Source organism: Enterococcus sp. AZ095a (assembly GCF_050546735.1).
GTDB classification, from domain to species: domain Bacteria; phylum Bacillota; class Bacilli; order Lactobacillales; family Enterococcaceae; genus Enterococcus_D; species Enterococcus_D entomosocium.
In genome coordinates this window covers 3147214-3204884 of sequence record NZ_CP172953.1, presented here as the reverse complement: position 1 = coordinate 3204884, position 57671 = coordinate 3147214, and the positions used below count along the sequence as shown (strand labels likewise).

Annotated in this window: 54 protein-coding genes and 1 other RNA gene (2 of these 55 only partly in view); 37 read left to right on the top strand and 18 right to left on the bottom strand. The window is 44.3% G+C overall.

Annotation, left to right across the window (positions count from 1 at the left end; genetic code table 11):
* The 4 genes from IGJ26_RS14720 to IGJ26_RS14705 all read right to left on the bottom strand — a co-directional run.
* Positions 1-300, bottom strand: partial view of a universal stress protein gene (locus IGJ26_RS14720; protein ID WP_061053361.1) — the 5' portion only. The gene continues 180 nt to the left of window position 1, outside the view; 300 of the gene's 480 nt are visible here — the first part of the coding sequence; its start codon is at positions 298-300; its stop codon lies beyond the left edge, outside the window.
* A 64-nt stretch (positions 301-364) separates the two neighbouring features.
* A complete protein-coding gene (locus tag IGJ26_RS14715; protein ID WP_005233435.1) occupies positions 365-655 on the bottom strand; it encodes a hypothetical protein in 291 nt (96 codons plus the stop codon).
* Positions 656-823: 168 nt separating this feature from the next.
* A non-coding RNA gene (ssrS, locus tag IGJ26_RS14710) (6S RNA) lies at positions 824-1018 on the bottom strand.
* Positions 1019-1103: 85 nt separating this feature from the next.
* Entirely contained in the window at positions 1104-2381 is a 1278-nt protein-coding gene (locus tag IGJ26_RS14705) for a replication-associated recombination protein A (RefSeq protein ID WP_008382049.1), read from the bottom strand.
* 216 nt (positions 2382-2597) lie between these two features.
* On the opposite strand from IGJ26_RS14705, the gene IGJ26_RS14700 reads away from it, so the two are divergent.
* From IGJ26_RS14700 to IGJ26_RS14580, 25 genes are all read left to right on the top strand, one after another.
* Positions 2598-3296: a DNA-3-methyladenine glycosylase gene (locus IGJ26_RS14700; RefSeq protein ID WP_194199185.1), complete on the top strand. Its 699-nt coding sequence runs from the start codon at positions 2598-2600 to the stop codon at positions 3294-3296.
* Positions 3232-3720 carry a DUF3013 family protein gene (locus IGJ26_RS14695; RefSeq protein WP_194199186.1) on the top strand — a complete coding sequence of 163 codons (489 nt, stop codon included), beginning with the start codon at positions 3232-3234 and terminating at the stop codon, positions 3718-3720. The genes IGJ26_RS14700 and IGJ26_RS14695 overlap by 65 nt, the downstream gene beginning before the upstream one ends.
* An 11-nt stretch (positions 3721-3731) precedes the next feature.
* Positions 3732-4679, top strand: coding sequence for a 50S ribosomal protein L11 methyltransferase (gene prmA / locus IGJ26_RS14690; RefSeq protein WP_010749037.1), 948 nt, complete (start codon positions 3732-3734; stop codon positions 4677-4679).
* 1 nt (position 4680) lies between these two features.
* Complete coding sequence (locus IGJ26_RS14685) at positions 4681-5436, top strand: 16S rRNA (uracil(1498)-N(3))-methyltransferase (protein ID WP_016612975.1); 756 nt, start codon at positions 4681-4683, stop codon at positions 5434-5436.
* Between the two features lie 4 nt (positions 5437-5440).
* Positions 5441-6106 carry a deoxyribose-phosphate aldolase gene (locus tag IGJ26_RS14680; RefSeq protein WP_194199187.1) on the top strand — a complete coding sequence of 222 codons (666 nt, stop codon included), beginning with the start codon at positions 5441-5443 and terminating at the stop codon, positions 6104-6106.
* Positions 6107-6293: 187 nt separating this feature from the next.
* Entirely contained in the window at positions 6294-8504 is a 2211-nt protein-coding gene (locus IGJ26_RS14675; protein WP_005233463.1) for a RelA/SpoT family protein, read from the top strand.
* Between the two features lie 6 nt (positions 8505-8510).
* Positions 8511-8957 (top strand): D-aminoacyl-tRNA deacylase, encoded by a 447-nt coding sequence (dtd, locus tag IGJ26_RS14670; RefSeq protein WP_008382058.1) that lies wholly within the window; start codon positions 8511-8513, stop codon positions 8955-8957.
* 313 nt (positions 8958-9270) lie between these two features.
* On the top strand, positions 9271-10821 hold the full coding sequence (locus tag IGJ26_RS14665; RefSeq protein WP_194199188.1) for an ABC transporter permease: 1551 nt from the start codon (positions 9271-9273) through the stop codon (positions 10819-10821).
* A 12-nt stretch (positions 10822-10833) separates the two neighbouring features.
* Positions 10834-11508, top strand: a complete 675-nt coding sequence (locus tag IGJ26_RS14660) for an ABC transporter ATP-binding protein (RefSeq protein WP_005227776.1) — start codon at positions 10834-10836, stop codon at positions 11506-11508.
* The gene (locus tag IGJ26_RS14655) at positions 11501-13048 is read left to right on the top strand and encodes a PASTA domain-containing protein (protein ID WP_194199189.1); all 1548 of its coding nucleotides are present in this window, start codon (positions 11501-11503) and stop codon (positions 13046-13048) included. Before IGJ26_RS14660 ends, IGJ26_RS14655 begins: the two co-directional genes overlap by 8 nt.
* 186 nt (positions 13049-13234) lie before the next feature.
* Positions 13235-14974 (top strand): ABC transporter ATP-binding protein, encoded by a 1740-nt coding sequence (locus IGJ26_RS14650; RefSeq protein ID WP_042890682.1) that lies wholly within the window; start codon positions 13235-13237, stop codon positions 14972-14974.
* Positions 14913-16835, top strand: coding sequence for an ABC transporter ATP-binding protein (locus tag IGJ26_RS14645; RefSeq protein WP_228085046.1), 1923 nt, complete (start codon positions 14913-14915; stop codon positions 16833-16835). Before IGJ26_RS14650 ends, IGJ26_RS14645 begins: the two co-directional genes overlap by 62 nt.
* Positions 16836-17036: 201 nt before the next feature.
* The gene (locus IGJ26_RS14640; RefSeq protein ID WP_005233483.1) at positions 17037-17531 is read left to right on the top strand and encodes a methylated-DNA--[protein]-cysteine S-methyltransferase; all 495 of its coding nucleotides are present in this window, start codon (positions 17037-17039) and stop codon (positions 17529-17531) included.
* A 103-nt stretch (positions 17532-17634) separates the two neighbouring features.
* Positions 17635-19140, top strand: coding sequence for a phosphoglucomutase (locus IGJ26_RS14635; protein ID WP_005233485.1), 1506 nt, complete (start codon positions 17635-17637; stop codon positions 19138-19140).
* A gap of 19 nt (positions 19141-19159) precedes the next feature.
* Positions 19160-19363, top strand: a complete 204-nt coding sequence (locus IGJ26_RS14630) for a hypothetical protein (RefSeq protein ID WP_005227790.1) — start codon at positions 19160-19162, stop codon at positions 19361-19363.
* Between the two features lie 159 nt (positions 19364-19522).
* A complete protein-coding gene (gene sapR / locus IGJ26_RS14625; RefSeq protein WP_005227794.1) occupies positions 19523-20197 on the top strand; it encodes a two-component system response regulator SapR in 675 nt (224 codons plus the stop codon).
* Positions 20194-21231, top strand: coding sequence for a two-component system sensor histidine kinase SapS (gene sapS, locus IGJ26_RS14620; protein WP_016612971.1), 1038 nt, complete (start codon positions 20194-20196; stop codon positions 21229-21231). The genes sapR and sapS overlap by 4 nt, the downstream gene beginning before the upstream one ends.
* A 115-nt stretch (positions 21232-21346) precedes the next feature.
* On the top strand, positions 21347-22213 hold the full coding sequence (locus IGJ26_RS14615; RefSeq protein ID WP_429968830.1) for a GRP family sugar transporter: 867 nt from the start codon (positions 21347-21349) through the stop codon (positions 22211-22213).
* Between the two features lie 23 nt (positions 22214-22236).
* Complete coding sequence (locus tag IGJ26_RS14610; RefSeq protein WP_429968829.1) at positions 22237-23622, top strand: APC family permease; 1386 nt, start codon at positions 22237-22239, stop codon at positions 23620-23622.
* 273 nt (positions 23623-23895) lie between these two features.
* Positions 23896-25350, top strand: a complete 1455-nt coding sequence (locus tag IGJ26_RS14605; RefSeq protein ID WP_429968908.1) for an ABC transporter permease — start codon at positions 23896-23898, stop codon at positions 25348-25350.
* 12 nt (positions 25351-25362) lie between these two features.
* Positions 25363-26037 carry an ABC transporter ATP-binding protein gene (locus tag IGJ26_RS14600; protein WP_008379303.1) on the top strand — a complete coding sequence of 225 codons (675 nt, stop codon included), beginning with the start codon at positions 25363-25365 and terminating at the stop codon, positions 26035-26037.
* Positions 26030-27343 carry a PASTA domain-containing protein gene (locus IGJ26_RS14595; RefSeq protein WP_005233507.1) on the top strand — a complete coding sequence of 438 codons (1314 nt, stop codon included), beginning with the start codon at positions 26030-26032 and terminating at the stop codon, positions 27341-27343. The genes IGJ26_RS14600 and IGJ26_RS14595 overlap by 8 nt, the downstream gene beginning before the upstream one ends.
* Positions 27344-27383: 40 nt before the next feature.
* Complete coding sequence (locus tag IGJ26_RS14590) at positions 27384-27542, top strand: hypothetical protein (protein WP_005233508.1); 159 nt, start codon at positions 27384-27386, stop codon at positions 27540-27542.
* A gap of 74 nt (positions 27543-27616) precedes the next feature.
* The gene (locus tag IGJ26_RS14585) at positions 27617-28303 is read left to right on the top strand and encodes a response regulator transcription factor (protein ID WP_016612966.1); all 687 of its coding nucleotides are present in this window, start codon (positions 27617-27619) and stop codon (positions 28301-28303) included.
* Entirely contained in the window at positions 28297-29628 is a 1332-nt protein-coding gene (locus IGJ26_RS14580; protein ID WP_144331042.1) for a sensor histidine kinase, read from the top strand. The genes IGJ26_RS14585 and IGJ26_RS14580 overlap by 7 nt, the downstream gene beginning before the upstream one ends.
* 84 nt (positions 29629-29712) lie before the next feature.
* Here IGJ26_RS14580 and IGJ26_RS14575 read toward each other — a convergent pair whose 3' ends face one another.
* Positions 29713-30906: a toxic anion resistance protein gene (locus tag IGJ26_RS14575; protein WP_005233515.1), complete on the bottom strand. Its 1194-nt coding sequence runs from the start codon at positions 30904-30906 to the stop codon at positions 29713-29715.
* Between the two features lie 97 nt (positions 30907-31003).
* Positions 31004-31645, bottom strand: coding sequence for a 5-bromo-4-chloroindolyl phosphate hydrolysis family protein (locus IGJ26_RS14570; protein WP_008379306.1), 642 nt, complete (start codon positions 31643-31645; stop codon positions 31004-31006).
* A 218-nt stretch (positions 31646-31863) separates the two neighbouring features.
* Between IGJ26_RS14570 and IGJ26_RS14565 the strand changes: the two genes are divergently transcribed.
* A complete protein-coding gene (locus IGJ26_RS14565) occupies positions 31864-32442 on the top strand; it encodes an NUDIX hydrolase (protein ID WP_008379307.1) in 579 nt (192 codons plus the stop codon).
* The gene (gene macP, locus IGJ26_RS14560) at positions 32435-32731 is read left to right on the top strand and encodes a cell wall synthase accessory phosphoprotein MacP (RefSeq protein WP_005233519.1); all 297 of its coding nucleotides are present in this window, start codon (positions 32435-32437) and stop codon (positions 32729-32731) included. Before IGJ26_RS14565 ends, macP begins: the two co-directional genes overlap by 8 nt.
* Positions 32732-32788: 57 nt before the next feature.
* Here macP and IGJ26_RS14555 read toward each other — a convergent pair whose 3' ends face one another.
* Positions 32789-33391 (bottom strand): class I SAM-dependent methyltransferase, encoded by a 603-nt coding sequence (locus tag IGJ26_RS14555; protein WP_008379308.1) that lies wholly within the window; start codon positions 33389-33391, stop codon positions 32789-32791.
* Positions 33392-33543: 152 nt separating this feature from the next.
* On the opposite strand from IGJ26_RS14555, the gene IGJ26_RS14550 reads away from it, so the two are divergent.
* The 3 genes from IGJ26_RS14550 to IGJ26_RS14540 are packed head-to-tail and all read left to right on the top strand — an operon-like array spanning position 33544 to position 35146.
* Positions 33544-34239 carry a 5'-methylthioadenosine/adenosylhomocysteine nucleosidase gene (locus IGJ26_RS14550; RefSeq protein WP_430599704.1) on the top strand — a complete coding sequence of 232 codons (696 nt, stop codon included), beginning with the start codon at positions 33544-33546 and terminating at the stop codon, positions 34237-34239.
* Positions 34240-34282: 43 nt separating this feature from the next.
* The gene (locus IGJ26_RS14545) at positions 34283-34846 is read left to right on the top strand and encodes a cysteine hydrolase family protein (RefSeq protein WP_144331041.1); all 564 of its coding nucleotides are present in this window, start codon (positions 34283-34285) and stop codon (positions 34844-34846) included.
* A complete protein-coding gene (locus IGJ26_RS14540; protein ID WP_005227832.1) occupies positions 34847-35146 on the top strand; it encodes a hypothetical protein in 300 nt (99 codons plus the stop codon). It abuts the gene before it with no gap.
* A gap of 101 nt (positions 35147-35247) precedes the next feature.
* Here the strand turns inward: IGJ26_RS14540 and IGJ26_RS14535 are convergent, their stop codons facing one another.
* Positions 35248-36267, bottom strand: coding sequence for a hypothetical protein (locus IGJ26_RS14535; RefSeq protein ID WP_087664563.1), 1020 nt, complete (start codon positions 36265-36267; stop codon positions 35248-35250).
* Positions 36268-37137: 870 nt separating this feature from the next.
* Here IGJ26_RS14535 and IGJ26_RS14530 point away from each other — a divergent pair.
* The gene (locus tag IGJ26_RS14530) at positions 37138-37692 is read left to right on the top strand and encodes a hypothetical protein (RefSeq protein WP_008379314.1); all 555 of its coding nucleotides are present in this window, start codon (positions 37138-37140) and stop codon (positions 37690-37692) included.
* Between the two features lie 137 nt (positions 37693-37829).
* Positions 37830-38438, top strand: a complete 609-nt coding sequence (locus IGJ26_RS14525) for a hypothetical protein (protein ID WP_144331040.1) — start codon at positions 37830-37832, stop codon at positions 38436-38438.
* Between the two features lie 63 nt (positions 38439-38501).
* Here IGJ26_RS14525 and IGJ26_RS14520 read toward each other — a convergent pair whose 3' ends face one another.
* Positions 38502-40394 (bottom strand): M13 family metallopeptidase, encoded by a 1893-nt coding sequence (locus IGJ26_RS14520; protein ID WP_061053352.1) that lies wholly within the window; start codon positions 40392-40394, stop codon positions 38502-38504.
* A gap of 140 nt (positions 40395-40534) precedes the next feature.
* Here IGJ26_RS14520 and IGJ26_RS14515 point away from each other — a divergent pair, with 140 nt between their 5' ends.
* Positions 40535-41074, top strand: a complete 540-nt coding sequence (locus IGJ26_RS14515) for a C39 family peptidase (protein WP_005233534.1) — start codon at positions 40535-40537, stop codon at positions 41072-41074.
* A gap of 71 nt (positions 41075-41145) precedes the next feature.
* Entirely contained in the window at positions 41146-42111 is a 966-nt protein-coding gene (locus tag IGJ26_RS14510; RefSeq protein ID WP_005233536.1) for a ribose-phosphate diphosphokinase, read from the top strand.
* A gap of 77 nt (positions 42112-42188) precedes the next feature.
* On the opposite strand, the gene IGJ26_RS14505 is transcribed toward IGJ26_RS14510, so the two are convergent.
* Together IGJ26_RS14505 and IGJ26_RS14500 are read right to left on the bottom strand one after the other, a co-directional pair.
* A complete protein-coding gene (locus IGJ26_RS14505) occupies positions 42189-43208 on the bottom strand; it encodes a LacI family DNA-binding transcriptional regulator (protein WP_005227844.1) in 1020 nt (339 codons plus the stop codon).
* A gap of 107 nt (positions 43209-43315) precedes the next feature.
* The gene (locus tag IGJ26_RS14500; protein ID WP_194199193.1) at positions 43316-45580 is read right to left on the bottom strand and encodes a glycoside hydrolase family 65 protein; all 2265 of its coding nucleotides are present in this window, start codon (positions 45578-45580) and stop codon (positions 43316-43318) included.
* A gap of 251 nt (positions 45581-45831) precedes the next feature.
* Here IGJ26_RS14500 and IGJ26_RS14495 point away from each other — a divergent pair, with 251 nt between their 5' ends.
* Together IGJ26_RS14495 and IGJ26_RS14490 are read left to right on the top strand one after the other, a co-directional pair.
* Complete coding sequence (locus tag IGJ26_RS14495; RefSeq protein ID WP_194199194.1) at positions 45832-48006, top strand: PTS transporter subunit IIBC; 2175 nt, start codon at positions 45832-45834, stop codon at positions 48004-48006.
* 93 nt (positions 48007-48099) lie between these two features.
* On the top strand, positions 48100-48930 hold the full coding sequence (locus tag IGJ26_RS14490; protein WP_086316619.1) for an endonuclease/exonuclease/phosphatase family protein: 831 nt from the start codon (positions 48100-48102) through the stop codon (positions 48928-48930).
* Between the two features lie 56 nt (positions 48931-48986).
* Here IGJ26_RS14490 and IGJ26_RS14485 read toward each other — a convergent pair whose 3' ends face one another.
* The 7 genes from IGJ26_RS14485 to IGJ26_RS14455 all read right to left on the bottom strand — a co-directional run bounded on the left by IGJ26_RS14485 (position 48987) and on the right by IGJ26_RS14455 (position 57000).
* Positions 48987-49427 (bottom strand): hypothetical protein, encoded by a 441-nt coding sequence (locus tag IGJ26_RS14485; RefSeq protein ID WP_086316618.1) that lies wholly within the window; start codon positions 49425-49427, stop codon positions 48987-48989.
* Complete coding sequence (locus tag IGJ26_RS14480; protein ID WP_430599703.1) at positions 49420-50193, bottom strand: MurR/RpiR family transcriptional regulator; 774 nt, start codon at positions 50191-50193, stop codon at positions 49420-49422. Before IGJ26_RS14480 ends, IGJ26_RS14485 begins: the two co-directional genes overlap by 8 nt.
* 63 nt (positions 50194-50256) lie before the next feature.
* Entirely contained in the window at positions 50257-51588 is a 1332-nt protein-coding gene (locus IGJ26_RS14475; protein ID WP_008379332.1) for a 6-phospho-alpha-glucosidase, read from the bottom strand.
* Positions 51589-51601: 13 nt separating this feature from the next.
* Positions 51602-53194: an alpha-glucoside-specific PTS transporter subunit IIBC gene (locus IGJ26_RS14470; RefSeq protein WP_086316615.1), complete on the bottom strand. Its 1593-nt coding sequence runs from the start codon at positions 53192-53194 to the stop codon at positions 51602-51604.
* A gap of 187 nt (positions 53195-53381) precedes the next feature.
* A complete protein-coding gene (locus tag IGJ26_RS14465) occupies positions 53382-54053 on the bottom strand; it encodes a type 1 glutamine amidotransferase (protein ID WP_005233555.1) in 672 nt (223 codons plus the stop codon).
* A complete protein-coding gene (locus IGJ26_RS14460; RefSeq protein ID WP_086316614.1) occupies positions 54046-55395 on the bottom strand; it encodes a Mur ligase family protein in 1350 nt (449 codons plus the stop codon). Before IGJ26_RS14460 ends, IGJ26_RS14465 begins: the two co-directional genes overlap by 8 nt.
* Positions 55396-55593: 198 nt before the next feature.
* A complete protein-coding gene (locus IGJ26_RS14455; protein ID WP_008379338.1) occupies positions 55594-57000 on the bottom strand; it encodes a TrkH family potassium uptake protein in 1407 nt (468 codons plus the stop codon).
* Between the two features lie 390 nt (positions 57001-57390).
* On the opposite strand from IGJ26_RS14455, the gene IGJ26_RS14450 reads away from it, so the two are divergent.
* Positions 57391-57671 carry the beginning of a Cof-type HAD-IIB family hydrolase gene (locus tag IGJ26_RS14450; RefSeq protein ID WP_016612950.1) on the top strand. 538 nt of this gene lie beyond the right edge of the window, so 281 of the gene's 819 nt are visible here — the first part of the coding sequence; its start codon is at positions 57391-57393; its stop codon lies off the right edge, out of view.

Below are 57671 nucleotides of genomic sequence, written 5' to 3'. Positions count from 1 at the left end.
TTGTTTGGCAATGATTGGTTTTGGCGAGCCGTATTCAATCACTGTTTTGACTGCAGTTACTTGGTGTTTGCGGGCATAATCCTCATAGTCTTTCAAAGTTTGTTTGGCCATTTCGGTTGCTTGCTCAGCAAGCATGCCGTCAAAAGAAGAAACGGTTTGAAAGGCCCGAGTGTCGATCACATGTGCTAAAACTAATTCAGAATCATTCCGCTGTGCCACATTCACGGCTTTTTTGAAGGCTAATTCTGACTCGCTAGACCCATCGACGGCTACCATGATTCGTTGATATTGTTGTAACATAAGAAACACTCCCATCTGTTATCTTCTATTTTTATTGTAATGCTTTTTTCTGGAAAAAGAAAACCTAATCTTCCTTTTTTTTCATTTTTTGTGCCAGCAAGATGCTGAATGAAGCGGAAGAGAGCAACAACAACGCCAAATAAAACAAGGCAATCAGCTCTCTATCGACAAAGCCCACAACCAATGCCACTACGCCTAAAAGGAAATGAATGAGGCTATAGGTTTTTAAGAAGACTTTATTCGCCTCAGTAGTAGGGATCAAAGTGAAAAAAATCGCTTGTTTGGCATAAAGCAAATAACTGGTGCCGAATAATACGAGTGCCACGATCGTAAATAATAGAAGAATCATAAACATACGCCATCCTATTCTAAGTTGATAGGTTTAGTATAGCGAACCCTAGAAAGAATAGCAAAAGCCACCCTTACTTTGATATCAGATGGAGGACGTTGCACGGTTTCTAACGGCTAGAAAACGCAAAAAAGCCATCTGTTAAAAACAGATGGCACATTCTAAAAAGAATGGGTAATATCCGTTGATGCCGTTCTTTTTCCCATAGTATTGATCCCGCAAATTCTAGCAGGTGGGTTCCACGGTCTAAGCTTCGAACTACCAAAGGAAAAGGCATGTTACCAGCATTGACACAAGACGGATCCCAAGATATCAATAAAAATGTTCGGTCAACACACAAAAGGGACAACTCGTACATCACAGAATTCCCACCCTTATAGTAGCATAGGAATGACGAAGGTGCAATAAAGTTGTTTGAAAACGATACCAAAAAGTCACTATTTTTTCTAAGCACCTAGTTTTTTTTCTTTCGTTGCTGCAATTGTTGGTACCGTTGGCCCAACGCTTGCTCATATTTACCGGTGGCTTTCGGTTGATAATAGTGGGTACCTTTTAGCTTATCAGGTAAATATTGCTGATCGACCCATGCATCATCAAAATTATGTGGGTATTGATAGCCAACTCCTCGATTCAAGCTTTCGGCGCCTTTGTAATGACTGTCTCGTAAATGATCCGGGACATCGCCAGCTTTACCGCTACGAATATCTGCGATCGCTGCATCCAATGCCATGTAGGCCGAGTTGGATTTTGGTGACAAACATAGATCGACCACCGTATCGGCCAAAGGGATCCGAGCTTCCGGCAAGCCCAAACGTTCAGCGGCTAACACAGCATTGACGGTTCGAGCAGCGGCTGCTGGGTTAGCTAAACCGATGTCTTCATAACCGATGACCATCAAGCGCCGACAAATGATCGCCAAATCGCCTGCCTCTACTAAACGACCTAAGTAATGCAGCGCACCATCCACATCGCTGCCGCGAATCGATTTTTGAAAAGCAGAGATCACATCATAGTGCGCATCCCCATCTTTATCATGGGTCAATGCTTTGCGCTGTACGCACTCTTCGATGATCGCTAAGGTCAAATGAATAATGCCGTCTGGTCCTTTTGGTGTGGAACGGGCAGCGAGTTCTAAGCCATTGAGGGCGCTTCGTAAATCACCGTTGGTCGCTCGCGAGAGATGCAAGCGGGCATCATCGGTCAATACGATGGTTTCTGATCCAAGTCCGCGAGTTTCATCTGCTAAAGCTTGATCAATGGCGGTCAAAATATCTTCTTCTTGGAGCGGTTTGACTTCAAAAATCTGTGTCCGACTGCGAATCGCTGGATTGATCGTAATGTAGGGATTTTCCGTCGTGGCACCGATCATAATAATCTTGCCGCTTTCTAAATGGGGCAGTAAAAAGTCTTGTTTTGTCTTGTCTAGTCGATGGACTTCATCAAGCAATAAAATGACAGTACCGCTCATTTTGGCTTCCTCTGCCACGATTTGCAGGTCTTTTTTTGTATCTGTGGCGGCGTTCAGCATGCGAAACGCATAGCGTGTCGAGCCGGCAATCGCACTGGCAATGCTGGTTTTTCCGGTTCCCGGCGGTCCGTATAGGATCATCGAAGAAAGCATTTTGGCTTCGACCATTCGGCGAATGATTTTCCCCGGGCCAACCAAATGCTGCTGTCCGACGACTTCATCTAAGTTCCGTGGTCGCATTCGATAAGCAAGTGGCTGCTGCATAAAACGATCCTCTCCTTTTCCTGTAAGTATAACATAAGAACGTACATTCTCATAAACAAGCTGATTTGCGTCCTTACGAAAACAAAAGGGCGCGTATTTTCCACTCAGTCAGCAAAAAACAGGTTCGTTGAAAAGAAATCGTTGAGATCACCGCAACTCTGTAGTCAAAGATAGTAAGTTGACCGAGAATTGTGTAGAATAAAGAGGGTGATGAGAATGGATGAATTAATGGCACTTTTTGCGACACAGCCGACAACGACCATCGCGCGTGCCTTATTAGGGATGTATTTGGAACATGAGACCCCAAACGGAAAATTAGGTGGGTATATCGTGGATTGTGAAGCATATCTAGGTCCCGATGATCTGGCGGCTCATAGTGTGGGCATGCGAAACACACCTAGGGTTCGGGCGATGTATCAGGAACCCGGCACGATTTATTTATATACGATGCATACGCATCGAATCGTCAACTTTATTACGCAACCAAAAGGCATCCCGCAAGGAATCATGATTCGCGGGCTAGAACCGGTGGATGGGATTGACTTGATGGAACAACAGCGACAAAAAACGGGACCGGATGTAGCCAATGGCCCCGGGAAACTAGTACAGGCACTACAGATCCCAGCTGAGCTTTACGGAGAATCGGTTTTTACGAGTCCGCTGCATTTGGTTCCTGAGCGCCGACGTACCCCAAAAGGAATTTTGGCATTGCCCCGAATTGGTATCCCGAACAAAGGGGAGTGGACTCAGATGCCGCTTCGATTTGCGGTAGCTGGTAATCCTTATTTAACAAATATACGAAAAGCCGCTGTTCAGCAAGATCATGGCTGGCTAGAAAGAAGGAATAGTGATGGCGAAAGAAACGATATTGACTTACTTAGATCAGCGATTAACGAAAAAAATCTCCGATTATGATGTGGCGATCGATTGGGATGCCAAAAATCATACCATCGAATTGGTGTTGCGCTTGTTTGCCGAAAATCCTCAACAAGTCCAAATCGACGACGCGCAAGGTGTGGCATCAGAGGAAGCGATCATTGAATTTGAAGATGGGATTTTGTTGTATGATCCACAAAAATCAACGTTTGATGAAGAAGATTATTTAGCGACGATTCCTTATGCAGGAAAAAAAGGGGTCCAAAAAGCGTTGTTAGACGGATTGGTTGATTACATTCAAGAAATCTTAGAAGAAGGCCAAAGCGATCTGCTCGATTTCTTGAACGATGACAGTGAAGAAGCGATCTTTGAATTGCGATTCAACGAAGAAGCATTTGTGGAGAAAATGACGAACTATCAAGCCGGGGCTGGGGAAACCATTATCCCGTACCCTAGTTACTAAGGAGAACGAACATGAAATGGAATGAAGTAACCGTAGCGACAGCTAGCGAAGCAGTGGAAGCAGTCGCCAATATTTTAATGGAACACGGAGCAAGTGGGGTAGCGATCGAGGACGTTTTAGATATCGAAAATTTTAAAAGCGATGCGTATGGCGAAATTTTGGATAAAGAAACCTATACGACCTTAGAAGAAGGCGCGCAAGTCAGTGCCTATTTCCCAGAGACGATTTTTTTGCCAGAAGTGCTGCCGACGATCAAAGCAGCCATCGACCGTCTGCCGGAGTATGGTTTGGCAATCGGCAAAAACACCATCACAACGAGCGAGGTCGTGGAAGAAGCATGGGCGACGGCCTGGAAAAAATATTACCATCCAGTCCGTATCTCCCGCTATCTGACGATCGTGCCAAGCTGGGAAAACTATCAACCGCTGCAAGAAGATGAAAAGATCATCACCCTTGATCCGGGAATGGCTTTTGGGACCGGCACGCATCCTACGACACGCTTGACATTACAAGCCCTAGAAGTCTACTTGCGGGGCGGTGAAACCGTCTTAGATGTCGGGACGGGCTCAGGGGTGTTAAGTATCGCCAGCAAATATTTAGGTGCCAAAGACGTGTTTGCTTATGATCTAGATGAAGTCGCTGTGAGGTCCGCCCAAGAAAATATGGCGATGAACCCCATTGCTCACGATGTGACCGTGCAAGCCAATGACCTTTTGCAAGGGGTGACGGTCCCTGCTGATCTTATCGTTGCCAATATTTTAGCGGATATCATTTTATTGATGATCCCTGATGCATGGCGTTTATTGAAGCAAGAGGGCACCTTGATCGTTTCTGGGATCATTGAGACGAAAAAACAATTAGTGATCGATGCCATGATCGCACAAGGCTTTGAGATCGATCAATTGTTCAATCAAAAAGACTGGTATGCGATCGCCTTTAAAAAACCAGAGGTAGAGTAAGATGCAGCGATATTTTTTACAGGAGCCTTATGAAGCAAAAGCGGTGTTTGCCGTTTCGGGAGAACCCTTCCACCATATGATCCGAGTGATGCGCATGACTCCCGGCACGAAAGTCGGTTTAGTTTTTGAGGATCATTTGGCGATCATCGCCAAGATCAAAGAGGCCGATGAAGAAACGGTTTACTTAGAGGAAGTCGAAAAAGAACAGCAGGACAAGGAATTGCCGCTGCAGGTCACGATCGCTAGCGGCTACCCGAAAGGTGACAAGCTGGACTTGATCGTTCAAAAAGGCACGGAACTTGGGGCGGCAGCTTTTATCGGTTTTCCTGCGCAAACTTCGGTCGTGAAATGGGATCAAAAGAAGTTACAGAAAAAGCAGCAGCGGCTGCAAAAAATCGCCCAAGAAGCGGCGGAGCAATCCCAACGGCAGATCGCACCAGCCATCACACTGCTGGATAACGCCAAAGCATTTTGGCAAAGCCTCAGTCAGTACGATGCGGTCCTAGTGGCTTATGAAGAATCAGCCAAGCAAGGAGAAGCAGCGATGCTGCTGCAAGTGATCACCGAATTGCCCGTTGGTAGCAAAGTTTTAGCGATCTTTGGCCCAGAAGGCGGTCTGACCCCCTCCGAAATCGAAGGAGCCCAGGAAAACAACGCTAAATTATGCGGGTTAGGCCCTCGGATTTTACGAACAGAAACAGCACCGTTTTATTTTTTAAGTGCTGTCAGTGTGCTAACGGAATTAAAGAGGATGTGAGTTGATGAATAAGAACCAAGAAGCAATCAGTGTCCGTTTGTTGACGGCCGATCTGACCGACTGGGTCTTGAAGGATTTTATCAATCAATATAAAACGGCTTTAAAGGAAGTCGTCGTTTTGCCTAGTGCCATTCGGCGGGCGAAAATCTTGGCACAAGGCTCTTCCTTACAAATCGGCGCAGTGATCGATTACCCCCTTGCCCAAGGAACACTGGCAAAGGTAGCGTTTGAAATCGGTCGGGCGTTTATGGAAGGTGCCGATTTTTTGGAAGTCTGGCTACCGGCTTCTTCCTTCATGGAAAATGATCGTGGCTTTGCGGAGTTGACCGAAACGATCCGCTCCTTGACCTTGACAGGAGGGGAGATCCGCTTAGCTGTGCAAACCGAGATCATGAATGAATTGACGAAGATCCAAGTGGCACAACGCTTGAAAGAAGAAGCATGGCCAAAGATCGTGTTAGGACAAAAACAACCACTAGCAGAAGCATTGCATGACGTGAGCTTGTTTTCCTTAGATGGTGGCAGTCAACTGTCGATCCAGATCAATCCCGATACGGTCGATGAACAATCTCTGGAATCACTACAGGCTGCCGGCGCTGAGAAAATCGGGCTCTCGTATCATGTTTTTGAAGAATTGCTTAAGGACCAGCCAGCACCCGATATGCTTTGAACAACAGCGATTGAAAAATAGCTGAAAAATTTGTATAATAATACTACTAAATAAGAACTGCAGGTTAGACAGGAGTCCCATGCTTAGAACGTTTGTCCGCAAGGCTTTGGGTGCGTGACGAAACGTTAACAGTGACTTCTGTCTGCCTTTTTGATAGCACAAAAAAGAAGAGCAGGAGGCGGAATGAATGGCAAAAGAAGTTATATTGACCGGGCCCAATGTCATCAAATTGGTCGCTCATTATATGAGTGAAGAACACGTTGCCTTTGTCCAAAAAGCATTAGACTACGCGACAGAAGCCCACAAAGAACAATTCCGTAAATCCGGCGAGCCTTACATTATTCATCCAATCCAAGTTGCGGGGATCTTGGCAGAATTGCAGATGGACCCTCATACCGTTGCAACTGGTTTTTTGCATGATGTCGTCGAAGATACCGATGTGACGTTAGCCGATCTGAAAGAAGAATTCGGTGCCGATGTAGCGATGCTAGTGGATGGCGTGACCAAGCTGGGTAAGATCAAGTACAAATCTCATGAAGAACAATTAGCAGAAAATCATCGGAAAATGTTGATCGCCATGGCGCAAGATTTACGGGTCATCATGGTCAAACTGGCTGACCGTTTACATAATATGCGTACGTTGAAACATCTGCGGGAAGACAAACAACGCCGCATCGCCCAAGAAACGATGGAAATCTATGCCCCATTGGCTCATCGTTTAGGGATCAGCCGAATCAAATGGGAACTAGAAGATATTTCTTTGCGTTACTTGAATCCACAGCAATATTACCGAATCGTGCATTTGATGCAGACCAAACGAGAAGAACGGGAATCCTACGTTTCCGAAACCGTGGAAGAGATTCGGATCGCTACGGAGGAACTAGATATCTATGCTGAGATCTATGGTCGACCAAAGCATATTTACTCGATCTATCGCAAAATGAAAGACCAAAAGAAACAGTTCAATGAAATTTATGATTTGTTGGCGATCCGAGTGATCGTTGACTCCATCAAAGATTGTTACGCGGTTTTGGGAACGATCCATACAAAATGGAAACCAATGCCTGGGCGGTTCAAGGACTATATCGCGATGCCAAAAGCCAACATGTACCAATCGCTGCATACGACGGTCATTGGTCCCAAAGGCAATCCTGTCGAGATCCAAATTCGGACCCATGAAATGCATGAGATCGCTGAATTTGGGGTTGCTGCGCACTGGGCCTATAAAGAAGGCAAGACCGAAAAAGTCCGAGCCGACAAGATGACCCAACAAGTTGGCTGGTTCCGTGAAATCTTGGAACTGCAAGATGAAAGCTATGATGCTTCTGAATTTATGGAAGGTGTCAAAGGCGATATTTTCAGCGACAAAGTCTATGTATTTACGCCAAAAGGTGATGTGACGGAGTTGCCTCAAGGCTCCAGTCCACTGGATTTTGCCTATAGCATCCATACCGACATCGGCAACAAAACTACTGGTGCCAAGGTCAACGGCAAAATGGTCCAATTAGACTATAAGCTGAAAAATGGCGACATTATTGAGATTCTGACATCACCGAATTCCTTTGGGCCAAGCCGCGACTGGGTCAAACTAGTGGCTACCAGCAAAGCGAAGAACAAAATCAAACGATTTTTTAAAGCCCAAGATCGTGATGAGAATATCATCAAAGGACATGAGGCAGTGGTTCGTACCTTACAAGATATGGGCTTTGTGCCAAAAGAATTCTTGACGAAAAGCAAAATGGCGGAAGCTTGCGAACGATTCAATTATCAAACAGAAGATGACCTGTTTGCCTCTGTCGGCTATGGGGAAGTCAGTCCCACGACCTTAGCCAACCGTTTGACCGAAGAAGAACGGCGCGAGAAACAAATCGAGAAGCAAAAGCAGCAAGTCCAAGAGATGATCAATCAACCGGCGAAAAAAGAACCAGAAAAAATGAAGGTTCGTCACGAAGGCGGCATTGTCATTGAAGGGGTCGATAACTTGTTGATCCGCATCTCCCGCTGCTGCAATCCGGTTCCTGGGGATTCGATCGTCGGCTATATTACTAAAGGGCGGGGAATCTCGATCCACCGCAGCGATTGCCCCAATGTTCAAAACAAAGAGGCAGCGAACCGTTTGATCGATGTTGAGTGGGAAGATGCCACCGACATCAACAAAGAATACGATGCCGATCTTGAGATCTACGGCTATGATCGGTCTGGGTTGCTCAACGATGTCTTGCAGACGGTCAATAGCGTCACGAAACGCTTAGTGAGTGTCGAAGCCAAAACCAATAAAGACAAAATGGCAACGATCCGTATCACGGTGGCGATTCAGAATTTGACTCATTTGAAATCGATCGTTGATAAAATCAAGCAGATTCCAGATGTTTACAGCGTCAGACGTACGAAGGGGTGAGAAAGAATGCGGGCAGTGATCCAGCGAGTCAGTCAAGCAAGCGTGTCGATTGAGGACAATATCGTCGGTGCGATCCAACAAGGGTTCATGGTTTTGTTGGGGATCACCCATGAGGATACAGGCGACGATGTGGCTTATCTCGTAAGAAAAATCAAAAATCTGCGGGTTTTTGAAGACGAAGAGGGCAAAATGAATCGGTCACTGGAAAGCATAAACGGCGCGGTCTTGAGTATTTCACAGTTCACCCTTTATGGGGAGACCAAGAAAGGCAATCGCCCTAGTTTCATTCAAGCGGCACCGCCAAGTATTGCGACCCCGCTTTACGAAGCCTTTAATGAAGGTTTACAAGCCGAAGGCATCACTGTTGCTACTGGAAAATTTGGCGCAGATATGCAAGTCGCCTTGGTCAATGATGGCCCGGTGACGATCGTGATCGATACGAAAGAAAAATAGGGAATACAAAACGAAGGATTTTCTCGCTGGAAAAGAGTCGGAGAATTCCTTCGTTTTTTTTATACTCTCGAAAGCGCTAAGCATTTTTGATGGAATCCAAGTGAAATCTAAGTTGAAATCGGGAAATCTTACAAAACTGTTAGCAAAAATTCCATTCTTTTATTTGTTATTTAACATCTTTTTCTTGTTCTTTTATAAGGGTTATTAAATGGAAATATCTTTTTCACCCGTTTTTTAATATTTTAAATTCGAAAAACGATCCTTTATTGCGATTGTTCTTGAGGGAGAAGTATGGAATAATTGTTAAAAAATAATGTCACTGGAGGAAATAACAATGAACTTTTGGCAGCGTGCATTAAAGAGTATCACCAGAAGAAAAGGGAAATCATTTATTTTATTTTTAGTTCTATTTATTTTAGGCAATGTGATCGCTGGTGCTGTAGCAATTCAACAATCCACTGCCAACGTGGAGCGAGAGACGAAACGCAAAATGGGGAACGTAGCTACGGTGGAAATGGATTGGGAAGGTTTTGAAAAAGACCATGCGGATGCTTCGGAGGAAGAGCAGTCACAAGAAGATTTTTATCCGAAACCACCAGCGCTGGATCTTTATGAGCAAATCGGTCAATTAAGCTATGTGAAATATTTTGATTACCAAAATCAAGCGTGGTTAGAAACAACAAAATTGAAAGCCTATACGCCAGAGGATGGATCGGTCGGCATGGGTGGCAACTACTTCTCTTTGAAGGGCGGAAATTTGGTTGAGCCATTAGACATGCAAGAAGGCTTGATTCGCTTGGAGGAAGGCGAGGGATTGACAGAAAAAGATGTCAGTGAATTGACGAACGCGGTATTGATCAGTAAAGAGATCGCAGAATTGAATAACCTGAGTGTCGGTGATCAATTGGTATGGGATACACGGGCAGAAGTCATGATGGAAGGTGGTTCAAGTGAGGGAGTAAGTGATGATAGTGAGGATGTGACGGACGAAACGGCTGAGAGTGGCAATCGTGTCGCGACCTTTGATTATCCCGTGACCATTGCAGGGATCTTTTCTGTAATTAAAAAGGATCAAAGCAATCAAAGTAGTTCATCAGATCAAAGTGATTCACAAAATAGTGATCAGGTATGGCAAGTGATGGAACAAATCAATACCTTTTATGCTAGCAATAATTTAGTGCAAGATTTTAACAAATTGCAGTCTGAAAAACTTTGGGGTCAAGAAGTGATCGAAGAAGAGTCAGACGCCTATTATCAACCGATCTTTGTCCTAAATTCAACGGATGACGTCGAAGCCTTTAAACAAGAAGCCGGTGCGTTATTGCCCCAATATTATCGTATCATTGCTAATACGGATCAATACGAGCAGATCGCCGGTGGCTTTACTCGGTTAGGGGTGATCGCAAATTACATCGTGATCATTGCGTCGATCGCAACCATCTTTATTATTTCCTTAGTGGTCTTGCTTTTCTTACGAGATCGGAAACAAGAATTGGGCATCTATCTCTCCTTAGGGGAAAGCCGTGGGAAAGTCATTGGACAGATCGTGATTGAAGTCTTGCTGGTTAGTTTAGCCGCACTGCTATTGTCCTTAGTGACCGGGAACTTATTAGGTGGTGCCGTTTCAAATACCTTGATGCAAAACGATTGGATGAGCAATCAAAATGATATGGGCGGTGTTTATTCTGGCGGTTTGATGGCAGCTGATATTGATTACATGGATATCAAGAATGCCTATCAAGTGTCCTTCTCAGCAGGCTACATCATTACGTATCTGCTGTTAGGTTTAGGAACCGTCTTGTTCTCAGCTATTTTACCGCTGTTGTATATTTTACGCTTGAATCCAAAGAAAATCATGATGTAGGAGGAACCAACGATGACTTTATTAGAAACCAAAGCAGTCGATTACTATTACCAAGACGGCGATCAGCGCCGCTATATACTGAAAGAGACCTCTGTTTCTTTTGAAAAAGGGACTTTCTATGCCATCTTAGGGCAATCTGGTTCGGGAAAAACGACGTTTTTATCCTTGATCAGTGCGTTGGATAGTCCGAAAAGCGGTCAAGTACTTTATGAAGGCACCGATATCGAAAAAATTGGGCATGAAAATTATCGCCGCGACGACATCAGTATCATTTTCCAAAGCTATAATCTGATTCCCTATTTAAGTGCAGTTGAAAATGTCTTAGTGCCGATGGCGATCACGAAAAATCAGCTGCCAGACAATCAGCGAGAAGTGGCATACAATTTACTGGATTATATAGGCATCACCAAAGAAAAAGCCGATCGGCTCGTCAATCAATTATCTGGTGGAGAACAACAGCGGGTAGCGATCGCCCGGGCGTTAGCCACCAATGTCGATATCATTTTAGCGGACGAACCAACCGGGAATTTGGATGAAGAAATGGAACAAGAGATCATCGATATCTTTAAGGAGCTGGCACACGTCCACAACAAATGTGTGATCGTCGTGACCCACGCTAACGAGATCGCTCAACAAGCGGATGAAGTCTTGTATTTACGTAAAGGTGTGTTGAGTAAACATGAGTGATTTTTTATCAAATTTTAGCCCGGACAACTATGATGGCAAAAAGAAATCCGCTGGCAATAGCGAGAAAAAAACTAGCGAACCTGTCGGAGATCAAAATGCAAGAGGCGCGGAGCAAGCGAGCAAACCAGCGGAGCCAACGACGGTTCACCAATCAGAAGAGCCGACAGCTAGTGAGCCGATGAGTCTCTCGGCAGCCCGTCAACAAACACAGACGACTGAAGCAAAAGCGGCGAGTTCTGCGACTGAGAAGGTAGCATCAAAGGAACCAGTCAGCCGTTTTGGTAAAGAAGAAACGGAATTTGATCCGACCTACAAAAAGCGTCAGCAGAAAAAAATCTTGCTGATTGCTTTACTGACCGCCTTGGCGGTTGCCGTGATCGGGATCGTCTATTATCAGATGACCCATGTGAAGGTGCCGGATTTCACTGCCCAAGATCTGTCAGAAGCGCGGACGTGGGGCATGGAAGAAGGCGTCGCTATCAAAGTGGAGCAAGAATATGACTTTGACAAAGACGTCAACCAAGTAATCGACCAAAGTGTCGACCCTGAGAAAAAAATCAAGAAGGGTGCCACACTGACACTGACGGCGAGTCTCGGGCCTGATCCTGAAGAACGCTTAGAGCTACCGGATTTTTTAGCGATGCAAGTGACCGAAGCAAAAGATTGGATCGCTAGCAATAAAGCCGAAAACCTCTCTTTGATCGAACAATTTGACGACAATGTAGCAGCAGAAGCTTTTATCAAACAAGAGGCGGCCAACAAAGAGCTTGATTTAGCCGAATACAAACGCAAAGACCGTTTGAGTGTCTACTATTCAAAGGGCAAAGAAGTCTTTGAAAAAAATATTGAAGTACCTGATTTTACAGGCAAAGCCAAAAGTGAAGCTTCTGAATGGGCGAAAAAGAATGACTTGAAATACAAAGAAGAAACCGTCTTTTCTGACAGTGTCGCCCTGGATCTGGTCGTTTCACAAGAACCAGTCAAAGGCAGCAAACTTGCGAAAAAAGAAGAATTTGTGGTGAAGGTCTCAAAAGGCCAAGCTTTGACCGTTCCAGATTTTTCACAATACACGATCGAAGAAGCCCAAGGGCTAGAATCAAAAATCCCGCTGCAAGTCAGCACGGTCTATTCCGATCAAGTGGCGTATGGTAGTTTCTTGAGTCAGTCGGAGGAAGCGGGCAAAGAGTACAGCGAAAGCGATACTTTGCCAACTGTCAAAGTCGTCTACTCATTAGGTAGACCGTATTTGAAAGACATCCGTTTCCAAGCAACGGAAGGCGACTTGCCAAAACTATTCTTTGATGAATACAAATCAAAAGGCGCCAATGTCTATTACGAAATCTACTATGTCGATTCGGCGGAACCAAAAGGAACCGTCGTTGAAATGAGCCGCTACGGCGAGTTCATTCCCCTAGAAACGTGGATCACCATCGGTATCAGCCGCGGCAATCTGCAAGGCAGTACCCAAACACCGCCGGCAGAGGATGGCGGGGAGGCGGATGAACCGGTCAGTACCGCTAGTTCATCTGCTGCCGAATAATCTCGCAACCGACACTTTTTCACACAGCATCAAAAGGTAAGCACCCTTCCTTGGAAGGGTGTTTTTACTTACTAATTGTAAAAAAAACACGAGCGAGCCGCTTGAAATCGCTGGATCGATAAAGTAAACTTGATGGTAACGAGAAAAAATGGCTCCGCAGTGCCATCTATAGAAGGGACGAAACAAATGATAAAAAAATTACTCGCGAATGTTGGCAGCTATAAGAAGGACAGCTTGCTGACCCCTGTGTATGTAGCAGGAGAGGTTGCCTTAGATGTCATTATGCCCCTGATCATGGCCATGATGATCGACCAAGGGATCGAAAAAGGAGACGCCGGTGTGATTCTAAGAGATGGCGGCTTGCTTTTTTTATGTTCCTTGATCGCATTACTTTTAGGAACGCTTGGCGGACGAACGGCAGCGATCGCTTCGGCTGGTTTTGCCCGCAACCTGCGGCACAATCTGTTTCGCCGAATCCAAGATTTTTCCTTTTCAAACATTGACCGCTTTTCTTCCTCCAGTTTGATCACCCGCTTGACCACTGACGTGACCAACGTCCAAAATGCGTATCAAATGATTATTCGTATTCTGGTCCGCAGTCCGTTAGTTCTGATTTTCTCACTTGCAATGGTTAGCACCATCAGCCCAGAACTTATGACGATCTACTTAGTTGTTTTACCGATTTTAGCGATTGGCCTTGCTTTAGTGATTCGTTTTGCCCACCCGCTGTTTCTAAAAGTATTCCGCATTTATGACCGCTTGAATAATGTGGTGCAAGAGAATCTACAAGGGGTTCGCGTCGTGAAATCGTATGTCCGAGAAGAACAACAAGAAGAACTGTTTGGCGAAGTGTCCACCGATGTTTATCGGAATTTCACTCTTGCGCAACGAATCGTCTCTTTTAACATGCCATTGATGCAATTTGCAGTCTATACATGTATGTTGCTCTTGTCATGGTTTGGTGCCCAGTTGATCGTGGAACAAAGTAGCCTGACGACTGGTGAATTAGTCAGCATGTTCAACTACACGATGCAGATTTTGATGAGCTTGATGATGATGTCGATGGCTTTCGTGCAGATTTTGATCGCACGAACGTCGGCAGAACGGGTCGTGGAAGTATTAGATGAAGAAAGTGACTTGAAAAATCCCGCCGAGCCAGTCAAAGAAATCAAAGACGGCTCCATCATTTTTGAAAATGTCGGCTTTAGTTACGCCAATGACAAAAACAAGTTGGCGCTGATTGATGCGAATCTACGCATCGAATCCGGTGAAGTCATTGGGATCATTGGTGGAACCGGGAGCGGGAAATCCACCCTCGTCCAGCTGATCCCCCGCTTATATGATGTGATTGAAGGGCGTGTCATCGTCGGCGGTCATGATGTTCGCGACTATGATTTAGAAGCATTGCGGGACCAAGTAAGTATGGTCTTGCAAAACAATGTACTCTTTAGCGGCACCATCAACGACAATTTACGTTGGGGCAATGAAGAGGCGTCGGATGAAGAGATCCAGCGCGTGGCGACGATCGCACAAGCCGATCCCTTCATTCAAGAGTTTCCTGATAAATATGAAACGCAGATCTCACAAGGAGGGAACAATGTTTCCGGTGGGCAAAAACAACGGTTGACGATTGCTCGCGCCTTATTAAAGAAACCGAAAATCTTGATTCTCGATGATTCTACTAGTGCCGTCGACACCAAAACCGATCGCAGTATCCGCGAAGGCTTGAAACGAGAAATTCCGGGAACGACGACGATCATTATTTCCCAACGGATCAATTCGATCGAAGACGCCGACCGGATCATCGTAATGGATGATGGCAAAATCAATGGCATCGGTACCCACGAAGAATTGTTGGCAAACAATGCCATCTATCAAGAAGTGTACCATTCGCAGCAGAAAGGATTTGGTGAAGGTGAAGAATAGACAAGCAGCAAATCCCAAGCGCACATTAAAACGTTTATTGCGAACGATGTTTGGCGACTACAAAGGACAACTCCTATTCGTCGTTGTTATGATCTTGTTAAGTGCTTTTGCCAACGTTCGTGGTTCGTTGTTTTTACAAGTCGTGATCGACGATCATATCACACCGCTTTTAGGGCAAGCCAATCCTGATTTTGGCGGCTTGTTTCGGGCGATCGTCCAAATGGCGATCATCTACCTGATTGGGATCTTGGCCGCACTGATCTATAACTTTATGATGGTCAAGATCAGTGAGGGCACGCAGAAAAAAATCCGTGACCAAATGTTTACACATATGCAGTCTCTACCAGTCGGCTACTTTGATGCCCGCTCAGATGGCGACATCATGAGTCACTTTACCAACGATACGGACACGTTGCGTCAAATGATCTCCCAAAGTATTCCAAACTTGATGATGGCGGCGGTAACCTTTTGTTCTGTCTTTATCGCCATGTTCTCCATCAGTGTTCCATTGACTCTGTTCGTGATGCTGTCGGTTATTTTGATGCTGAATGTGATCCGCATCATTTCTCGCCGCAGCGGCCGCTTCTTTGGCGCACAGCAACGAGATTTAGGCGCTGTCAACGGGTATATCGAAGAAATGATGCACGGACAAAAAGTCGTCAAAATCTTCAATCATGAAAAAATCGTCATGGAAGAATTTGATGCCTTAAATGATCAACTGCAAGAAAGTGCCACTAAAGCCAATGTCAATGCCAATACCTTGATGCCGATCATGATGAACTTACTAAATGTCCAATATGTCTTGATCGCCATCATTGGTGGCCTGTTTGCCATCAATGGTGTTTCTGGACTGACGGTCGGGATGATCGCTTCTTTCTTGCAACTGAGCCGTTCATTGAATGGCCCTATCAGCCAAGTATCACAACAAATCAACTTTGTGATCATGGCATTAGCCGGTGCTGAGCGAATTTTCAACCTATTAGATGAAACGCCAGAAATCGATCATGGCTACGTCACACTGGTCAATGCCAAATGGTCGCAAGGTCAACTAGTTGAAACCAAAGAACGAACAGGCACGTGGGCGTGGAAACATCCCCACGAGGATGGAACCATTACCTATACGGAAGTGACGGGAGACGTGCGGTTTGAAGATGTTGATTTCGGCTATGTCGATAATCAACTGGTCTTACATGAGATCAATCTGTATGCAGAGCCTGGGCAAAAAGTTGCCTTTGTTGGTGCAACAGGTGCTGGTAAGACAACGATTACCAATCTGATCAATCGGTTCTACAACATCCAAGATGGGAAGATTCGCTATGATGGTATCAATATTGAAAAAATCCATCTGGAATCCCTCCGTCGCTCATTAGGAATCGTTTTGCAAGACACCCATTTGTTTACTGGAACGATTCGCGAGAATATTCGCTTCGGAAAACTGGATGCTAGTGATGAAGAAGTGCTGGCAGCAGCGAAACTAGCCAATGCCGACATGTTTATCAACCATTTGCCAGAAAAATACGACACCGTGATCACGGGCGATGGCGAAGGGCTTTCCCAAGGTCAACGGCAGCTGTTGGCAATTGCTCGCGCAGCGATCGCTGATCCGCCAGTGATGATCTTAGACGAAGCCACCTCAAGCATCGATACCCGTACAGAGCGGATCGTCCAATCAGGGATGGATCGTTTGATGTCTGGACGGACCGTGTTTGTGATCGCCCATCGATTGTCTACAATCCAAAACTCCGATGCCATCATGGTGATGGATCATGGCCGTATCATTGAGCGGGGGACCCATGAAACGCTGTTGGCAGAAAAAGGCACCTATTATCAGCTATATACTGGGAAAATCGAATTGGATTGATTCTGCCATTGCTACGGCTTGAAGCTGCAGCGACTGGCGATCTGCCTATTTTCCCCTTGTTTGCAACGACCGATTGGCAGTAAGCCAGTCGGTTTTTTTGCGCAGCTCGAAAAAATGGTATACTGTCACTGAGACAGCCGTAGAACGGCGGCAGCACGTAAGCAGTTGTGCTGCGGAAAATGGATTCCACGAGGTGAAAATATGAAACTAGCATTGGCAAAGATTGTTTTAGACGAAGAATGGTATGAGGTGGTCCAATCGGAAAAAGGGCTAGTGTATTTTGGTCGGCAGCAGGATCATCATGAATTACTCAAATTCTTTCCATTGGCTGAAATCAGTAGTATAGCTGACCTTGATCCAGTAATTGAAACGCAGCTGCAAGCTTATTTTGCAGGGGAACCAGTGACGTTTACTTTTGCGTTTGATTTTGTAGGGACACCGTTTCAACAAACCGTTTGGCAAGCACTGACCCAAATTCCTTATGGTGAAACCACTACGTACAGTGACTTGGCGCTGCGCATTCAACGTCCGACCGCTGTCCGAGCTGTCGCCAACGCAGTGGGGCGTAACCCAATGATGATCGTGGTTCCTTGTCATCGGGTGTTAGGAAAAAACGGCCGCTTGACGGGGTATCGGGGCGGGTTAGCAACCAAACGCCGACTACTGCAACTGGAAGGGATTCCGTTTAAAGAATAAGGAAAGTAAACTATTTATAGTAAAAAATACTAAAAAGCAATTTCATTTCCTTTTTTCTCTGGTATAATAAAATTGATTCCGGTTACAAGAAGGGGTGGAGGAAATGAACATCGTTGATTTGCAAAATGGTTCTGATATTCGAGGGATTGCGATCGCAACAGAAAAAGAACAGGTGACGCTGACGGAGCAAGCGGTTCGGCAAGTTGCTTCGGGCTTGCGCAACTGGTTGGAAACAAAGGGCAGCGGACCTTTTCGCGTGGCGGTCGGTCGTGACAGTCGCTTGAGTGGCGAAGCACTGCAAGAAGTGTTGATGGCACAGCTGCAGCAAGAAGGCGTGGCAGTGATCGATTGTGGCTTGGCAACGACACCAGCCATGTTTATGAGCACACAGTTTGCGGATTTCGACTGTGATGCTGGTGTGATGCTGACAGCGAGTCATTTGCCTTATTACTTTAATGGAATAAAAATTTTCAGCCGCCAAGGCGGTGCCGAAAAAATGGATATCCACTATATTTTGACCCACACTACCGTTCATGAGGCAGCGGAAAAAGGAAGCTATCAGCAAAAAGACCTGCTGACGCCTTATGCCCAAGATCTACTGCAAAAAATTCGCCAAGGGATGGGAACCAATGAGGAAAAACCTTTGGCTGGATTAAAGATCATTGTTGATGCAGGCAATGGTGCCGGCGGCTTTTTTGCTGAAAAAGTGTTGCTGCCGCTAGGGGCAGATACGAATGGCTCGCAATTTTTAGAACCGGATGGGCATTTTCCCAATCATATCCCTAATCCAGACAATAAAGAGGCGATGGCAAGTATTCGTGAAGCCGTCTTACGAGAACAAGCCGATCTAGGCATTATTTTCGATACCGATGTCGACCGCTCGGCTGTCGTGACCAAAAGCGGTGAGCCCTTGAACCGCAACAATATGATTGCTGTATTAAGCAAGATCATCTTAGCGGAACACCCTGGCACGCGTATCGTCACTAATTCACCAACCTCTAATCATTTAAAAACCTTTATCGAAGCACTGGGAGGGCAGCAAGTACGCTATATTTCTGGCTACCGCAATGTGATCAACAAAGCGATTGAATTGAATGAAGCAGGACTGGACACACAGTTAGCCATCGAAACCAGCGGGCATGCCGCGTTTAAAGAAAATTTCTTTTTAGATGACGGGGCGTACGTGATCGCCAAGCTCTTGATGATGCTGCCACAATTGCAACAGCAAGGCACGACACTGGATGAGCTGATCGCGGCGTTGCAACAACCCGCCGAGACCCAAGAATTGCGCTTTGCGATCCAAAAAGCCGACTATCAAGACTATGGTCGCCAAGTGATCGCGGATTTAGCCGATCATTTGCTGCCAGGCTGGCAGATCGATCCAGAAAATGAGGAAGGCATTCGCATCAACTTGACAGCGCCCTATGGCCAAGGCTGGTTCTTGCTGCGAATGAGCTTGCACGAACCACTGCTGGTGCTGCAGATCGAAAATGATGAAGCGGGTCATCTACCGGCAGTCGTTCAAGCAATCGGTCGCTTCCTATCGCAGTATGAAGCCATCGATCAAAGTAAACTGACACAGTTTTTAGCACAGCAACCAAAAATTTGAAGAAAAGCAGGGAACTAAAATGGTGATCTTGATGCTGCTGATCATGGCAGTGACGTATGGTGTGAATTTTTTCTTGTTTCGTTATTTGAACAAACGACCAAAAATCGATGTCGTTGAACGGTTATCAATGCTATTAGGTGTCAACATGAGTGTGCTTTTTTTCGATGGGATTTTATTGTTTATCGGAAAACTACTAATTGAGACTGTTGAGATCATCGAGTAACCTAGTCGTCCGTTTTTTGTTTGCCTCTTCACTGATTCCTCAGGACAGTGAAGAGGTTTTTTAGGGTTTGCTAAAAACGGCGATTAATGTTCGCATTCGTTTTTGATATTTGATAAAGTAAAGAGGAGAAAATTACACAAAGTGAGGGAATTCACGGATATGGCAAAAATAATGGTAGTAGAAGATGAAGCGGTGATTCGCCAACTGATTATCGAAGAACTAGAAAAATGGCAGTTTGAGACCTTTGGCACGACGGATTTCCATCAAGTGTTGACTGACTTTGAAGAACAAGAGCCCCAACTGATTTTACTGGATATCAACTTGCCGGTTTTTGATGGCTACTATTGGTGTCAAAAAATCCGCGAAGCTTCCAAAGTACCAATCATTTTTATTTCTAGCCGCAATACCAATATGGATATGATCATGGCCATGAATATGGGAGCGGACGATTTTGTGACAAAACCTTTTGAGATCGACGTTCTGATTGCAAAAATCAATGCGCTGCTGCGCCGTTCCTACAACTATGTAGAAAGTAGCAGTGAAACGTTAGTGCATAACGGTTTGACCCTCAATATCGACAACAGCAGCATGTATATCAATGGCGAAAGCATCGATCTTAGCAAAAACGAATACCGCCTGTTGTATATTTTGATGAAAAATCACGGCAAGATTTTAAGTCGGGAAAAACTCTTGCGGGCCTTATGGGATGACGAGCGATTTGTAGACGACAATACCTTGACGGTCAATATCAATCGTTTGCGACGAAAAATCGAACAAGCGGGGATGAACGGCTACATTGAGACCAAGGTTGGTCAAGGGTATATCGTACCATGACAAAGTGGCGGGTTTTGCGCAGTTTTTTGAAAGATCGTTGGCTGCTGTTTATTGGCTGGCTGGTCTTTTTCGTGTTGACGGTCTTAGTTTTTTGGCTGACTCCTCATTCCCCGATGGATTGGGGTACAGTCGGCTATCTCTTTTTGATGCAAAGTGTCTTGATGGTGTTCTTTTTAGCAATCAGCTACTTATCTAAGCGGCGTTTTTGGCAAAAAATCACCCCCAAGCCCGGAGACAGCTTGCTGCAAAACTACTTGCAAGGAGCACGCTCGGCGGAAGAAGAACGGATCGAATCCTACATCAATCAGTTGATCCGAGAGCACCAAGAATTGATGCAGCAAGTCGTCAGCAATCAAGAAGAACAAAAGGAATACATCGATTCGTGGGTCCATGAGATCAAAGTCCCTTTAGCTGCATCACGATTGCTTTTGCATTCGATCGAATTTGATATTCCCGATGAAAAATTCATCTTACTAGAAAATGAATTGAACCGCATGAACGAATACGTCGAGCAAGTCTTGTACGTCGCCCGCTTGGACAGCTTTTCAAAAGATTATCTGGTCCAAGAAATTTCATTGAAAGCCGTCATCCAGCCAGTTTTACGCAGTCAGGCCAATTATTTTATCCAAAAGAACCTGCACTATGCCGTTGAAGGCGAGGATCAGCAAGTGTTGACCGATGAAAAATGGCTCGGCTTTATCTTTCGACAGCTGGTCAGCAATGCCGTGAAGTACACACCACAAAATGGGCAGCTGACGATTCTGATCGAAAAAGATGCCCAAGGGACCTATCTCCACTTGCAAGATAGTGGGATCGGCATTCCTAAAGAAGACATGCGGCGCATCTTTGATAAAGGCTTTACGGGCGAAAATGGGCGCCAAACGGACACCCACTCGACGGGATTGGGGCTCTTTTTAGCGAAAAGTTTGGCGAAGGAATTAGGCATCGAGCTAACGGCTTCGTCGACAGTTGGAAAAGGAACCACCATGACGCTGTTCTTTCCGTTGTTGAGTTATTATGAGGAAAAACGCTAATCTGCTTTTTTTCGAGTATCTTTTTGTGTTTTTTGACAAAAATCACTTGTCCCTAGAACGTTTTCACTGATACACTAAAGCCTGTGTTTAAAATTGAATGGTAAGGATGAATGAAATGGAGATACTCGTTGCATTAGTACCAATGTTTGCGTGGGGCAGCATTGGTTTAGTAAGTGCCAAACTTGGCGGGGATGCGAACCAGCAAACGCTAGGAATGACGATTGGTGCCTTTTTCTTTTCGCTGGTCGTATTTTTTGTGACGATGCCAGTGATTGATGGAAAGGTGATTTTGATCGGTCTTTTGTCTGGTCTTTTTTGGACCGTCGGTCAAAACGGTCAATTCCATGGCATGAAATATTTAGGTGTGTCTGTTGGACTGCCGCTTTCAACCGGCATGCAGCTGATTTTAAATACGGTCGCCGGTGCATTGTTTTTTGCGGAATGGACCCAGACCCGCGATTATGCATTAGGTGTTAGCGCATTGATCTTATTGGTGATCGGGGCTTATCTGACCGCTCGCCAAGATGGTGAAAGTCCGGTAGAAGCCGGCAGCAAGATGCTTGATTTTCCTAAAGGATTTCGGGCATTGATCTCATCCACGATTGGGTACGGCGCCTATACGATTTTGATTACTTGGGCAGGATTGGACCCCTTGGCGATCATTTTGCCACAAAGTGTCGGGATGCTGATCGGTGCCAGCCTATTTGCTTTAAGAAAGACGAAGGTCGACCGTTTTGTAGGGAAAAATACCTTGTCAGGATTGTTATGGGGCATCGGCAATGTCTGCATGCTGATCACGGTTCAGCAAGTCGGACTAGCGGTGGGCTTCTCATTGTCGCAGATGGGAATCATCATTTCAACGCTAGGCGGGATTTTTATTCTCGGCGAAAAGAAAACCAAAAAAGAACTGCGGTATGTGGTGATTGGTTGTCTGCTGGTGATTATCGGCGGTGTTTTGCTGGGGTATATGAAAGCAACATAAACGTATATTTTTGAGGAGGAGTTATGGATTTATTTCGAAAAAAAGTCATACAACGGGAAAGTGTGACGAATTTAAAAAAAGAGTTGAAGTTAAAAGATTTGATTATGTTGGGGATCGGCGCCATTATCGGCACAGGTATCTTTGTTGTTACAGGGACTGCTTCTGCTGAGTATGCCGGACCGGCATTGATTCTTTCCTTTGTTGTAGCTGGTATCGTTGTTGTGTTATCAGGGCTTTCTTTTGCGGAATTTGCTTCTCGGATCCCTGTTTTAGGGGGCGCCTATTCGTATCTGTATGTCGTTTTTGGTGAATTTACCGCGTGGCTGGCAGGCTGGTTTTTGATTTGCGAGTTCTTATTGGCCGTTTCTTCGGTGGCATCTGGCTGGTCAGGCTATGTGCAAGGCTTCTTGGCCAGTGCGGATATCCATTTACCAACCGCTTTGACGGGCGGTTATGATCCAAGCAAGGGGACCTACATTGATCTGATTGCTGGTTTAGTCATTATTTTCGTAACCTTGTGGGTCAGCCAAGAAGCGAAAAAAGCGTTACGTTTGAACAATGCTATGGTATGGGTCAAATTCGGCGTGATCCTCTTGTTTATCGTCTTTGGTGCCTTTTTCGTGGAACCAGACAACTGGCAGCCCTTTATGCCCTTTGGTTTTTCAGGCGTTTTTAATGGTGCAGCGTTAGTTTTCTTTGCTTTTCTTGGCTTTGATGCCGTCGCAATGGCAGCGGAAGAAGTCGAAGATGCCAAGAAAAATGTCCCTCGAGGAATCATTGGTTCCATTGCGATCGCAACAGTCCTCTATATCATTGTCACACTGATCATGACGGGAATCGTGCCGTTTGCGGAATTAGGAGTCAATGACCCGGTGGCTTTTGCAATGCGTTATGTTGGGCATGGGGTTGTCGGATCAATCATTTCTGTGGGTGCGATCTTGACCTTATTAACAGTGACGATCGCTATGATGTACTCCTTGGCGCGTCTGTTATATGCCATCAGTAAAGATGGGTTATTGCCAAAAGCGATGCAAGCCATTGATCCAAAGCATCAAACACCAAAGAAAGCGACCTACATCGCGGGTGTTTTTGCTTTCTTCTTTGCGGCAGCTTTCCCATTGAATATCTTGGCAGAATTGACCAACATTGCGGCATTGTCGTATATGATCTTAATGTCCTTAGGAATCATCAAGCTGCGGAAGATGATGGGCCCACCTGCTAAAGGCGAATTCAAAGTACCACTGGTACCGTTATTGCCTTTGTTGTCCGTTGCCAGCTGTCTCTTCTTGATGACCCGTCTACAAACGGCGACCTGGATCGTTTTTGGGATCTCCTTAGTGATCGGAATCGCGATCTATTTTGTATATGGCTATCGTAACAGCGAATTAAATGAGGAAATTGACGAATAGGATTGTGAAAAGGCAAAGACCCGGATGCGGTTTTTGTCTTTTTTTATGTAAATATAGCCGAGCTTCCTATAAGCAGCGTTTTAGGAGGCTTTTTTTGTTATTCAAATAGTGGTCATTTCTGGTGCTGATCATTGCAACGACAGTCTTTCTTGATCAAAAGTCCTCTATGAATCTGCTTTTTTTGAGAAATTTTCCAAATGACAGATTCGCTAAAGGTTCATCCAGTATGCTTTTGTTAGAGAAAAAAAGAGAGGATGTTGGCAATTGAATTATATGAAACGGGCATGGCTGAGTGTGACGAGAAAGCGAGGAAAATCTGCAATATTGCTTGCTGTTATTCTAATTTTAGGAAATGTGATCGCTGGCGCAATTGCGGTCAATCAGTCGACTCAAAATGTCGAAAAGCAGATCAAAAACCAATTAGGTTCCCTCGCAACGATCGATATCGACTATGAAGCCTTGATGGCAAATAGTGAGGGCGGCGCAAGTATGGAGGAGATTCAGCCGCTGCCGGAGGAGCTGATCAAACAAATTGGCGAGCGCTCGGAAGTCAAACAGTATGACTATTTGCGAGAAGCATCGATTGCTGTTGATAAATTCAAACCCTATAGTTTTAGACCAGAAGTTGAAAACGAGAATATCATGGTTTCTGGAGGTATGGATTCTTGGGTCTATTTAACAGGAACCAATCTCTTACAACCGTTGGATTTTGAAGAAGATACGGTGAATTTAACACAGGGACGCTTCTTTACAGAAGAGGAACAGCGTACCGGAAAACGTGTAGGGTTGATTTCTGAAGAGGTGGCTCAGGAAAACGGCTTGACCGTTGGTGACACCATGGTGTTAGATGGACAGTTTATCGATTATTCATCTGGTGGAGATCCAGAAAAACAAAAAGGCAATGATTATCCTATCGAAATCGTCGGGATCTTTAAAAATACCAGCTTAGAAAAAGCGAATGAACAAGGACAAGAGGGGGGAGTCAGCTCGTTTGCTTTTGATGATCGTCCCTTCAATCGGATCTATATGCCAAATGATGCTGTGAAAACGATTGTTGAAGAGGAACGTGCGGGACAGCAAGCGGCGTTTCCATCGACAGATTTCGGTTCTGATAAGGAGTTCTTTACCCCGCAATTTATTTTGAATCAACCAGAAGATGCAGAACAATTCAAACAAGAGGTGACACCACTCTTGCCAAATGGCTATAAGGTCAATGCTTCTACGGATGAGTATGACCGTGTGGGAACCAGTATGAATCGCTTATCACAAATTTCCTCGTATGTCGTAGTGATTGCGGTGATTGCTTCCTTGATTATTATCTCCTTGATCATTGTGTTGTTTACCCGTGATCGTAAATATGAGTTAGGCATCTACCTTTCGTTAGGTGAACGCCGGAAATACGTTTTTGCACAGATCGTGATCGAACTCCTGTTGATTGGTGTCAGTGCAATGCTGATCTCCTTGGTTACAGGGAATATGCTGGGCAAGATGGTTTCTGAATCTTTGTTAGCCAGCAGTATGCTAGAGGCAAACCAAGCAGGGATGGAACAATTCTTTGTGGGTGCACCAAAAATCGACCAAGCAACGATCAACGAGGCGTTTCGCGTTCAATATACCCTTTCTTATGTGATCGCCTTTTTAGCGACTGGGATCGTGACGATCTTGCTTTCGGCAGTGGTGCCGCTGTTGTATATTTTACGGTTGAATCCGAAAAAAATCATGCTGTAAGGAGCGATGAACATGGCAATTTTAGAAACCAAAGACATGACGTATTACTACCAAGATGGCGAGAATCGCCGGAAAATTTTAGATAAAACCAATATCTCCTTTGAAAAAGGCAAATTTTATACGATCTTAGGAAAATCAGGCTCAGGAAAGACCACCTTTCTTTCCTTGATCAGTGCATTGGATCAGCCAACCGACGGGGAAGTATTTTTTGAAGAAAAAAATATCAAAACGATCGGTTATGAAGAATATCGCCGCAACAAAATCAGTTTGATTTTTCAAAGTTATAACTTGATCCCTTATTTAACGGCTTTAGAAAATGTCCTTGTTTCAATGGCGATTTCAGACAACAAACTCCCGGATCAGCACGATCAAATTGCGTATCGTTTGCTGGACTATATCGGCATCAATTCCACGAAAGCCGATCGTTTCGTCAATCAGCTTTCCGGTGGGGAACAGCAGCGGGTCGCCATCGCTCGTGCTTTAGCGACCAACGTTGATATCATTTTAGCCGATGAACCTACCGGGAATTTGGATGAAGGCATGGAACAAGAAATCGTGGATATTTTTAAAGAACTAGCGGCGATCCACAACAAGTGCATCATCGTAGTGACCCATTCGACCGAGATCGCCAAGCAGTCAGATCAGACTTTTTACTTAAAAAAAGGTGCGTTGACGGCCTATGAGTGATTTTTTATCGAAGTTTGAAGAAGAACCGAAACAGCCAGACAAGGAATCAGCAGCAGCCGAAGTACCTTCTTCCCGTGCTTCCCGCAAAGAAAAAGGTTCAGCTTCTTTAGAAGAGGGGATCGAACATGATCCCTCCTTCAAAAAGAAGCGGCGAAAAAAACGATTGCTAGGGTTAGCTGCCTTGCTTGGACTCTTTATACTCAGCGGCTTTTTATTTTTCCAATTGGCGTATGTCCGGTTGGATAACTTTGTGGACAAAGAGATCTCAGAGGTCAGAGAATGGGCAGCGGAACATGGTCTTGCGGTTGATGTCACACCAGCCTATGATGAAGCCCCAGCCAATCAAGTGATCGCCCAAGCAGAAGCTGCCAGAAGTCGAGTCAGAAAAAGAAGCACCCTGCATCTAACCGTGAGCCAAGGACCTGATCCAGAAGAGAAATTGGCATTGCCAGACTTTATGGAAATGACGAGGGACGAGGCAGCAGAGTGGATCGAAAAAAATCAAGCAAGCAATTTGACGATCGTCGATGAATACCACGATGAGATCGAGGAAAAAGCACCGATTCGAGTAGAATTTACCAATAAAGAAGTCTCACGAGAGAACTATCATCGTCGAGATGTCGGACGAGTCTTTTATTCCAAAGGCGAAGAAACCTTTGAAAAAGATATTGAAGTACCAGACTTTAGTGATAAAACCCGTGCAGAGGTAGAAACATGGGGGAAAGCCCATGAGCTGGAGCTTGAAGTCAAAGAACAGGCTTCGGATACTGTGGAAGAAGGCAAGGTCATTGAACAAAGCGTGGCACCAAAAGAAAAAATCGCGAAACGGGATGCGTTTCAAGTAACGATTTCCCTAGGGAAAGGGGTCACCGTACCAGACTTTTCAACGATTTTACCAGATGATGCCCAGGCCGCTGTTGAGGGTGTCACTGTGCGGATGCGGATGCAGTTTACTCAGAGTCTGCCCTATGGACAATTGATCTCGCAAAGTGAGACCGCCGGGACCGTCTTAACCAGCAAAGATGACAAAGGCATTGAAGTCGTCTATTCGGCAGGTCAACCTTATATCAAAGATTACCGTCGAAGCGAGATCCTTGAAGGGGATCTGCAAAAACTCTTCTTTGATGAATTCCGTTCAAAAGGGGCGAACATCAGCTATCAAGTCCGTTATGTCAATTCAGCAGAACCCTACGGGACAATCGTGGGGATGAGCAAGTTCAATCAGTTTTTACCGTTAGAAGATACGATTACCTTCGATATCAGCTTAGGCAATCAGACAGCCCCAGCGGCATCTGATTCTGAATAGTCGCTTTCTTTTTTAGTCAACCTGCAAAAGGAGGAAACCCATGCGTCATCAAGAGAATTTTCAAGACCTTAGGAAAAAGCTGTTTGTGTTTTTACTAAGCGGTATGGTAGCATTGTTGCTACACATGTGGATTCATCAATCCAGCGAACACGTGCGGATCGTTTCAACAGAACGTTTTATTGGAGAACAATTGGAATGATCCTACAGGAATGATTATGCTTACCGAAAAGTGATTGAAAAAAGAAATGATGAGTGCAAAAGGGGGACTGACCAATGCGGATTTTATTCGTAGAAGATGAGCCATCGATCGCAGAAGCTGTTGCCAGCTTATTGAAGAAACAACATTATTCCGTCGATTTGGCCTTTGACGGCGAAACCGGATTAGATTATGCAGCGAGTGGTGTATATGACATTCTCGTTTTGGATATCATGCTGCCCAAAATCGATGGAATCACATTGCTAAAGACGTTACGCAAGCAAAATATTCGCACGCCGATCATTATGTTGACGGCCAAAAGCGAAGTCGATGACAAAGTACTCGGCTTGGATGCAGGGGCAGATGATTACTTGACGAAACCCTTTCAAATGAAAGAGTTGCTGGCACGGATTCGTTCGCTAGGCAGAAGAAAAGATTTGGATTATCAAGAAGACCAGTTAGCCTTTGGCAACGTGGGCTTAGATCGTAATGAGCTGCAGTTAGCCACGCCTAGCAATCAAGTGGTGTTGTCACCCAAAGAAATGAAACTGATGGAACTGTTCTTATCTAGACCCAAAGTGATCTTATCAAAAGAAACCATCATCAATAAAATTTGGGGCTTTGATCCCGATGTGGAAGAAAACCGCGTTGAAATCTATGTGTCTTTGCTGCGGAAAAAACTGACGCTGCTTGAAGCGGATATCGGCATTCGCACGATCCGCAATGCGGGGTATATTTTGCAGAGCAAGGAGCCGCCATGTTAAAAAAATTGCGAAATAAAATGCTGTGGTTCAATATGGCGTTGATCTCAATCATTGTCTTAGGTGCCTTTACCTTTATCTATATTTTGAATGCCACCCAAATTGAAAACGAGATCCAATCATTGATCTCGCAAGAAGCAAACACCCTAGCTGCGGTACCTTTGGATGAGGAGGAAGTGCGGCAATCACTGACAGAGCCTGAGTATCCAATGATGTTGACCATCACGAATAGTACCAGTGAGCTCAGAGAGATCGCTCTACTTGACATTAGCCAAATGGATGTCGTGATTCAAAGTATTGATGAGAGCGTCGATCAAAACGAGCTTTATGAAGCCTTGGTCGATGCAGCGGCGAAACAAGGGGAGATTCCTAACGAAGTGAAGGTGAATGGTCGAAATTGGCGGTATGCGCTCTTTTTAGTGACTTCTTTCAATCAATACTCAATCGATTACGATGCAATAGGGGAATATTCCACCAGTATCAATAATTACGAGCCATTTTATCAAGTGCTGTTCTTTGACGTCACCGACTACAAAACCAGTCTAAGCAACTTAAGAAACACGCTTTTGCTCATCGGCGTTTTAGCTTTAGCCAGTATTTATATCGCTAGTTTTTATGTGGCCAATCGAGCCTTGCGACCGGTGGAACTGGCTTGGCGCAAACAAAAAGAGTTTGTTTCTAACGCTTCCCATGAGTTGAAAACACCACTGGCGATCATTCAAGTCAATGCTGAGGTATTAGCTGGCAGTCCAGAAGAAACCTTGGAAAGCCAAATGAAATGGCTGGAAAACATTCAGTTAGGTTCCGAACGGATGGATGAGCTAGTAAATAGCTTATTGATGTTGACCAAATTTGAAAGTGCCGAGCAAGAAATGGTGCGTTCGGTGATCGATGCCAGTCAAGTCGTGCAAAGTGTTTATCAAAGCATGGAGGCGATTGCGCTGGAAAAAGGGATCCACTATCAGGAACAGATCTCTAAACAGGTGCGCCTTGAAAGCAATGAGCAAGCCTTGCGGCAATTGACCATGATATTGGTAGACAATGCCTTGAAATACACGCCCGCTGGAGAAACAGTCACAGTGGCCCTAATCGAACGGCAACGAAAGACAGTGCTGCAAGTCTCCAACAGTGGTTGTCCGATCCCCGAAGAAAAAATTCCCTATGTCTTTGACCGCTTCTACCGCGGGGATCCTTCTCGCAACCATCAAGACGGTGGCTATGGGTTAGGTTTAGCCATCGCCAAAGCCATCACAGAAATGCTGCAGGCGCAAATCAGTTTGACGGTGGATCAAGACGGCGTCAATCATTTTGAAGTTTCATTTCATTGAGATTGGATCGCTGCTTTCACTTAAATAAAATTTTTCAAAAAAAGAGGACTCCATGAATGGAAGTCCTCTTTTAATAGGTGAAATTTACTTGTTGCTAGTTAAATCCAATAAGCGGTCTTTCAAGTCTTCTTCTAGATGACCCAATTCCACTTCGGCAGCACGACGTTTTTCTTTTCCTTCTTTTTGGATCCGTAATGTTTCTTGGATCGTTTCCACAAGGTCGTTTTGTGTTTTTTGCAATGTTTCGATGTCGACGATGCCGCGCTCGTTTTCTTTCGCTGTTTCAATAGCAGAAACTTTCAACATTTCTGAGTTTTTCTTCAATAGATCATTGGTGGTCTCAGAAACTTGGCGCTGTGCCGTAACTGCATCTTTTTGACGCAATAAAGTCAAGGCAATGACCACTTGGTTTTTCCATAGTGGGATCGCTGTATTGACAGAAGCTTGGATTTTTTCTGCTAACGCTTGGTTCGTGTTTTGGATCAGGCGAATTTGCGGTGCCTGTTGGATCGTGATTTGACGTGCCAAGCGCAAGTCATGGGTCCGTTTGTCTAAACGATCTAGGAATTGCGTGTAATCGTTGGCGATCTGTACGTCCATTTGATCATTCGTTTCTTCTGCTTTTTTCATGGCTTCAGGAATGATTTTGGTTTGCAATTCTTGCATCTTCAACTCGCCAGCGGCAATGTAGATGTTCAATGCATCGAAGTAATCTTTGTTCTTTTGATACAACTGTTCCAACATCAGGTTGTCTTTTAGCAAACCGTCTTTTTCTTTATCCAATTTGACGGCGATCTTGTCGATTTGGGCACCGATTTTTTGATATTTAGCGGTGATTTCAAAAATGGATTGTTTTACTTTACCAAACATCCGCTTGAATAAGTTGCCTTCACCTGCACGCAGTTCATCTGGATTAGCTTCTTGCAAGCGATACATCAACTCAGTCAATGAGTCGCCCACAGGGCCGATATCAGCTGCTTGGACATGGTTCAACATAGATTGGGAAAACTCCCCAAGTTTGGTTTGGGCAGCTGCACCATAGGTGATGACTGCTTGCTGGTCAGTTGCATCGATCTTGCTGGCTAATTCTTGGGCCTGTGCTTGACGCTCTGGCGGTAATTTGTCAATCAAACGCGGTGCTGTTTGCTGTTCTTTCAGCTGACTGATCTCCGCTTGTTGAGTAGTGGTCAAAGTGTCGACAGGGGTTGAAAATGGGTTGTTCAATAAATCGTCAAGCGTATCCGTTACGGGTTTTACTTGATTTGGTGTGTCACTCATAATAACTCCTCCTAATAATTGTCTGCTTTCGAAAAAAATCTAGCCTGGGCTAGATTTTTTTTTAGATTCTTTTTTTGTTGCCAATCAGAATCTATCCCTATTCATTATCTCGTTTTATGCTTTGTTTGGCAATGGATAACTCAATATCCATGTCATCAAGATCGTCTGCTACAAATTGGGAGTAGTCTTTGGCGATCAAGGAAGCCATTTGCTCGATAATTTGTGTGCTTTCTTCGATTTTATCATAGGTCTCACGACTTTTGATCTCATGGCTATTGATTTCAATGAACTTATCGGTCAAATCGACCATATTGGGCAAGTGGGTATAAAGGAAATGACTTGCCAAAGGCAGTTTAGTTGGTTCTTTTACGAGTTCTTTGAAAAGAGCTTTTGAGGCACGCAAGGCATCGTGACGCAAGTCAATGGCTTTTAACTTGTTATTGCTAGTGATATTTTTTTGGTATTTATCGATTTGGTGTTTCGTCTGATTCATCGTTTCACGGAACAATTCGATCTCACGAGCAGTCATTCCGCTTTTCAAGTAATGGGCTTCTCGTTCTCTCGTTAAAGAAGGCAAAACTTGTGGATCCGCTGCCGGAACTTTACGTCCTCTGATACCGACGTAGACTAAAATCGCACCGACGATTAATAATAGGCTCGCAAATGAATCGCCTACTACGTTAAAAATAATACTGATGAGGACGATCGCACCAACGATCAGCCAGATGTTTTTTTTCATTTTTCCTCCTCCTAAAAATCTCTTGGACAAGTAGATTGGGTTATTCGACATCTTTATTTTAGCATGTTCACTAAAAGAAAAATATCAGACTTGGGGTGGATTTTCCGATTTTTAGTAAATTCATAAGCTTTCTTGCTATTTCTTAAGAAGATATTTTTTCTAAATTATGCTAAAGTGTTTGATAGATAAGACGTATGAGGAAAGTTAGGTGTCGATAGATGTTAGAATTTAAAGATTTTGAAGAAAAAACGATCCAACGGAATGAAATTTTCCATGGCAAAATCATTGATGTGGTGGTTGATGATGTCTCCTTGCCCAATGGTGGAACCAGTAAACGCGAACTAGTCTTCCACCCAGGTGGGGTGGCCGTGATCGCCTTGACGAGTGAGAACAAAATGCTGTTCGTTCGCCAATTCAGAAAGCCATTAGAGCGAGTGATTTTAGAGATACCAGCAGGCAAAATCGATCCAGGAGAAGGCGCACGTCCAGATTTGACTGGCGCCCGGGAATTGGAAGAAGAGACTGGCTATCGCGCAAAAACGCTAGAGCATGTTTCTTCTATGTACCTTTCACCAGGATTTGCGAATGAAATCTTGCACGTCTATTATGCGAAAGAGCTGGAAAAAGTGGCAAATCCCTTACCGCAAGACGAAGACGAAGTGCTGGAAGTCTATGAATTGAGCTTAGAGCAAGCACAAGCCGCTATCGCTGATGGAACGATCTGTGATGCGAAGACCGTGTTTGCGATCCAATTTTGGGAGTTGCTGGAATTGAAACGGAGGAACGGACTTGCCTAAAGAACCATTGATCACCCGCAGTGAACTTCGACGCCGACGCGAAGAAGAACAAGCGGCGTCTGAACGTAATCAGCAAATCGTAGAAAAGCAAAGCAAGAAAGAATGGAAACAAAAAGAAAAACAAATTGATAACCACTACCGAAAAGTGCGCAAGAAAAACAAAGAAATCACGAAGACCCGTGCCGGTGAGAACCAGAAATCTCGGGATCTGAACCGTTTTTTAATGAAAGCCATTGTGATCGTCACTTTATTGTTAGTCGTCGTCGGTTTGGCGATCTTTTTGTTGTGATTCATCTAGTACTAAGAAAAAGCCGCCCCTGCATCTTCTGCAAGTGCGGCTTTTTTGTTATTCGGTCGGCTTTTTCAAAATAGCTAAAAACATGGCCGCTGGCTGATTCATGAACAAATGATCCGCTTCATGAAAAACGGTAAAGGAAGTGTCGGTAAACCCAATCGCCTCTGTCAGTTGAGTCAATGCAGCAGGGTCAAACCCATTATGAACCAGCGGGTGAGACACGGCGGGATTTTTGAGGAAATCCACTAGGTAAAGGGTTCCTCCTGGCTGCAGCAAGGCGTATAGTTTTTCCATCATAGCGGCTGTGTCAGGAATATGCAGCAAGACGAGGGATAGCAGCACAGCGTCTGCTTTTGCTTGTAAGGATTCTTGCAGCAGATCGTGGACAGTTGCAGAAGCATTGGCCAGCTGCAGTTGGTTGATTTTTTTTTCAGAAACCTCGATCATGCCAGGGGCAGTATCCCAGATGGCTAAGTGCTGGACATAAGCTGCTAAGGGCAGACTTACTAGGCCGGTACCGCCGCCGATATCGATCAGAGTTTGGTGCTGGTTGTCTTTAAAATAAGGTTCAAGGGTTTGGGTGACTAATTGTGCTAACGCGATCCGTTCAGGGGTATCGTATTTTGCTGCCATGGCGTTGAAAATTTCAGACATAAGTGCCTCCTTTGATAATGACAAAAAACTGTTCGTTTCGTCAAAACTAGTTTATCATGAAAGGAGAAAAAACACGTCAGTAGATACGTGGAAATTTCTGTTGTTTTTCATTTTAAAGGATGAAAAATAAACGAGAAGCAGGAGGCAAACACATGAAAATTGGTATTATTGGTGCAATGGGGGAAGAAATCAAGGCGTTGCGGGAACAGTTGATTTCACCGCTTTCTTGGGAACGCGGCGGCGCACTATTTATTTCAGGAAGTATCGGCAATCATGAAGTGATCGTCGTTCGTTCAGGTATTGGTAAAGTTCTGGCATCGATCACCACTAGTTTACTGATCCAACAATACGGGGTCAATATGGTGATCAATACTGGATCAGCTGGTGGGATCGGTGCCGGTTTACAAGTAGGGGATTTAGTGATCTCAGATAAAGTGGCCTATTTTGATGTCGATGTGACGGGCTTTGGTTATGAATATGGCCAGTTGCCTGGTGGGATGCCTTTGTATTATGAAGCCAGCCGCTATTTGATCAGTGAGATGACAAAAGCCGCAGAAGCGACCCATCATACCGTGAAAAAGGGACTGATCGTTACTGGTGACAGCTTCATTCATGACCCGCAAAAAGTACAGGAGATTTTAGGACATTTTCCAGATGCCTTGGCTTGTGAGATGGAAGGAGCCGCGATCGCACAGACTGCGCAGCAATTCAATATTCCTTTCTTAATCGTGCGCGCGATTAGCGACACCGCCGACCACGCAGCAACCGTCTCTTTTGATGAGTTTATCTTAGAAGCTGGCAAGCGTTCCGCTGAAATGGTCTTGGCATTCGTTGAAACATTAAAGTAACTTAAAAAACAGGAGAGCCGATCCGTAAGAGGAGGAAGGAAGCATGAGAGCATTACTATCCATTGATTATACGTTTGATTTTGTTGCAGATGAGGGACGATTGACGACGGGTGCTGCTGGGCAAGCGATTGAAGCTGCCTTAGTGGCTCGGACGCAAGCCTTTATCGAAGCCGGTGAGTATGTCGTTTTTGCCATTGATCGTCATGAGGAAACAGACAACTATCATCCTGAAAACCGCTTGTTCCCACCCCACAATCTTGCGGGCAGTGCGGGGCGACATCTTTATGGTTGTTTAGCCCCGCTTTATGAAAACTATCAGGATGCGCCAAATGTCTATTGGATCGACAAGCGCCATTACTCAGCGTTTAGTGGTACCGACTTGGACATCCGACTCCGGGAAAGAGGGATTACGGAATTGTACCTGACCGGTGTTTGTACCGACATCTGCGTCTTGCATACAGCAGTGGATGCCTATAATTTAGGCTACCAACTGGTGATCGATGCAGATACCGTTGCTAGCTTTGACGCGGTCGGACATGAATGGGCACTACGCCATTTTGAAAATACCCTTGGTGCGAAAATCATTTCTGCGAAGGAGGAAGCATAAATGGGATGGATGGATCAATTAAAAGCAAATTTCAGTTTCAGTGAACTGACTAGCCTTTATCAAGCGTATCAAAAAGGGGATCTTGATGTGAAGGCGTTGTTGAACAATGACTTCTTACAAAAGTATACGGATTTTCAGAACTTGGATGAGTTTATGGCTAAATTAGGCATCCAGAATGAAAACCAAATCTTCGACTTTCTAAAAGACCGCCCCAATCGGCAAAAAGCCGATCAAGTCGTCAATGAGCATTCCCAATTTGATTCTGTGATCAGTATGATGAAAAAAGCTTTACAGAAATAAACAACGATAGAAGAAGGAGCCTTCGAAAATCAACTGATTTCCGAAGGTTCCTTCTTCATATAGTAAGTGGTGGGGATAGGTAACAAATTGATTTTTATTTGCTACCACATACCCCAGTTATTAAGCTGTCTAAAGTTTAGACGGCTGTTTCGTGTACCTGCTAAAGTATTGATGGCAGCAAGATCAATAATAGATACGTACATTGTCGCCATAGCGGTAACATACATGGTAGCGATTCCCGCTATCCCAATTGGATTTGCACCCATAAGTAGAAGAAAGACAGAGTCTAAAACGGTGTCATACATCCCTTTTAAAGCTTTTTTCGAAGCTTGGTCGATGGTTTCTTGTGTATCGATTATTTTGGAAATTTCTTCCATGAATTTTTCTGGGGAGTTTATGGATTCTAATGAAGGTTTTTCTTCAGTGAAATATTTATGAATAGCATCAATGAAAGAGGCTCCATGTTCTAAGGTCTTGTAACCCGCAATGGATTTTTTTACATTAGAGACATGATTTTTAAGGTTATAGATATCTAGATTTGAAAAATAATCTTTAAGACTAATTACCGTATCATAAGATGATAACGCGAAATTCAAGTACTTGGTTCCCGTAGTGGTTCTAAGGAAGGCATTGTAAGCATTGGTGTCATTGAAGGTGTAATACTCAGGGTAGTAACGAAGGGGAAGTCTGTCACCCACCAGCCCAGCATTGCGATCATAATCATGCACATCAAAATAATAAAGCATAAATGTGTGCATAAGTTGATCATTGGTGGGATTGTTCCCGTAAATTCTAGTGGCAAATTGTTTGACTTTAGGAAACTCAAAAGGAACGACCGGCGTAACAGCTGGTAGACTTCTTTCTGAACGCTCCTCTGCTGGCAATAGTGACTGGTACTGTAAATTTTCAAAATCGATACTCGTATTAGCAAAGATTTCCAAAGATAAACCGATTTCTACTAGCTCTTCTTCAAGGGCGACCAATAGATTCGCTTTTTCGTAATGGTCATCAGGAACATCTGCAAAATTGCCACTCTCACTGACAGCATATGCCGTGATTGGTGAGAAAAAACCACTCAGTAAAACGACAAGTAACAATATAACTGAATATTTTTGCTTCATTTCAATTCCTCCTCATAATTAAAGTTTGACAACACGTGTTATACAAGTTAAATTTATCATATAAAAACACAAAAATGAATTATTTTATCTAAATTTGATTAATTTGTTTAAAAAATGTAGGATTAGTTATTTCGTCTTAATTTTTGGAGGTATCCCTAAGCAGATAACCTTGATTGCTAAAAGAGGAGGGAAGTGAAAAAATTCAAGATATTCGACGATGATACAACTAAAGGAAAATTGTATGCTTTGATTGATTATCTAGTGATCACCTCAGCCCTTTGTTTTAGTGCATATCATTCTTTTCCGCTTACGATTCCTAAGTATTTACATATTCCGGGGACGAACGAGTATATGGTAGGTGGCTTATTTAGCGTATTAATGTCCTACTCTCTTTATAAGACCTATTTGTTGAATGCGCATAAAAACATTCCTAAAGAAAAAAAACATAGTATAGAAATCAGTTTTTTTCTCGGCTTACTCGTCTCTTTTATTTTGCTTTTATTCAGATCAGAAAGCTTAATTAATCATTTGCTTTTTCGAAACCAATTACCTTTGAAACAGATTATGTATCACTTCGATCGATTGTATTTTCTCAATCTACTTATGTTACTGTTCGCTTTGATACGGTGTTTATTCGCTTTTGATTACTATCAAGCCTTTTATTACAAAAAAAGAAAATGCTACATGGGCTATATTTATGTATACAGCTTTTTATTTCTAGTAGGAGGTGCACTCTTCTATATGTGGATCATGTCCATAAACTTTTTATTTCGCAAATAGTGTCTTCGGAGTTTACGTCCATACCTCAGTGCCATAGGAAAAGTTTTTTCAAAAATATACTCAGTTATGAATAGAATAGGGGGCTTTGTATTGGGGAAAACGGATCAAGTGACGTTATACAAGCGAAAAGGAAAAATCTATTCCATCATTGATCATATAATTATGGGGGCTGCAATATTACTTGAAACATATCATAGCTCCCCAATTAGACCTATAATTCGTGGGAGATCAGATATTCGTGGGATTGGGTTGTCGGCTGTGAGCGCAATGGTGTTTTTGCTAGCTTGGGAGACAACTTTAAGTTTGAACCGCCATGAGCTTGTTCCTGAATACAAAAAGCATATCGCTGGAATTGAGCACGTTTTCTTCTTCTTGGTTGGTTTTTTTATCTTGATTTTCACTGCCGATCCCTTGATTGGTTTACTATCGCGAACGATACCGGTAGAGAAAATCACCTATCATCTGGAACGGCTCTACTTTCTTCATTTTTTTATGATGTTCTATGTTTTGTTGCGGTGTGTATTGGCATTCGATTATTATCAAGCCTTTTATTATGAAGATAAAAAATGCAGGATGTATTATGTCTTGCTTTGTTTTTTCGTGGGCGTAGGTGTCATTCGTATTCTTCGTGCCGCTCTTACTTAATTTGTCTCATTTATTCATCCTTTCTAAAAGAATCCATTAGCAAAAGACAAGCTTTAGGTGATTAAAAGATTGTCTTTCAATCGAATAAGTTTGTTACTGGATTACTCCATTTAAATTGTGAGGAGGTTTTTAATGTATTGAAAAAAAGATATCAAACCCTTGATAGTTATCAGCGAAAAGGGAAGATCTATTCCATCATTGATTATGTAATCTTTGGGAGCGCAATAATTTTTGAGAAATATCATAGATCCCCACTCAGGCCTTATAGACCCCCAATCAGACCTATTGGAACTCTTGGAACTTCAGATATTCGAGAGATTGGGTTAACGGCTGTGAGTGCAATGATTATGATACTAGCCTGGAATACAACTTCAAGTTTAAACCGTCATGAGCTTGTTCCTGAACACAAAAAGCATCTCGCTGGAATTGTGCACTTTTTCTTCTTCTTGGCTGGTTTTTTTATCTTGATTTTCACTGCCGATCCCTTGATTGGTTTACTGTCTCGAACGATACCCTTAGAGAAAATCACTTACCATCTGGAACGGCTCTACTTTCTTCATTTTTTTATGATGTTCTATGTTTTACTGCGGTGTGTATTGGCATTCGACTATTATAAAGCCTTTTATTATGAAGATAGAAAATGCAGGATGTACTATGTCTTGCTTTGTTTTTTCGTAGGCATAGGTATCATTCATATTCTCCTGGGGGTTCTTTCGTTAGTTGTCTCGTTCATCTATCACTTCTAAAAAATCCATAGCAAAAAGACAAACCCTAGCTATCTATGGTTTGTCTTTTTCTTGCGCTTTTGTTTACCAGATCTGCACACGATCTTCTGGTGCACGATACATAGGGTCACCAGGTTTGATATCAAAGGTTGTATAAAATTCATCGATATTTTGGACTTGGATATTGGCCCGTAGTTTAGCTGGTCCGTGGACATCGATCGCCAGTAAGAGCTGTTGGTATTGTTCTTTGGCTTTTGTACGCCAAATCTTCGCCCAATTGGTGAAGAAGTCTGTTAAAGAAACATCGCTTTCTTTTTGCGCTGCTTCTAGCGCACAGCTTAGTCCGCCTGCATCGGCGATGTTTTCAGAAACAGTCAATGTTCCGTTGACGGTACCGCCGGCAAAGGGCAGGCCATCAAACTCGTCGATCATCGCTTGAGCTAAGCGTTCAAAGTGTGCCAAATCTTCTTCTGTCCACCAATTGTTTAAATTACCATATTCATCAAATTTTGCCCCGTTGTTGTCAAAGGCGTGGGAAATCTCATGAGCAATGACCGCGCCGATCCCCCCATAATTTGCGCTGGTGGATTGCTCCAAACTATAAAAGGGCGCTTGTAAGATTGCTGCTGGGAAAACGATCACGTTCTTAAATGGGTGATAGTAGGCATTCACGGTAGCGGCGGACATTTCCCATTCCTCGCGATCCACGGGCTGCTGCCATTTTTTGAAGGTATCTTCTCGGAACAAACGATTGAAATGAAGGGCATTTGCCAACAGACTTTTCTCTTCATCGGTATGCAATTGATCATAAATAGCAGGAACTTGATCAGGGTACCCGACATGGATGCCTAAACGATTCAATTTGATAATCGCTTTTTGGCGGGTTTCTTCACTTAACCACGTGTTGTTGCGCAAACGATCTTGGTAGACAGCAATCATTGTTTCCACCATGTGTTTGACGTCTTTTTTCGCCATTTCCCCAAAGTACTTGCGTCCATAATAATCACCGATCACTTGACTAAAATGACCCATCGTTAAGTAATAAGCCGCTTTTTGTTGGGGAGCCGCTTCATCGATCCCTGATAAGTAGCGACTGTAGGTTCCGCCTAACTGACGCAATTCTTCACTCAGATAGCTAGTATAGCGCAAGCTTTGGTTGACGATCATCCAGCCTTTCAAGAGTTCAAAATGGCTATCAGAAACAATAATGTCAAAGGCTTCAAAGTAAGCGGGTTCCGTTACGATCAGCTCTTCTGGTGTACCTGGTAAAAGGGCTGTCAAGAGTTGTGTAAAATCGATCTTGCTAGCTTGCTTTGCAAATTCCTCCAAGGAGCGAGGATTGTAGTTTTTACTATAATCCGCACTTTCTTCCGCACTGCGGACATGAGGGGCGATCAATTTATCAAATGCGATCGCTTGCTCTACCATCGATTCCGCTTCTGCTTGGTCTTTTCCATAAGCAACTAAAACGTTGACGGCCATCTCAAAGTAGACTTGCAGCATTTCGCCTGCTTGGGGATTTTCTGTGTAATAGGTTTTATCCGGCAAAATAGTAGCAGGCGGATAGACCGACAAAGTATTCATTTGCGCATTTTTCATGTCTGCATCGACATCCAGTTGGAAAGGCAAGGCAATGCCATCTAAAACGAAACTTGCCAGTTGCTGATTCAATTCCTCATAAGAACGCAACGCTTCGATTTTTGCTAATAGTGCATTTGCTTCAGTAGCGCCAGCTGCCTCTCGTTGGGCAAAATCGCTGGCTAAGCGGTAAAAAGCCACAGCATCCTTCATGCGGCCTTTTGGCGTAGCATGGGGATCGTGTGCCATATTTTCAAATTCTGCGATCATTAAGGAATCGATTCCGTCAACGAGATCTTGGAATCCACCCGTAGCGGGTTTATCTGCTGGAATAACAGCGGTCTCCAGCCACTCACCATTTACATAGTCATAAAAATCATCTTTTAACAAGGTTGTCATGTCTTTCGCTCCTCTCGCTTTCTACTATTATGAAACAAAATCTGTAAGGACGCAAAGAAAAGTTTTCTAGACGAAAAAGGGTTTTGATCCAAGTAGGAGGAGAATCTAAGGTATAATAAGAAAAAAGGCAGGTGAACGAGATGGAACAAGTAGAGTGGAAAGGGATCGCCGAAGAGCGGTTTCGTCCGTATAAGCAGTGGGTCACTCCTTCAGGGTATTTATGCGGCACCTATGCGGCAGCCGTCTTTTTGGCCTACTATCAAGATTACATCGATGAAACGATCATCCCGAAAGCGTTTCGTCGAAAAAAACAGCGGGATCTGACAGTAGTGACGGAAATGCTGCGTGTGCTGATTCAGCCTCATGGGTTGCCGACGATCGCTTGGCAAGTCAGTCATGGTTTGACTCGGTTTTTCGATCAATTCCAATTGCCTTACCGCGGACGTGCGACCGTTGTTGGCGGTTGGCATCGAGCGTGCAAACGAATCGACGAAGGCAAACCGGTGATCATCGGTATTTTGAAGCCTTTAGGCAGCACATATGGCAATCATTGGGTCGTGGCTTACGCCTACGCCGAAACCGCCAGCGGAGAACGCTATTTTAAAGTTCATGACAACTGGGGCAACTACAAAAAAGTAATTCCCGCCAGTTGGGTAAACGGTACCGTCACACTTCCTTGAACGAGACGGTTAAAAAAACAGTCACTTTGTGCTAGAATAGAAGAAAACAACCACATTCATTGGAGGCAATCATGGGCGAAAGTTATAAAGATAGTTCGTTGAAAATTTTTAGTTTAAATGGAAATTTACCATTAGCAGAAAACATTGCGAAAGTTTTCGGTACAGAACTAGGGAAGTCAAAAGTGACACAGTTTAGTGATGGAGAGATTGCCATCAATATTGAAGAAAGTGTGCGGGGCGACCATATTTATATCATTCAATCGACGAATGAACCCGTCAATGATCATTATTTAGAGTTGCTGATCATGATCGATGCGATGAAACGGGCTAGTGCGAAGACCATCAATGTCGTTTTGCCTTATTACGCATATGCGCGGCAAGACCGAACCGCCAACCCTCATGAGCCGATTACTGCAAAATTGATTGCCAATATGCTGGTGGAAGCAGGGGCTTCTCGGATCTTGACGCTTGATCTGCATGCCGTCCAAGTTCAAGGATTTTTCGACATCCCAGTGGATAATCTCTTTACGATCCCATTGTTTGCCCATTATTATCGCGAACAAAAAATGACTGGTGACGACTATGTCGTTGTTTCACCAAAAAACAGCGGTGTCCAACGGACCCGTAGTTTGGCAGAATACTTAGATACAGCGATCGCGATCGTCGATCAAGATGAAGCCGATGGCGGCTATGTGATTGGTGATGTCGTTGGGAAAAAATGTATTTTAGTTGATGACATTTTAAATACCGGCCATACATTGGCAAAAGCGGCAGACTTGTTGAAGGAAGCTGGTGCCAGCGAAGTGTATGCTTGTGTGTCTCACGCCTTACTTTCGCCGCCAGCTAAAGAAATTTTGGATCAATCAGCGATTGAAAGGATTTGTGTCACCGATTCTTGTTGGACCAGCGAAGAACGCCATCCAGAAAAACTGCACTACATTTCTTGTGCTGAATTGATGGGGGAAGCCGTTCGCCGCATTCACGAAAATACACCAATGAGTCCATTGTTCCGCCTGGAAAGCAAAGAGTATAAATAAAAATATGAAAAGCACCCGCTATCCCTAGGGACAGCGGGTGCTTTTGCGTGTGGGGGAAGTGGACCAGACACAGCGGATCAGTTCAACTGGTTGCGGTTCAAGACTGTTTCTCGTTTGATCAGCTTATGTGGTACGACCAGCTGTACGCCGTTTGAATCTTCATGATTCAATTGCGCCATCAGCCGTTCGGTAGCGATTTTTCCTAAGGACAACACGTTGATATCGATACTAGTCAAATACGGATGTGTCAAAGTAGCAAAGATCGAATTGTTGAAACTGATGATGGATAAATCGTCGGGGACTTTGTAGCCATACATCGTCGCTAATTGAATGATCCGCACAGCGAACAGATCATCGATCACGACGATGGCCGTTGCTTGGGATTCTTTGATCGTTTCTTCGAACGTGACGTAATCTTCCGCTTTTTCAAAGGTCAATGCTGGATAAAAGGGGAGATTTGCCAGCATCATGGCTTTTTGGTAGCCGAAAAAACGTTCGAAATACAGATTTTCATGGGTCGTATTAGTAGCAAATAAAATCTTCGTATGCCCTTGGGCGATCAGATGCTCGGTTGCTTGCTTGCCTAACAACTGGTTGTCATTATCGACAAAAACGATTTTGTCTTCATTGCTGTATGGTTGACCAATCAAGGTAAAGGGGACTTCTTTTTCGACCAGATAATCGATGATGGGGTCTTTTTCATCGGAATAGACCAAGATAAAGCCATCTACTTGTTTTTGCAGGTGCATCCGTTCCACGTTTTTTAGTAATGTAGCAAAGTCACGGGCGGAGGCAACGGCAACCGTCATTTGATGATGGCGGGCCTCTTCATTGATGGCTTCGATCGTTTCTAAATAAAAGGGGTTTCCTAGTCGTTCTTTCGAATCAAGAGGCGGCAAGATCACGCCGATGGCACTGGATATCTGTTTGCCGAGATTTCGAGCTGCAAGATTGGGGACATAGCCCATTTCTGCCATTACTTTGCGCACTTTCTTCTTGGTATCTTCAGAAATGCTGGGATGATCGTTTACGACACGAGAAACCGTGGATGTAGCGACGCCAGCCTTTTTGGCGACATCTTTGACCGTAATGCTCACTGATTTCCCTCCTTTTTTAGCTTATAGTATCACAAAGTGTCGGCACAAGGGTAGAGCCAATCAAAAGAAAGAAGAAATGCAGACATTTCTTCTTTCAGAAGGCTTGTTTAGTTGATCGCTGTACTGATTTCGTCTTCTAAAACATAGTCTTTGCCATAAACCTTGATTGGCAATGCCTCACCGCTGATTTTTTTCAAAGTCACCGTTGACTCATTGACGGAAACAAAGAGCAGACGTCCACGATAGTTGATGTGGAAGGCATAGCGGCTCCACGTTTTAGGTAAGAATGGCGCAAACCCTAAGTGGTCGTGATCGGTTTTCATTTGAGCAAAGCCTTGAACGATCGCTAACCAGCTGCCGGTCATAGAAGTGATGTGCAAGCCATCATCGGTATCATTGTTGTAATTGTCCAAATCAAGACGAGCAGTCCGCTCATACATTTCCAACGCTTTTTCTTCCATGCCTAATTCCGCTGCCAAAATCGCATGAATACTTGGGGAAAGGGAAGATTCATGCACTGTCATCGGCTCATAGAAATCAAAGTTCCGTTGTTTTTCTTCTTTGCTGAATTGATCACCGAAGAAGTAGATCCCTTGCAAAACATCGGCTTGCTTGATAAAGCAAGAGCGCAAGATATGATCCCACGACCAATTTTGGTTCAATGGTAAATGTTTTGGATCAAGATCGGAAACGGGCATCAAGTCTTTGTCTAAGAAGGTATCATGCTGGACGAAGACTCCAAGCTCTTGGTCTTCTGGGAAGTACATATTGTCGATGATGTCTTGCCATTTGGCTTGCTCTTCGTCAGAGATCGTGACAGCCGCTTCGTCTTTGAAGGCTTCATAGCTGGCTAAGGTATAAGCTAAGACCCAAGTAGCCATTTTATTGGTGTACCAGTTGTTATTGATATTGTTTTCGTATTCGTTTGGTCCAGTGACGCCATGGATCATGTATTTTTGCTGACGTTTTGAATAGTGGACACGATCTGCCCAGAAACGTGAAATCGCGCTTAACACTTCTAATCCTTCTTTTTTCAGGTAACTTGTATCGCCAGTATAATTCGTATAGTTGTAAATGGCATAAGCGATGGCACCGTTTCGGTGGATTTCTTCGAAAGTGATCTCCCACTCATTGTGGCATTCGATCCCAGTGAAGGTCACCATTGGGTAAAGGGCACCTGCTAAGCCTTGTTTTTGCGCATTGATATGGGCTTGCGGCAATTGGTTGTGACGGTATTTCAACAAGTTGCGGGTCACTTCTGGTTTTGCTAATGCCAAATACAATGGAACTGCATAGGCTTCGGTATCCCAGTAAGTCGCACCGCCATATTTTTCACCAGTAAAGCCTTTCGGTCCAATGTTCAAGCGCTCGTCTTCGCCATAATAGGTTGAAAACAATTGGAACAGGTTGAAACGAATCCCCTGTTGCGCCGCAGCATCGCCTTCAATGATCACATCGGCTAAATCCCAGCGGGCTTTCCAAGCAGCGACTTGTTCTGCACGCAACGCATCATAATCTGCTTTGTATAAAGTGCCTAATTCGGTGACTTTTGCTGGATGATCATGAGCGGGAACATCACGACTCGTAATGATCAAGACTTCTTTGATCAATGAGAAGGTGTCACCGGCTGCCCCAGAAAAGGCAAAGGTATCAGCGACGCAAAGTTCGCTTTTCACGGAATCAGTCGGTATTTGGCTATGACGCATAGCAGAAGTGACAGTGAAGCGTTCAATGTCAAAATTATTTTCTACAGTCCGAGTGGTCAAGTAATGGAAGGTTTCGGTTTGGCCATGAGCCAATTCTTCCCAGAAACGTTCGTCGTAGTTGCTGTCTTCGTTATGGACGTTGTTATCTAGTTTAGAAACGACTTTAATCTCAGCGTCGCCTTCAATGATCTCAGCATCCATCTTAATGAGGGCAAGTTCACGTTTTACGATGCTCAAGAAGCGTTCAAAAGAGAATTTAACCGTTGCACCTGCCAAAGTGACAGTAAAGTTGCGGCGTAAAATCCCGGTTTCCATGTCTAGTTCTAAACGGAAATCACTTGGGCTGATTTTTGCTAAGTCGACTAATTGGTCATTGACAAATAGGTCCATTGCAATAAAGTTGACCGCATTGATCACTTTGCCAAAATAGTCAGGATAGCCGTTTTTCCACCAGCCAACACGTGTTTTGTCTGGGTACCAGACACCTGCGATATAGGTACCTAAGTGATGATCGCCGCTGTATTGTTCTTCAAAGTTGCCGCGCATTCCCATGTAGCCATTCCCGATGCTTGTTAGCGACTCTTGCAGTCGACGATTTTCTTTATCTAAGGTAGATGTCGCGATTTTCCATGGATCGATCTCGAACAATCGTTGGATTTTTTTCATGAAAGTCCCTCCAGAATCTTTTTGATATCTCTATCATAAGCGCAAACGATTGCATCGTAAAGTGAAAGTTGTTGCGTTTAAAGAATTTCCTATTAGGAAACATCGAGAAAGAGAGATTCAGTTATATAAAGGTGAAAAAGCGAATAGAATCCCTTTTGATATTTCTGGGTTTACAAAATCTTTTTTCTCCGTTAGAATGAAATTATTAAGAAACCGATTGCGTAAATCGATTCAGGGAAGGAAGAAGGAAGATGAAAAAATTATTGAGCTTCGAATTTTGGCAAAAATTCGGAAAAGCGCTAATGGTGGTTGTCGCTGTTATGCCAGCCGCTGGTTTGATGATCAGTATTGGGAAAACGATCCCAATGATTAATGCCGACTGGGCATTCTTGATCACCACAGGAGGCGTCATTGAAAACATTGGTTGGGCAATTATTGGTAACCTGCATTTATTATTTGCATTAGCTATTGGTGGTAGTTGGGCTAAAGAGCGAGCTGGTGGGGCATTTGCTGCCGGGATCGCCTTTATTTTGATCAACCGGATCACTGGTTCGATCTTTGGCGTGACGAGCGCGATGTTAACCGAAGAAGGCGCCTTTACCCATACGTTGTTTGGGACAAAGATCATGATCGACGGTTTCTTTACTAGTGTATTAGAAGCACCTGCTTTGAACATGGGTGTCTTTGTCGGAATCATCGCCGGTTTTGTGGGGGCAACAGCTTACAACAAATACTATAATTTCCGCAAATTACCGGATGCGCTTTCCTTCTTTAACGGCAAACGCTTCGTCCCTTTCGTGGTGATTGCCCGTTCAGTAGTCGTCGCATTAGTATTATCGATCGTTTGGCCTTACATTCAAGCCGGCATCAACAACTTCGGTTTATGGATCGCGCAATCACAAGAAAGTGCGCCCGTTTTAGCACCGTTCTTGTTTGGAACCTTGGAGCGGCTGCTCTTACCATTCGGGCTGCATCATATGTTGACAATCCCGATCAATTACACCGAATTAGGTGGAACCTACACAATTCTTTCTGGGGCACAAGCCGGCACCCAAGTCTTTGGACAAGACCCATTATGGCTTGCCTGGGCAACAGATCTAGTGAATATGCGCAATGCTGGCGATACGTCACAATATCAATTTTTATTGGAAAACTTTGTTCCTGCCCGTTTTAAAGTTGGACAAATGATTGGTTCATCTGGGATCTTGATGGGCTTGTCTTATGCCATGTACCGCAATGTCGATGCGGACAAACGGCACAAATATACCTCTATGTATTTATCAGCTGCCATCGCTGTCTTCTTGACAGGGGTAACAGAACCGTTGGAGTTCATGTTTATGTTTGCTGCCGTACCGCTTTACATCGTTTATGCAGTCGTACAAGGGGCGGCATTTGCGATGGCGGATATCGTCAACTTACGGGTCCATTCTTTTGGGAATATCGAGTTGTTGACCCGTACCCCAATGGCGATCAATGCCGGCTTAGGACAAGATTTGATCAACTTTGTGTTAGTGACCATCGTCTTTGGTGTCGGGATGTATTTCTTGGCAAACTTCTTGATCAAAAAATTCAACTTTGCAACACCAGGTAGAAACGGCAACTATGAAACAGAAGGGGCCAGCGATGCGCCAGCAACTGCTTCGGCGGATGGCAACTTGAACCCAGATTCGCAAGTCGTGAAAATCATTCATTTATTAGGGGGACGTGAAAATATCGCCGACGTTGATGCATGTATGACCCGTTTACGAGTTTCTGTGAAAAATCGGGAAGCGGTCGGCGATGAAAAAGCGTGGAAAGCCGCAGGGGCTTTAGGCTTGATCGTAAAAGACAACGGTGTGCAAGCAGTCTATGGACCGAAAGCAGATGTCTTAAAATCAGACATTCAAGATATCTTAGATTCTGGTGTCACGATTCCCGAACCGACTGCTAGTCAAGCACCAGCTGAAACCACTACCCATCAAAGCCAAGGCGTGACAGCTGAACTAGCTGCCGTTGCCACTGGAGAAGTGATGCCGATCACCTCTGTCAAAGACCAAGTGTTTGCGGAAAAAATGATGGGTGACGGTTATGGCGTGCGTCCAGAGCAGACGACAGTTGTCGCACCAATCAGCGGGAAAGTCACCAACATCTTCCCAACGAAACATGCGATCGGCTTGCTTTCTGATGAAGGCATCGAAGTATTGGTTCACATGGGCTTAGATACCGTTGACTTAAACGGTGCACCCTTTACGGTAGCTGTCACTGAAGGACAACCAGTGGCGGTCGGTGACAAGTTAGCGGAGATGGATCTCGCTGCAGTAAGTGCTGCTGGCAAAGACACCACCATCGTTGTAGTGTTGACCAACAGCGATCAAATCGATTCCTTTGAATTGACCCAAATCGGCAAGCAACAAGCAGCCGCAGTTGTTGGAATCGTAAAACTATAATAAAATGACAAGCGGGTCGACTCTTTTGTTGACCCGCTCTCTTTTATTTTTAAAAGGAATCGTACAAGCAAACCGAGAGAAGGAGCCTTATTCATGAAGGTATTAACATTGAACACCCATAGCTGGTTAGAAGAAAATCAGCTAGAAAAATGCAAAATGATCGCACAAGAGATTGCAACAGGCGACTATGACATCATCGCCTTGCAAGAAGTCAACCAAACGATCGCTGCTCAAACCATCGTTCCTGATGGGCTTTATTGCCCGACAGATACGCTGGTGGAAATCAAGGAGGACAATTTTGCTTTACGCCTAGTGGAAGAACTGCAACTGTTAGACTGTGACTACTATTGGTCATGGACCTACAGTCACGTAGGCTATGACATTTACCACGAAGGCAATGCCTTATTGTCCAAACAGCCCATCATTGCCAAAGAATATCTTGCTTCACAAGCCACGGATGTCTGGGATCATACCACGCGCAAAAACCTGAGCGGCGTGACTGAAGCCGATGGGCAGATCGTACAAGTCGTTAGCTGTCACTTTTCTTGGTGGCAAGACGGTAAATTTGCCTACGAGTGGCAACAGACAGAAGCATTTTTAGCAGAACGGGCAGATACCTTATTGATTCTAGGAGATTTCAACAACGATGCCGCCAGTTCTGGTCATCAACTCGTCCTTGACAGCTCCTTACAGCTGCAAGACAGCTTTTTAACGGCTGCTGAAACGACCGGGGAAGCCTCTGTCGTTAAAGCCATTGATGGTTGGCAAGACAATCGAGAAGCATTGCGGATCGATTATGTTTTTGCATCTAATGACCTGCAAGCAACGGAATATGAAGTCGTTTTTGACGGAACGCGTACTCCAATCGTCAGCGATCACTTTGGAATCAAAGTGGTTTTTGCTTCAAAAACAGATCCAAACTAACATGAGCGACAGCAAAAAAGCAGCGCCAACCGGCACTGCTTTTCTTTTTGGGGAAGTTAAATCGCTGATCGAACAAGGAGGAAAAAGAATAAACTCAATAAAAGAATGAATGCTAATGCCCCATAGGTAAAACTCTTTTCGCCCCCGGTTGCGTTTTCCTCCTGACTCGAAAGACTTCTTCTTGTAAAAAAGACGAGTCCTGCGCCGATGACATTCGCTGTCAGTAACTGTTGAAAGAAGATCAGGAATAAATACTGACCCAAAAGGCCTTTTTTACTCATGGAAAACCGTTGAATAAAGTACAGGCAAGCCCCTTGCAGCAAAAGGAGACTACTTAACAAGACCCCTAAAGCGGCTAACGGTTGCGAGTTGAGGTACTGGGCAAAGGTCATCCCATGGTTGAAGGCAGTCAAGGAAAGATAAAGATAGTAAGCACCGGCGATCAAAAGCCAATAACTCAGTAAAATCAATGGAAACGCCCATTTTCGTTTAGTCATGGTTGCCCTCCTGTAAAGTGAATAGTCCGTAGGAACGGATCAAATAATCAATCAAGCAGCTCAGTCCGATCAAAGACTGGCTAGGGATTTTCTTGCGACCGATTTGAAAAAAATCGCAATAATAGGTCAGGTGAAACGTTGAATGGCGAGCAAAATAATTATCTCCTGGCGCACTCAATGTCAAAACGGGAATCTGACGAATCGCAAAAGTCGTCAGATTCTCTTTGACGTTTTCTGTTTCGCCGCTCAGTGAGGCGATGATCACACAATCTTCGACAGTGATCATCGGCATGACCATATCAAATTCCGTTTTGTTCGGCAATACGATCACTCGTTTTTCCATAGAAAGCATCATTTTGGAAAACTCCTCCAGTGCTTTCTTTTGGGAAAACCCAGTTGGGTAGCAGTAGATGGTTTTGCTGCGGTCAAACAAGCGGTTGAGGGCAGCTAAGTCTACTGTTTTTACATAGTTTAGGGTGGCGAAAATATCCTCTTGTTGCTTTTCAAAAATCGTTTTTTGCTGCGAAATCGTTGTTGCCTGTTCTTGCCGATGCCGTAGAAAATATTTGAACTCGGAATAGCCAGAAAAACCAAGTTTTTTCGTCAACCGTAAAATAGAAGACTTTGAGACGTGAACCTGCTCGGATAGCTCGACGATCCCCATAGATAGAACGGTATCGCCGTGGGAAAGAATATAGTTCAGAATGCCACGATCAAGTTCACTTAACTCTGCTTGGTGCTGTTGAATCAAATACTGTAATTTCACAAAAACCCCTCCTTATTGATTAAGTATAGCTGAAAAGCCAGGAGGGGAGGCGAAGAACGCTGGCTAGTGTAATTCTGGCCAAAAGGCTTGATTTGCTTCGATCAATTCATCGAGTAATTCTTTAGCTACACGGGCATTTGGGACCACTTTTGAAAGAATCAGTGCTTGCCACAGCTTCTGGTAAGAACCCTCTGCCCAAGCTTCCACGACTAATTTTTCTACGGCGACTTGTTGTTCCATCAATCCTTTTTGGAAGCGAGGGATCTTGCCTTGTGTGATTGGTTCTGCCCCGTTACTGCCGACGATACAAGGCACTTCCACCATTGCCTGTTCATCAAAGTTGACGATCGCTCCTTCGTTAGGCACGATCAACAGCATTCGTTCTTGCGTGTTATAAGCAATCGCTCGTGCAAGGTCAACAATGTAGCTGGCGTGTTCATCCACTTCAAGCGTGGTGTCAGTCGCTGTCTGGTTTTCTACGATGCGTTGGCATTCACCAAAGACGTGTTTTTCGCGACCAGCCATGACTTCATTTGCCCGTGTAAAAGATGGGTTGGTGTGCGCCACTTCATCTTGAGGGAAAAAGTAATACTTCAAGTAGGTATTTGGCAAAGTGGATGGATCAACCTCGTACACTTCTTTTGCTTTGGCAAAGGTGTGCATCCAGCTGGCATCAGCATGTTGGCTCGCTTCGATTTCTTCTGGCAATGAATAGCCGTATTTTGCTACATGCGCTTGGATCTGCGGCAGCAAGTCATTGCCAGCTTTGTCTCGTATATCTGTCCACCAGCCAAAGTGATTCAAGCCATAATAGCGAACGACCAATTCTTTGCGAGAAGCTAAACCGATCGCTTGCGCCATCCGTTCTTCGATTCCCACTGGCATATCACAAATATTAATGATCTTAGCATCAGGGCGCAATTTACGAGTCGCTTCTGCGACGATCGCTGCAGGATTGGAATAATTCAACATCCACGCATCAGGGGAATATTTTTCCATATAATCGACTAACTCCAATACACCGCCGATAGAACGCATCCCATAAGCGATCCCGCCAGGACCACAAGTTTCTTGGCCGACCACACCATATTTCAAAGGGATTTTTTCATCCTTTTCGCGCATCGCATACAAGCCAACTCGGATATGCGCCATCACAAAATCGACATCCTGAAACGCGGTTTCGGGATCAGTGGTTGCTAAAAAGCTGATTTCGGGTGCGCGTTCTTTCAATAAAATCTCGCAAGCTTGTGCCACTTTTTCTTGTCGTTCTTCCAAATTGTCGTAAAACTTGATTTGGCGAATCGGGAAACGATCCAAGTGTTCTAAAAGCATCAAGACGATTCCTGGGGTAAAGGTACTGCCGCCTCCAGCGATCACGATTGAAAATTTTTTCATTTTTGCTTCCTCCTTAGTCTGATACAGCTAATAATTTTTCGAATTGTTCTCTTACTTGTGGCACATCCAGGCCAACGATTACTTGGAAGGCGTTGCCGTTACGAACGACGCCATGGGCACCAGCGCCTTTAAAGATGTCATCTGGCAGCACTTGGTCTTGATCTTTGACGGTGATTCTTAGGCGAGTGGCACAATTAGTGACTTTATCGATATTGTCGCGACCGCCAAACCCTTCTAAGTAGACTGCGGCTTGTTCGGTGTAGCGATTGGCACCGGCAATCACTTGAGTTCCAGTGTTGGCTTGTTTTTCTTTGTAATCTTTTTTGGTGTATAGTTTGACTTCGCTATTGTTTTCTTCCCGTCCTGGTGTGGCTAACTTAAATTTGAGGATCAAGAAGCGGAAAACAAGGAAATAAAGCGCAGTAAAGGCTAACCCAATCACCAACTGCGTGAAGATCATACTGCGATGATTTTGAAATAGCGGAATCCAGACCTTCGCTAACAGATCGATCAAGCCGCCCCCCATATCTCCAACGACCCCGAAGGCAAACATCGTTGCCGCCATGGTCGCTGCTAAAACAGCGTGCACCGCAAAGAGGGGTGGTGAGATAAAGAGGAAGGTGAATTCCAATGGCTCAGTGATACCAGCTAAAACGGCAGTTAAAGTGGCAGGGATCAAAATCGCTAAGACTTTCTTTTTATTCTCAGGCTTGGCTGTGAAATAAAAAGCAGCAGCGATCCCCGGTGCAGCAAAGATCTTAGAATTGCCATGTAAAGCAAAGCCCCCTTCAGGGAAAAGCTCTTTCAATGGTCTGGTGGATTGGGCAAATTCTTGTAAATGTGCCATCCAGTATTTGGAGATTCCTTCTTCGACGACAGCAGGACCAAAAACAAAGGGGGTATACACGAAATGATGAAGACCGGTGGGGATCAATATTCGCTCTAAGAAAGTATAGAGCCAGACCCCAAAGACCCCAGCACTTGCTAGAAACCCTTGCATGGACCCAATGCCAGCTTGGACTTTCGGCCAAATCAATGCAATCAAGAAAGCGACTGGCAACATCAAAAAGAATCCAAGGATCACGACAAAGGAAGAGCCTTGGAAGATTCCGAGAAAATCAGGAAGCTTCGTATCGAAAAACTTGTTGTGAAGATAGACGACGATCGCCGAAATAAAAATTGCTCCGATAATACCAGTATCTAATGTTTTGATGCCGGCGATCATTTTCAAGCCACTCTCACCGCCGGGATCAGCTGCAAAGTTGACACCGAAGAAGTGACCAAAGTACTCGATCATGCCAGAGATAAAATAATTACAAGTAATATAGACGACAAAGGCTTCCATTGCCGCTCGCGCATTGGCTTTTTTTGCGAGACCGATCGGTAATCCAATAACAAATAGTAATTCCATTTGGTTGAAGACCGTCCATGCACCGTTTTCAATGATCGTCCAAATGTTGAACCAAGTAGAGCCTTCAGTGGCGATGCTCCCCACAAGCATCGGATTTTTAAAGATAATACACAGCGCGACCATGATCCCCGAAAATGAAAACAAGAGGACCGGGGTAAACATCGCACCGCCAAACCGCTGAACTTTTTCCATCATAATTTCTTAACATCTCCTTTCAATTTTTACTACAATCTCAGTATAGAAAAGAAAGATAGCGGTTACAATAAAGTGAGGCGGCATAGGAACGTAGAAGCAAACAAAGAGAAAAGGCAGCAACTGCGGGGAAATTTCCCATAAAAAAACAAACCTGCGAAAAACAGGTTTGTTTGCTAAGTACGTGTATTTAAATTTCGACGTTGCCATAACGATTGGCAAGGGCGGTGCGGATCAAGCGCTCTGCCAAATGCTCATTTCTTGCGAGAAGCGGTCCGTGGAAGTAAGAGCCGAACACATTGCGGTAAACCACGCCTTCGGTTTGGTCTTCGCCATTGTTTCCTTGTCCTTGGATGACTTTCCCCAATGGTTTTTCCCCTTTACCTAAGAAAGTACGGCCATTATGGTTTTCAAAGCCATAATAGGTCTCATCGAATTCTTCATTGTGGATCACGATGTCACCGATGAACCGGTTGTTTTCCTGGCTTAAGGTGTAATGATCCAAGGCACCGATCCCCTTGATTTTCTCGCCGTTGGCACCGATGTAGTAATGACCCAGCAATTGATAGCCGCCGCAAATTGCCAGCATCACGCCATCATTTTCGATATAGCTGGTCAGGGCTTCTTTTTTTGATTGGATATCTTGTGAAACGATCACTTGTTCAAAATCTTGCCCGCCACCGAAGAAGACGAGATCATATTTTTCAGGATCGAAGGGCTCGTGAATGCTGACGACTTCTGCGTTGAAGGTCACGCCTAGTTTTTCGGCCACGTAGCGCAGCATCAAGAGATTGCCATTGTCGCCATAAGTATTCAAAAGATTTCCATACAAGTGGGCAACATTCAGTTGATACTTAGTCACTACTCATTCCTCCTTTGATATAGCCTTTTTCCGCAAGCTTTTTGCGTAGCTGCAGGACTGCAGTGTAAGTCGCTAAAATATAGACTTTTTCTGTTGGTAAGTCTGCAATTTGCTTGATGACGTCATCAAGTTCAGGGGTTTCAATGATTTTCTCTTCAGGGATCCCCGCAACTTTTAACCGCAACGCCATATCTTTGTGACGATCACCACCAGCGATCACTTGAGGAATCCCCATATCGGCAAACGCTTCATGGTCGCCATCCCAAATCCAGCTGACGTCGATCCCATCTGCGTAGTTGGCATTCAACAAGCTGACTAGTGAGAAAGGATAGGGCGACAGGCCGATCATATCGATGACTTGGTTCAAACCAACAGGGTTTTTAACTAAGACTAACGTACATTCTTTGTCCCCGATGCGGATCACTTCTTGGCGGCCAAAGACTTTTTCGTCATAGGCCAAACCAGATTTGATTTTTGCAGGTGCTACGCCATAATATTCCGCAACCGCAGTTGCCGCCAGCGCATTGTAGACATTGTACATCCCACCAACTTCGATGCGATAGTCATTGCCATCGATCACAAAATCAGCAGAGGTGTTGTCCATTGCGGTCATTTCCGTCAGTTTATAATCCAATTCTGGTCGATGGAAGCCGCAATTTGGGCAGTAGTATTTCCCAAGATTGGCATAGGTGATCATTTTATAATGCAAAATGTGATGACACTCAGGACACAACACGCCATCCGTATTGTAATGGGCCATCTGCTCTTCATCTGGCAAATGATCAAATCCATAGTATTTCCGCGGATTGACAGTTGCCACCGAATTGAACAGTGGCGAATCCCCATTGCAGAGGATCGTTGCTTCCGGTGAGTTTGCCGCACCTTCAACGATCATTTTATAGGTCGTATAGATCTCGCCATAACGGTCCATTTGATCGCGGAAAATATTGGTGAAAACGAACAATTCCGGTTTGATGTACTTCGTTACTTTGCTGAGACTGGCTTCATCGATTTCTAAAACCGCAAATTTTTTGCCTTTTTTAGGGCGTGCCGATAGAAAGGTTGAAACGATCCCTTGGACCATATTGGCGCCGGTGGGGTTCGTTAATACTTCATCAAATTCTTGGCGCAAAATATTGACAGTCAAGGCAGTCGTCAATGTTTTGCCGTTGGTGCCTGTGATCACGACGACTTGGTAATCTTTCGCCAAATGATCTAATATATGTGGATCAACTTTTAATGCTAATTTACCAGGCAGGCTTGAGCCACCTTTGAAAAAGTTCTTTAATACCCATTGAGAGGTCTTACCGACTGAAACAGCCAGATGACTTCGTATTCCCATAATGTAACCCTCCATTAGAGCGAATGCTTTCGTTGTGCAAATTCAATTTATCATACCATATACCAAGAAAAAGGTTAAATTGCTTTTGCGATTCTTTAAATTTCTACAAAGACCATTCTGATAAATGGCTCTTTTACTTGCGATGATCAAAGGCTTGAAAAGCAAAACAGCAAACCTTCTGCCAGGTTTGCTGCTGCTTTAACCGATAATGATTTTTTCCGTTGGGTACTCGTAGCCTAAGTCACGTGTTTCTTTTGGTACGAATAACATCAAGGTGTACAGCATACCGACACGGCCGATAAACATCAAAAGAGCAATCACGAGTTTGCCGATGGTTGATAAATCGCCCGTGATTCCTAAAGAAAGCCCTGTGGTTCCAAAGGCCGAGGAAACTTCAACAATGATGGCGATCAAAGGGATATCCTCGATGGCGGTCAAGAATAAGACACAAAAGAAGCACATGCCCATCGAAAGCATGAAGACCACCACTGATTTACGGACGTCATCTTGATCGATCCGGCGACCGAAGATATTGATATTGTCCTCACTTTTCAAGAAGGCATAGAGGTACAGCCCAATGATGGCAATGGTCGTCGTCCGAATCCCCCCACCAACAGAGCTGGGACTACAACCAATAAACATCAGCAAGGAGAAAACGATCAACGTCGTGGTTTGGAAGTTGCCTAAGTCATGGATCTGCAGGCCAGCATTCCGCGTTGTCATGGAATAAAACATGCTGTTCATCCACATACCACTAAAGCTGTAATCTTTGAATAAATAATCTTTCTCAAGGAAAAAGATCGCTAATGTACCGCCGACAAAGAGGATCACGAAAGCCAAAACAGCAATTTTTGTGAATAAAGAAAAGCGAAACGGCAAGCGGCGGCGTTGTTTTTTCATTTTAAAAAGGACCCATTCCCGAAAGTCCATGATCACTGGAAATCCGATCCCCCCGATAAAAATCAAAATCATGATACACGTCAGGAAGAAATAATCATGGGAAAACGGCAAGATGGAATTGCCCGTCACATCAAACCCTGAGTTGGTCACAGCAGAGATCGCTTGATAAAACCCATAAAAGATCGCGTCACGCCAATTGTCATAATACCCGTAAAGATGAAAATAAACAGCGAAGATCGTACCTGCTACCAACTGACAAACTAAAATGATGGTAAACGTCGTTCGAATCATCCGAACGATCCCGCTAAGCTTTGGCTGGTTCATATCTGTCATGATCAATTGGCGCTGCTTTAAACTGATTTTGCGCCGTGAAACGATCGCAAAAAAGGTCGAGATCATCATGATCCCTAAACCACCAACTTGAAAGAGGACTTCCAATAAAATGACCCCGCGGTCGTTAAATACGTCATTGATCGGGAAGGTAGTCAACCCTGTGACACTGACCGTGCTGACCGCCATAAAGAACAGATCGATAAACGCGACATGAGAGCCCGGTTCCCGAAAGAAGGGAAGTGAAAAAAGCCCCAAAGAGACCACCGTCATCACGATATAATAAAAAACAATCACTTGGATTGAAGATACATTCTGGGAAATAAACGTCTTGCTCCTGCGCTGCGTCAAGCGAGCAAAGCGGGTAAAGTTCATAACAAAAACCCCTCACTAATTAAACTATCCCCAGTATACCAAAGAACCAAGTAGATTTGAAAGAAAGCAGGATAGAATTTATGTGGGGCAGAAATTGCGCAAGGAAACGTTTCTGGAGTGATTCTTTTCATTCGGGCAAAGGAGCCGCCAATCAATCCTTGTGTTTGGCAGCGATGGTCTGCCTTTGAATGATCTTCAATCATTGTAAGGATTTTTGAAAAGGTAGGCACGATTGAATGGTGTAAAGCAGTAGTCTCTTTTTTGAGAGGCACTACCCTTCAATCGATTTTTTAGCAAGAAAAAGGATGCGGAAGTTGTATATACATGTTAAAATAATAATGTGAGAAAAACGCTTTCTTTAATAAAGAAAGCCAGAATGGAGAGAAGTAGATGAATGCCAACCCTTATGATATCAAGTTAGTAGCTGTCGATATGGATGGAACCTTTATGCGCACGGATTATACGTATGATGTTCCCCGCTTCAAGGCCGTGTTGGCCCGCATGAAAGCAGTCGGCTGTCAGTTTGTCGTTGCCAGCGGCAATCAGTATTACCAGTTGCGGGCTCAATTTCCCGGCTATGATCACGAGCTGAGTTTTGTTGCAGAAAACGGAGCACTTGTCAAAGACAAAGAAACAGTGCTTTTTGCAGCGGACATTCCCCGAGAAACGGT

Bases quoted from the DNA above. Each gene is read 5' to 3' on its own strand.
- IGJ26_RS14715 (WP_005233435.1), bottom strand. From the start codon at position 655: ATGTTTATGATTCTTCTATTATTTACGATCGTGGCACTCGTATTATTC.
- IGJ26_RS14705 (WP_008382049.1), bottom strand. From the start codon at position 2,381: ATGCAGCAGCCACTTGCTTATCGAATGCGACCACGGAACTTAGATGAA.
- IGJ26_RS14700 (WP_194199185.1), top strand. From the start codon at position 2,598: ATGGATGAATTAATGGCACTTTTTGCGACACAGCCGACAACGACCATC.
- IGJ26_RS14695 (WP_194199186.1), top strand. From the start codon at position 3,232: ATGGCGAAAGAAACGATATTGACTTACTTAGATCAGCGATTAACGAAA.
- prmA (WP_010749037.1), top strand. From the start codon at position 3,732: ATGAAATGGAATGAAGTAACCGTAGCGACAGCTAGCGAAGCAGTGGAA.
- IGJ26_RS14685 (WP_016612975.1), top strand. From the start codon at position 4,681: ATGCAGCGATATTTTTTACAGGAGCCTTATGAAGCAAAAGCGGTGTTT.
- IGJ26_RS14680 (WP_194199187.1), top strand. From the start codon at position 5,441: ATGAATAAGAACCAAGAAGCAATCAGTGTCCGTTTGTTGACGGCCGAT.
- IGJ26_RS14675 (WP_005233463.1), top strand. From the start codon at position 6,294: ATGGCAAAAGAAGTTATATTGACCGGGCCCAATGTCATCAAATTGGTC.
- dtd (WP_008382058.1), top strand. From the start codon at position 8,511: ATGCGGGCAGTGATCCAGCGAGTCAGTCAAGCAAGCGTGTCGATTGAG.
- IGJ26_RS14665 (WP_194199188.1), top strand. From the start codon at position 9,271: ATGTCACTGGAGGAAATAACAATGAACTTTTGGCAGCGTGCATTAAAG.
- IGJ26_RS14660 (WP_005227776.1), top strand. From the start codon at position 10,834: ATGACTTTATTAGAAACCAAAGCAGTCGATTACTATTACCAAGACGGC.
- IGJ26_RS14655 (WP_194199189.1), top strand. From the start codon at position 11,501: ATGAGTGATTTTTTATCAAATTTTAGCCCGGACAACTATGATGGCAAA.
- IGJ26_RS14650 (WP_042890682.1), top strand. From the start codon at position 13,235: ATGATAAAAAAATTACTCGCGAATGTTGGCAGCTATAAGAAGGACAGC.
- IGJ26_RS14645 (WP_228085046.1), top strand. From the start codon at position 14,913: ATGCCATCTATCAAGAAGTGTACCATTCGCAGCAGAAAGGATTTGGTG.
- IGJ26_RS14640 (WP_005233483.1), top strand. From the start codon at position 17,037: ATGAAACTAGCATTGGCAAAGATTGTTTTAGACGAAGAATGGTATGAG.
- IGJ26_RS14635 (WP_005233485.1), top strand. From the start codon at position 17,635: ATGAACATCGTTGATTTGCAAAATGGTTCTGATATTCGAGGGATTGCG.
- IGJ26_RS14630 (WP_005227790.1), top strand. From the start codon at position 19,160: ATGGTGATCTTGATGCTGCTGATCATGGCAGTGACGTATGGTGTGAAT.
- sapR (WP_005227794.1), top strand. From the start codon at position 19,523: ATGGCAAAAATAATGGTAGTAGAAGATGAAGCGGTGATTCGCCAACTG.
- sapS (WP_016612971.1), top strand. From the start codon at position 20,194: ATGACAAAGTGGCGGGTTTTGCGCAGTTTTTTGAAAGATCGTTGGCTG.
- IGJ26_RS14615 (WP_429968830.1), top strand. From the start codon at position 21,347: ATGGAGATACTCGTTGCATTAGTACCAATGTTTGCGTGGGGCAGCATT.
- IGJ26_RS14610 (WP_429968829.1), top strand. From the start codon at position 22,237: ATGGATTTATTTCGAAAAAAAGTCATACAACGGGAAAGTGTGACGAAT.
- IGJ26_RS14605 (WP_429968908.1), top strand. From the start codon at position 23,896: ATGAAACGGGCATGGCTGAGTGTGACGAGAAAGCGAGGAAAATCTGCA.
- IGJ26_RS14600 (WP_008379303.1), top strand. From the start codon at position 25,363: ATGGCAATTTTAGAAACCAAAGACATGACGTATTACTACCAAGATGGC.
- IGJ26_RS14595 (WP_005233507.1), top strand. From the start codon at position 26,030: ATGAGTGATTTTTTATCGAAGTTTGAAGAAGAACCGAAACAGCCAGAC.
- IGJ26_RS14590 (WP_005233508.1), top strand. From the start codon at position 27,384: ATGCGTCATCAAGAGAATTTTCAAGACCTTAGGAAAAAGCTGTTTGTG.
- IGJ26_RS14585 (WP_016612966.1), top strand. From the start codon at position 27,617: ATGCGGATTTTATTCGTAGAAGATGAGCCATCGATCGCAGAAGCTGTT.
- IGJ26_RS14580 (WP_144331042.1), top strand. From the start codon at position 28,297: ATGTTAAAAAAATTGCGAAATAAAATGCTGTGGTTCAATATGGCGTTG.
- IGJ26_RS14575 (WP_005233515.1), bottom strand. From the start codon at position 30,906: ATGAGTGACACACCAAATCAAGTAAAACCCGTAACGGATACGCTTGAC.
- IGJ26_RS14570 (WP_008379306.1), bottom strand. From the start codon at position 31,645: ATGAAAAAAAACATCTGGCTGATCGTTGGTGCGATCGTCCTCATCAGT.
- IGJ26_RS14565 (WP_008379307.1), top strand. From the start codon at position 31,864: ATGTTAGAATTTAAAGATTTTGAAGAAAAAACGATCCAACGGAATGAA.
- IGJ26_RS14555 (WP_008379308.1), bottom strand. From the start codon at position 33,391: ATGTCTGAAATTTTCAACGCCATGGCAGCAAAATACGATACCCCTGAA.
- IGJ26_RS14550 (WP_430599704.1), top strand. From the start codon at position 33,544: ATGAAAATTGGTATTATTGGTGCAATGGGGGAAGAAATCAAGGCGTTG.
- IGJ26_RS14545 (WP_144331041.1), top strand. From the start codon at position 34,283: ATGAGAGCATTACTATCCATTGATTATACGTTTGATTTTGTTGCAGAT.
- IGJ26_RS14540 (WP_005227832.1), top strand. From the start codon at position 34,847: ATGGGATGGATGGATCAATTAAAAGCAAATTTCAGTTTCAGTGAACTG.
- IGJ26_RS14535 (WP_087664563.1), bottom strand. From the start codon at position 36,267: ATGAAGCAAAAATATTCAGTTATATTGTTACTTGTCGTTTTACTGAGT.
- IGJ26_RS14520 (WP_061053352.1), bottom strand. From the start codon at position 40,394: ATGACAACCTTGTTAAAAGATGATTTTTATGACTATGTAAATGGTGAG.
- IGJ26_RS14515 (WP_005233534.1), top strand. From the start codon at position 40,535: ATGGAACAAGTAGAGTGGAAAGGGATCGCCGAAGAGCGGTTTCGTCCG.
- IGJ26_RS14510 (WP_005233536.1), top strand. From the start codon at position 41,146: ATGGGCGAAAGTTATAAAGATAGTTCGTTGAAAATTTTTAGTTTAAAT.
- IGJ26_RS14500 (WP_194199193.1), bottom strand. From the start codon at position 45,580: ATGAAAAAAATCCAACGATTGTTCGAGATCGATCCATGGAAAATCGCG.
- IGJ26_RS14495 (WP_194199194.1), top strand. From the start codon at position 45,832: ATGAAAAAATTATTGAGCTTCGAATTTTGGCAAAAATTCGGAAAAGCG.
- IGJ26_RS14490 (WP_086316619.1), top strand. From the start codon at position 48,100: ATGAAGGTATTAACATTGAACACCCATAGCTGGTTAGAAGAAAATCAG.
- IGJ26_RS14485 (WP_086316618.1), bottom strand. From the start codon at position 49,427: ATGACTAAACGAAAATGGGCGTTTCCATTGATTTTACTGAGTTATTGG.
- IGJ26_RS14475 (WP_008379332.1), bottom strand. From the start codon at position 51,588: ATGAAAAAATTTTCAATCGTGATCGCTGGAGGCGGCAGTACCTTTACC.
- IGJ26_RS14470 (WP_086316615.1), bottom strand. From the start codon at position 53,194: ATGATGGAAAAAGTTCAGCGGTTTGGCGGTGCGATGTTTACCCCGGTC.
- IGJ26_RS14460 (WP_086316614.1), bottom strand. From the start codon at position 55,395: ATGGGAATACGAAGTCATCTGGCTGTTTCAGTCGGTAAGACCTCTCAA.
- IGJ26_RS14455 (WP_008379338.1), bottom strand. From the start codon at position 57,000: ATGAACTTTACCCGCTTTGCTCGCTTGACGCAGCGCAGGAGCAAGACG.